This window comes from Acinetobacter sp. SWAC5, assembly GCF_003419885.1.
Classification (GTDB): Bacteria; Pseudomonadota; Gammaproteobacteria; order Pseudomonadales; family Moraxellaceae; genus Acinetobacter; species Acinetobacter cumulans.
The window spans coordinates 1-57671 of sequence record NZ_QUWR01000022.1; the positions used below are offsets into that span (position 1 = coordinate 1).

At 38.9% G+C, this 57671-nt stretch carries 54 protein-coding genes and 1 pseudogene; 39 read left to right on the plus strand and 16 right to left on the minus strand.

Going from position 1 to position 57671, the window contains the following annotated elements; genetic code table 11:
• The first annotated feature begins 142 nt into the window (after positions 1-142).
• Genes DYI81_RS14485 through DYI81_RS14510 form a run of 6 tightly spaced genes read left to right on the plus strand, consistent with a single transcriptional unit; the run spans position 143 to position 3420 of the window.
• Positions 143-379: a glutaredoxin gene (locus DYI81_RS14485; protein WP_009499586.1), complete on the plus strand. Its 237-nt coding sequence runs from the start codon at positions 143-145 to the stop codon at positions 377-379.
• 31 nt (positions 380-410) lie between these two features.
• Positions 411-851, plus strand: a complete 441-nt coding sequence (gene msrB, locus DYI81_RS14490) for a peptide-methionine (R)-S-oxide reductase MsrB (protein WP_000483554.1) — start codon at positions 411-413, stop codon at positions 849-851.
• Positions 852-872: 21 nt separating this feature from the next.
• Entirely contained in the window at positions 873-1118 is a 246-nt protein-coding gene (locus tag DYI81_RS14495; protein WP_079381165.1) for a glutaredoxin family protein, read from the plus strand.
• Between the two features lie 50 nt (positions 1119-1168).
• A complete protein-coding gene (locus DYI81_RS14500; protein ID WP_058952588.1) occupies positions 1169-1477 on the plus strand; it encodes an antibiotic biosynthesis monooxygenase in 309 nt (102 codons plus the stop codon).
• Complete coding sequence (locus DYI81_RS14505; protein WP_000857678.1) at positions 1474-2748, plus strand: acetyl-CoA C-acetyltransferase; 1275 nt, start codon at positions 1474-1476, stop codon at positions 2746-2748. Before DYI81_RS14500 ends, DYI81_RS14505 begins: the two co-directional genes overlap by 4 nt.
• A 9-nt stretch (positions 2749-2757) precedes the next feature.
• Entirely contained in the window at positions 2758-3420 is a 663-nt protein-coding gene (locus tag DYI81_RS14510; RefSeq protein WP_001281573.1) for a peptide-methionine (S)-S-oxide reductase, read from the plus strand.
• A gap of 219 nt (positions 3421-3639) precedes the next feature.
• Here DYI81_RS14510 and DYI81_RS14515 read toward each other — a convergent pair whose 3' ends face one another.
• From DYI81_RS14515 to DYI81_RS14520, 3 genes and pseudogenes are all read right to left on the minus strand, one after another.
• Positions 3640-4617, minus strand: a complete 978-nt coding sequence (locus DYI81_RS14515; RefSeq protein WP_002119794.1) for a sensor domain-containing diguanylate cyclase — start codon at positions 4615-4617, stop codon at positions 3640-3642.
• A 281-nt stretch (positions 4618-4898) separates the two neighbouring features.
• A pseudogene (locus DYI81_RS18135) lies at positions 4899-5147 on the minus strand (transposase domain-containing protein); the annotation flags it as partial.
• Between the two features lie 87 nt (positions 5148-5234).
• On the minus strand, positions 5235-6521 hold the full coding sequence (locus tag DYI81_RS14520) for a GAF domain-containing protein (RefSeq protein ID WP_000257537.1): 1287 nt from the start codon (positions 6519-6521) through the stop codon (positions 5235-5237).
• An 868-nt stretch (positions 6522-7389) separates the two neighbouring features.
• Here DYI81_RS14520 and DYI81_RS18140 point away from each other — a divergent pair.
• The 13 genes from DYI81_RS18140 to DYI81_RS14585 all read left to right on the plus strand — a co-directional run bounded on the left by DYI81_RS18140 (position 7390) and on the right by DYI81_RS14585 (position 20011).
• Positions 7390-7551, plus strand: coding sequence for a peptide-methionine (S)-S-oxide reductase (locus DYI81_RS18140; protein ID WP_223290059.1), 162 nt, complete (start codon positions 7390-7392; stop codon positions 7549-7551).
• 58 nt (positions 7552-7609) lie between these two features.
• A complete protein-coding gene (locus DYI81_RS14530; RefSeq protein ID WP_000088799.1) occupies positions 7610-8164 on the plus strand; it encodes a carboxymuconolactone decarboxylase family protein in 555 nt (184 codons plus the stop codon).
• A 137-nt stretch (positions 8165-8301) separates the two neighbouring features.
• A complete protein-coding gene (locus DYI81_RS14535; protein ID WP_004911234.1) occupies positions 8302-8817 on the plus strand; it encodes a DUF417 family protein in 516 nt (171 codons plus the stop codon).
• A 239-nt stretch (positions 8818-9056) separates the two neighbouring features.
• On the plus strand, positions 9057-9707 hold the full coding sequence (locus DYI81_RS18045; protein WP_198114842.1) for an IS5 family transposase: 651 nt from the start codon (positions 9057-9059) through the stop codon (positions 9705-9707).
• A 48-nt stretch (positions 9708-9755) separates the two neighbouring features.
• A complete protein-coding gene (locus DYI81_RS14545) occupies positions 9756-9968 on the plus strand; it encodes a helix-turn-helix transcriptional regulator (protein ID WP_057081898.1) in 213 nt (70 codons plus the stop codon).
• A 210-nt stretch (positions 9969-10178) separates the two neighbouring features.
• Entirely contained in the window at positions 10179-10469 is a 291-nt protein-coding gene (locus DYI81_RS14550) for a hypothetical protein (RefSeq protein ID WP_057081899.1), read from the plus strand.
• Between the two features lie 45 nt (positions 10470-10514).
• Positions 10515-11135 carry a restriction endonuclease subunit S gene (locus tag DYI81_RS14555; protein WP_057104322.1) on the plus strand — a complete coding sequence of 207 codons (621 nt, stop codon included), beginning with the start codon at positions 10515-10517 and terminating at the stop codon, positions 11133-11135.
• Complete coding sequence (locus DYI81_RS14560) at positions 11135-12658, plus strand: type I restriction-modification system subunit M (RefSeq protein ID WP_058952589.1); 1524 nt, start codon at positions 11135-11137, stop codon at positions 12656-12658. Before DYI81_RS14555 ends, DYI81_RS14560 begins: the two co-directional genes overlap by 1 nt.
• A complete protein-coding gene (locus tag DYI81_RS14565; RefSeq protein ID WP_081316859.1) occupies positions 12648-13820 on the plus strand; it encodes a restriction endonuclease subunit S in 1173 nt (390 codons plus the stop codon). The genes DYI81_RS14560 and DYI81_RS14565 overlap by 11 nt, the downstream gene beginning before the upstream one ends.
• Positions 13820-14755 carry an endonuclease NucS domain-containing protein gene (locus DYI81_RS14570; RefSeq protein ID WP_058952590.1) on the plus strand — a complete coding sequence of 312 codons (936 nt, stop codon included), beginning with the start codon at positions 13820-13822 and terminating at the stop codon, positions 14753-14755. The genes DYI81_RS14565 and DYI81_RS14570 overlap by 1 nt, the downstream gene beginning before the upstream one ends.
• A 221-nt stretch (positions 14756-14976) precedes the next feature.
• Positions 14977-15912, plus strand: a complete 936-nt coding sequence (locus tag DYI81_RS14575) for an Abi family protein (RefSeq protein ID WP_081316860.1) — start codon at positions 14977-14979, stop codon at positions 15910-15912.
• Between the two features lie 69 nt (positions 15913-15981).
• The gene (locus tag DYI81_RS14580) at positions 15982-19263 is read left to right on the plus strand and encodes a type I restriction endonuclease subunit R (RefSeq protein WP_058952591.1); all 3282 of its coding nucleotides are present in this window, start codon (positions 15982-15984) and stop codon (positions 19261-19263) included.
• A 1-nt stretch (position 19264) separates the two neighbouring features.
• Positions 19265-20011 (plus strand): SprT family zinc-dependent metalloprotease, encoded by a 747-nt coding sequence (locus tag DYI81_RS14585; protein WP_057081905.1) that lies wholly within the window; start codon positions 19265-19267, stop codon positions 20009-20011.
• 220 nt (positions 20012-20231) lie between these two features.
• On the opposite strand, the gene DYI81_RS14590 is transcribed toward DYI81_RS14585, so the two are convergent.
• Complete coding sequence (locus DYI81_RS14590; protein WP_057081906.1) at positions 20232-20414, minus strand: hypothetical protein; 183 nt, start codon at positions 20412-20414, stop codon at positions 20232-20234.
• A 310-nt stretch (positions 20415-20724) separates the two neighbouring features.
• Between DYI81_RS14590 and DYI81_RS14595 the strand changes: the two genes are divergently transcribed.
• From DYI81_RS14595 to DYI81_RS14605, 3 genes are all read left to right on the plus strand, one after another.
• On the plus strand, positions 20725-20958 hold the full coding sequence (locus DYI81_RS14595) for a hypothetical protein (RefSeq protein ID WP_057081907.1): 234 nt from the start codon (positions 20725-20727) through the stop codon (positions 20956-20958).
• A gap of 329 nt (positions 20959-21287) precedes the next feature.
• Positions 21288-22802: a site-specific DNA-methyltransferase gene (locus DYI81_RS14600; protein WP_240627426.1), complete on the plus strand. Its 1515-nt coding sequence runs from the start codon at positions 21288-21290 to the stop codon at positions 22800-22802.
• Positions 22795-25638, plus strand: coding sequence for a DEAD/DEAH box helicase family protein (locus tag DYI81_RS14605; protein ID WP_058952593.1), 2844 nt, complete (start codon positions 22795-22797; stop codon positions 25636-25638). Before DYI81_RS14600 ends, DYI81_RS14605 begins: the two co-directional genes overlap by 8 nt.
• A gap of 59 nt (positions 25639-25697) precedes the next feature.
• Here DYI81_RS14605 and DYI81_RS14610 read toward each other — a convergent pair whose 3' ends face one another.
• A complete protein-coding gene (locus DYI81_RS14610; RefSeq protein WP_058952594.1) occupies positions 25698-28541 on the minus strand; it encodes a hypothetical protein in 2844 nt (947 codons plus the stop codon).
• Between the two features lie 298 nt (positions 28542-28839).
• Here DYI81_RS14610 and DYI81_RS14615 point away from each other — a divergent pair, with 298 nt between their 5' ends.
• Positions 28840-29502, plus strand: coding sequence for a DUF2807 domain-containing protein (locus DYI81_RS14615; protein ID WP_058952595.1), 663 nt, complete (start codon positions 28840-28842; stop codon positions 29500-29502).
• An 81-nt stretch (positions 29503-29583) separates the two neighbouring features.
• Here DYI81_RS14615 and DYI81_RS14620 read toward each other — a convergent pair whose 3' ends face one another.
• From DYI81_RS14620 to DYI81_RS14640, 4 genes are all read right to left on the minus strand, one after another.
• Positions 29584-31251: a virulence-associated e family protein gene (locus tag DYI81_RS14620; RefSeq protein ID WP_240627428.1), complete on the minus strand. Its 1668-nt coding sequence runs from the start codon at positions 31249-31251 to the stop codon at positions 29584-29586.
• A 28-nt stretch (positions 31252-31279) separates the two neighbouring features.
• Positions 31280-32188: a hypothetical protein gene (locus tag DYI81_RS14625; protein WP_005006163.1), complete on the minus strand. Its 909-nt coding sequence runs from the start codon at positions 32186-32188 to the stop codon at positions 31280-31282.
• 68 nt (positions 32189-32256) lie between these two features.
• Complete coding sequence (locus tag DYI81_RS14630; protein ID WP_114190206.1) at positions 32257-33456, minus strand: hypothetical protein; 1200 nt, start codon at positions 33454-33456, stop codon at positions 32257-32259.
• 1086 nt (positions 33457-34542) lie between these two features.
• Positions 34543-35019: a hypothetical protein gene (locus DYI81_RS14640; protein WP_227520115.1), complete on the minus strand. Its 477-nt coding sequence runs from the start codon at positions 35017-35019 to the stop codon at positions 34543-34545.
• A 388-nt stretch (positions 35020-35407) separates the two neighbouring features.
• On the opposite strand from DYI81_RS14640, the gene DYI81_RS14645 reads away from it, so the two are divergent.
• From DYI81_RS14645 to DYI81_RS14655, 3 genes are all read left to right on the plus strand, one after another.
• Complete coding sequence (locus DYI81_RS14645; RefSeq protein ID WP_043041427.1) at positions 35408-38071, plus strand: type IA DNA topoisomerase; 2664 nt, start codon at positions 35408-35410, stop codon at positions 38069-38071.
• 16 nt (positions 38072-38087) lie between these two features.
• Entirely contained in the window at positions 38088-39086 is a 999-nt protein-coding gene (locus tag DYI81_RS14650) for a hypothetical protein (RefSeq protein WP_043041428.1), read from the plus strand.
• A gap of 195 nt (positions 39087-39281) precedes the next feature.
• Complete coding sequence (locus DYI81_RS14655; protein ID WP_005028471.1) at positions 39282-39515, plus strand: hypothetical protein; 234 nt, start codon at positions 39282-39284, stop codon at positions 39513-39515.
• A gap of 81 nt (positions 39516-39596) precedes the next feature.
• Here DYI81_RS14655 and DYI81_RS14660 read toward each other — a convergent pair whose 3' ends face one another.
• From DYI81_RS14660 to DYI81_RS14675, 4 genes are all read right to left on the minus strand, one after another.
• Positions 39597-41405: a zinc ribbon domain-containing protein gene (locus tag DYI81_RS14660; protein ID WP_038350045.1), complete on the minus strand. Its 1809-nt coding sequence runs from the start codon at positions 41403-41405 to the stop codon at positions 39597-39599.
• Positions 41406-41606: 201 nt separating this feature from the next.
• Positions 41607-41936, minus strand: a complete 330-nt coding sequence (locus DYI81_RS14665) for a hypothetical protein (protein ID WP_099143611.1) — start codon at positions 41934-41936, stop codon at positions 41607-41609.
• Positions 41937-42178: 242 nt separating this feature from the next.
• Entirely contained in the window at positions 42179-42640 is a 462-nt protein-coding gene (locus DYI81_RS14670) for an H-NS family nucleoid-associated regulatory protein (protein WP_042892477.1), read from the minus strand.
• Positions 42641-42751: 111 nt separating this feature from the next.
• Entirely contained in the window at positions 42752-43270 is a 519-nt protein-coding gene (locus tag DYI81_RS14675; protein ID WP_117007957.1) for a DUF2726 domain-containing protein, read from the minus strand.
• 218 nt (positions 43271-43488) lie between these two features.
• Here DYI81_RS14675 and DYI81_RS14680 point away from each other — a divergent pair, with 218 nt between their 5' ends.
• The 3 genes from DYI81_RS14680 (at position 43489) to DYI81_RS14690 (ending at position 45780) form a co-directional block, all read left to right on the plus strand.
• Positions 43489-44178 (plus strand): hypothetical protein, encoded by a 690-nt coding sequence (locus DYI81_RS14680; RefSeq protein WP_078389062.1) that lies wholly within the window; start codon positions 43489-43491, stop codon positions 44176-44178.
• A gap of 340 nt (positions 44179-44518) precedes the next feature.
• Positions 44519-44941 (plus strand): hypothetical protein, encoded by a 423-nt coding sequence (locus DYI81_RS14685; RefSeq protein WP_228199468.1) that lies wholly within the window; start codon positions 44519-44521, stop codon positions 44939-44941.
• A 2-nt stretch (positions 44942-44943) separates the two neighbouring features.
• Positions 44944-45780 carry a nuclease-related domain-containing protein gene (locus tag DYI81_RS14690; protein ID WP_042892488.1) on the plus strand — a complete coding sequence of 279 codons (837 nt, stop codon included), beginning with the start codon at positions 44944-44946 and terminating at the stop codon, positions 45778-45780.
• Positions 45781-45892: 112 nt separating this feature from the next.
• On the opposite strand, the gene DYI81_RS14695 is transcribed toward DYI81_RS14690, so the two are convergent.
• Complete coding sequence (locus DYI81_RS14695; protein WP_042893444.1) at positions 45893-46930, minus strand: hypothetical protein; 1038 nt, start codon at positions 46928-46930, stop codon at positions 45893-45895.
• Positions 46931-47041: 111 nt separating this feature from the next.
• On the opposite strand from DYI81_RS14695, the gene DYI81_RS18145 reads away from it, so the two are divergent.
• From DYI81_RS18145 to DYI81_RS18150, 6 genes are all read left to right on the plus strand, one after another.
• Complete coding sequence (locus DYI81_RS18145; protein ID WP_240627430.1) at positions 47042-48958, plus strand: hypothetical protein; 1917 nt, start codon at positions 47042-47044, stop codon at positions 48956-48958.
• A 119-nt stretch (positions 48959-49077) separates the two neighbouring features.
• Positions 49078-49923: a hypothetical protein gene (locus tag DYI81_RS14705; protein ID WP_042893442.1), complete on the plus strand. Its 846-nt coding sequence runs from the start codon at positions 49078-49080 to the stop codon at positions 49921-49923.
• Positions 49924-50106: 183 nt separating this feature from the next.
• On the plus strand, positions 50107-50610 hold the full coding sequence (locus DYI81_RS14710) for a hypothetical protein (protein WP_228160833.1): 504 nt from the start codon (positions 50107-50109) through the stop codon (positions 50608-50610).
• A gap of 35 nt (positions 50611-50645) precedes the next feature.
• The gene (locus DYI81_RS14715) at positions 50646-51569 is read left to right on the plus strand and encodes a tyrosine-type recombinase/integrase (protein ID WP_240627431.1); all 924 of its coding nucleotides are present in this window, start codon (positions 50646-50648) and stop codon (positions 51567-51569) included.
• Positions 51570-51644: 75 nt separating this feature from the next.
• On the plus strand, positions 51645-52022 hold the full coding sequence (locus tag DYI81_RS14720; RefSeq protein ID WP_005006227.1) for a hypothetical protein: 378 nt from the start codon (positions 51645-51647) through the stop codon (positions 52020-52022).
• A gap of 20 nt (positions 52023-52042) precedes the next feature.
• Entirely contained in the window at positions 52043-52705 is a 663-nt protein-coding gene (locus DYI81_RS18150; protein WP_227553516.1) for a hypothetical protein, read from the plus strand.
• A 75-nt stretch (positions 52706-52780) separates the two neighbouring features.
• On the opposite strand, the gene DYI81_RS14730 is transcribed toward DYI81_RS18150, so the two are convergent.
• Entirely contained in the window at positions 52781-53209 is a 429-nt protein-coding gene (locus DYI81_RS14730) for a hypothetical protein (protein WP_043041554.1), read from the minus strand.
• A gap of 189 nt (positions 53210-53398) precedes the next feature.
• On the opposite strand from DYI81_RS14730, the gene DYI81_RS14735 reads away from it, so the two are divergent.
• Entirely contained in the window at positions 53399-53932 is a 534-nt protein-coding gene (locus DYI81_RS14735) for a hypothetical protein (protein ID WP_043041555.1), read from the plus strand.
• A 38-nt stretch (positions 53933-53970) separates the two neighbouring features.
• Here the strand turns inward: DYI81_RS14735 and DYI81_RS14740 are convergent, their stop codons facing one another.
• The gene (locus tag DYI81_RS14740) at positions 53971-54612 is read right to left on the minus strand and encodes an N-acetylmuramoyl-L-alanine amidase (protein WP_024160906.1); all 642 of its coding nucleotides are present in this window, start codon (positions 54610-54612) and stop codon (positions 53971-53973) included.
• Positions 54613-54770: 158 nt separating this feature from the next.
• Here DYI81_RS14740 and DYI81_RS14745 point away from each other — a divergent pair, with 158 nt between their 5' ends.
• From DYI81_RS14745 to DYI81_RS14755, 3 genes are all read left to right on the plus strand, one after another.
• A complete protein-coding gene (locus DYI81_RS14745) occupies positions 54771-55334 on the plus strand; it encodes a hypothetical protein (RefSeq protein WP_046127930.1) in 564 nt (187 codons plus the stop codon).
• A gap of 104 nt (positions 55335-55438) precedes the next feature.
• Positions 55439-56266: a heteromeric transposase endonuclease subunit TnsA gene (locus DYI81_RS14750; RefSeq protein WP_017781026.1), complete on the plus strand. Its 828-nt coding sequence runs from the start codon at positions 55439-55441 to the stop codon at positions 56264-56266.
• A gap of 13 nt (positions 56267-56279) precedes the next feature.
• Entirely contained in the window at positions 56280-57566 is a 1287-nt protein-coding gene (locus DYI81_RS14755; RefSeq protein WP_228199465.1) for a DDE-type integrase/transposase/recombinase, read from the plus strand.
• The last annotated feature ends 105 nt before the right edge of the window (positions 57567-57671 follow it).

Here is a 57671-nt window from a genome sequence, read left to right on the forward strand (position 1 = left end):
TTGTTCCATTTTAGATATTTGTTTAAGATAAGATATAACTCATTGAGATGTGTCATAGTATTCGTCGTTAGAAAACAATTATTGTGACATTATTTCAATGAGTTATCTATTTTTGTCGTGTACAGAGACGAAAGAGGAAAAAATGAAAGAACTTAAGAACGTTGTCATCTACACAAAAGACCATTGTCCGTTTAGTAAACGCGTGAAGGAGTACTTAACTTCTGAAAAAGTTGATTTTAAACAAATTCGCGTGGATGACGATCCCAAGACTTATGATGAGTTGAAGAAAAAAACCAACCTTCAAACTGTTCCGCAAGTTTTTGTGGATGGAAAATTCATTGGTAGCGCGACTGACTTCTTCGCGTGGATTGATAGCTAAAGAACAAACCCAAAAATAAAGGAGCAAATTTATGTTCAACTGGGAAAGCATTAACAACTATCTCGATAACGGCACTCCCGCTCCTCCTAGAAAAGTAGAAAAGAGCGAGGAAGAGTGGAAAAAAATTCTGACGCCCGCTCAATTTAATGTCATGCGGAAGAAAGGCACCGAGCGCCCTCACACTGGGGAACTCTGTTCATTTTATGAGGCAGGACGGTATGCCTGCGCGGGCTGCGACACTGAACTGTTTGATTCGAACGTTAAGTTTGATTCGGGAACAGGTTGGCCGAGTTTTTCTGAGCCCGTCGCCGACAACGTAATTCAATATGAACTGGACACGACTTACGGACGAAGAATCGAAGTGCTATGCAATGTGTGCGAAGCCCACTTAGGGCACGTTTTTCCAGATGGTCCTGAGCCCTCTGGGGCTCGATTCTGCATCAACTCGGAGTCGTTGAAGTTTGTAGAGTAATTTTAGAAAATGGAGGGGGTCGTGGGGATTAAGCTGTTCGGTCATAAGGACTGCCACAAAACCAAGATTTACCAGTCGTACTTGAAAGAAAAAGGAATCGAGTTTGATTTTTTAGATGTTCACGAAGACGACGCGGCAGCTGATGAACTGCGATCCCTTTATACTACTGGAAAGTTAAATTTCCCGACAATACTGGTTGGGACAAAGAAGCTGAGAAACCCCAAGTTCAAGGATCTCGACAAGTGGTTGGAAGCTTCGATAAAATAACGAGATCTTTTTTTTGAGGATTGTAATTAGCTTAGTAAGGAGTCAGATCAATGATTATAGCAGTTTTCCGCAGTCGTGTTGCCAAGGAGCACGGTGGGGAGTTTGAAAGAAGATACGCCGAGATGTCCGCGCTTGTCGAAGCCATTCCTGGTTACGGAAGCCATGAGCGGTTTTCTTCTCCTAACGGTGAAGATGTTCTAATTGTCGAGTTCCTTACCAGAGAAGCTTTCGATGCTTGGGATAAGCATCCCGAACACAAAAAAGCCAAGATGCTTGGCAAAGACTACATTTTTGAATCGTACGGCGTGAAGGTCGGAGAAGTTTTTGAACGGCACACAAAGCCGGAGGTGAAATTATGAAAACGAGAAACGTTTATATCGTAGGTGGAGCTCGGATTCCATTTATGAAATCTATGACCGCATATCGAGACGTCTCAAGTGAAGAACTAATGACGGCGAGCCTAAAGAGTTTAGTTGATAGATATAACTTGGAAGGAAAAACTGTGGGCGATGTAGCCTTAGGAGCTGTCATGCACAGCTCGGCTAACTGGAATTTGGCTCGTGAAGTCGTTCAATCCTCCGGTTTGCATCCAAACACTCCGGCATATAACGTGCAACGTGCTTGCGGAACGAGCTTGGAAAATACGATTCAGATTGCTCACAAAATTTCTAGCCACCAAATTGAAAGTGGCATTGCGGGCGGTGTTGATAGCAACAGCGATTTGCCCATTATGGTTAGTCGAACTTTCGCAAGAAAATTGATTGCGTTGAATTCTGCCAGAACGCTTGGTGAGAAAGTAAAAATCATTTTAGGAATTAAACCTAGCGATCTAAAGCCAGTGTTGCCCGCAGTGGTTGAGCCACGCACCGGAAAATCAATGGGTGAGCATTGCGAACTCATGGTTAAAGAGTGGAATATTTCTCGCCAAGAGCAAGATGAGTTAGCGCTGGCAAGTCACAGAAATGCAGCTCAAGCATATAAAGATGGGTTTTATGATGATCTCGTCTTTCCATTCCAAGGAAATAAGACCGATGGAATTTTGCGTGCTGATACAACTTTGGAAAAATTGTCGAAGTTAAAACCTGTTTTTGATAAATCAGAAAAAGGGACTTTGACGGCGGGAAATTCAAGCTCGCTCACAGATGGCTCATCCACCGTTCTTTTGGCTTCCGAAGAAGAGGCTAAAAAGAATAATTGGCCGCTGTTGGCCAAGATTGTGGATTCTCATACTTCTGCCGTGGATTACGTCGCTGGCGAAGGTTTGCTCATGGCTCCAACTGTGGCGGTCAGTGAATTATTGAAGCGAAACGGCTTAAAGCTTCAGGATTTTGATTTTTACGAAATTCACGAGGCGTTCGCTGGACAAGTGCTCTGCACGATGAAGGCGTGGGAGTCTGCTGAATACTGCAAAACACGTTTGGGACGATCAGAGCCTCTCGGAAAAATTGACCGCTCGAAGCTAAATGTCCGTGGAAGTAGCATTGCCCTTGGGCATCCGTTTGCGGCTACTGGCGCTAAGATCGTCGGAGTTTTAGCAAAGATACTGCACTCAGCTGGTCCTGGAAAACGTGGCCTTATCGTCGTTTGCACGGCGGGAGGAATGGGAGTGGCTACAATTCTTGAAAGTTAGGAGAAAAATATGTCGGATCTAAAAATGAATAAAGAAGACGGTGTTGAAAGCTATGAATTTGCAACCCCTGAAGCAATCGAAGAAGCATTGAAAATCGGGAAGCTTAGTCAAACGGTTTTCGGCATGGGTTGCTTTTGGGGACCGGATTCTAATTTTGGAGGGACGCAGGGAGTAGTGCAAACACGTGTTGGCTACGCTGGAGCATCAACTCTGGATCCGAGTTACCGCAACATCAACGGACACGCCGAAGTCGTCAGAGTGATCTACGATAAAGACCAAATCAGCTACAGGGAACTTCTTGGAAGTTTTGAATCATGGTCTGTTCATGGTAGAAAGCAGGGCCAGTATCGCCAGATACTTTTTGTTTTTGATCTGGAGCAAAAACAAGTAGCTGAAGAACTGATTCAAGCGATTGGAAAGGAGAAATCTCCCGAGGTGATTGAGGCCGGAGAACAAAATGGTTATTTTTGGCCCGCCGAAGATTACCATCAAAAGCATCGTCTTCGCAGAAACAAACAGCTTGTAAGTCTTGCAGAAGTAGATTTCGGTCCTCGCTGGGATGAACATCTGTATTTTACTAAATTAAATAGTACCGATAGAAAAGGCTTCAGTCTCTCAAGCTGGCTAAAAAAGTTGTCTCCGGAAATGCAGAAAGCTTACCGAATCGGTTAATCTGAAATTGCAGCTGGCTAAAGAACTCTATTTTCTATATGTAAAGAATGTGACGATCTCCTTCACATGGAGTCCAAGAGAGCATAAAAAATCTGTGTAAGTCGCATTACCCATGTATTTGAAAGGAATAAATAATGCCAATATCAGACCAGCTTATCGACCGAAGCAAGACCTCAGTTTTTATGAGGTCTTGAGATCAGCGCAGCATGAACAGATCTCTTACAGTGTGGCGAACACACTGGTTTGATTGCGGCCTTGGGTTTTAGCTTTGTATAACATCTGATCGGCGACTTCGAGCAACTGCTTTTTGTCGTCAAATAAATCAGCGCTGGCCAAACCTATGCTGACCGTTAATTGTCGTAATAACCACTCATGGTTAGCCACTACCAGCCTTAACTTTTCCAGTGTTTTATTTGCGGACGCTGTGTCTGTGCCTGGCAGGATCAGCACAAACTCTTCACCACCATAACGGGCGAAAAAGTCATAGTTCCTGCTATGGCGCTGAAACAGAGCCGCGACTTGACTCAGTGCCTCATCTCCTGCGGCATGACCATAGCTGTCGTTAAAACTCTTAAAGTGATCAATATCAATCAATGCCAGTACAAAAGATTGTCCTGTTCTTTGCCAGCGAGCAAATTCAGCTTCAAACTTGAGGTCAAAAGCTCTTCTGTTGTTCACCCCTGTCAGCGCATCCGTCATGCTGGTATTATGTAATTGTTCGCCGACTTTTTTCAGCTCCAGTATGGCGATCACTTGTCTGGACAGAGCCTGCAAAGAGCTTATCTGCCGCTGGTTCAGCTGCTTAGGAACATGATCATAGACACAAATAGTACCAATCACTGCACCTTCGGGATCAATCAGCGGCGAGCCAGCATAAAATCGGTAGCCAGGTCCTGAAATCACCATAGCATTGGTACTGAATCTGTGATCTAAAGTAGCGTCAGGGACCACCATTACCGCATCAGGTGTTTCCATTGCATACACGCAAAAGGACTCTTTAATTAATACAGAGGTACGCGAAATACCAACTTTTGCAATTAGATTCAGCTTTGTGTCATCGGTTCGCGTCACCATAGCCACTGGTGCATCACAGATATAACACGCCAGTTCAGTGATATCCCGCAGGTTCTGATCTGCTTCAGCAGGTGCTTTTAGTGTGGTTTCTGCACTAGCTGTTTGAGCTAAACTAAAGGTCATGTACTTCTCCGTTTTTCTACTGCATTTTTCAAAGATCCTGCATAGAAAAATGAATTAAATCGTTGATTTAACTCTAGCATAGATCTGTCAGACTTGAAGTTATCTCTGTAGCAATGGTATTGTTTTGTACAATATTCGCCTGCTTGATTTGAGTTTTAGCTGTATTTATAAACTTTTGGCTTTTCCGGTCGCAGGCTCTATAATTTGCTCGTTTAAATCCAACTCTTCGTCTAACGTCATCTATTTAGTGTGCATGCGGCCTCCGGAGCATTTTCCGTGGTTTATTTTACCGAAGCATCGGGATTGCTAAATAGAGCTGAACGCTGTAATGCGCTTTCGAACTGAGCTTTCCGTAACTTCGGCATTAGTTCATGTACCTTGCTTACTGGATGTTGGTTGACGCGCAGCAGCACGTCCGTCAGATAATCGTAAACGTTAATAGCAGTGTTGACCTTGCTTTGAATGACGCCAACATGCTTAGCACCAAGCTCCGTTCAGCAGAATCACAGCCAGTTTTTCAGTTATCCCAAGTGTCACTCTCAGATTAAAGGCCGCCATACCGGATGTAGTGCCAACAAGAAAACTAAAACACAACTTCGCTGATCATCGCTGAGTGTTTATAAATCGTCTCCCATCACCGGTATCGATAAGCAGATAAGCCTGGTTATGCCATTAGCAGTTCTTGAAGCATTCCTGCTTTCAATGTCGTCAACGTGATCACGATTTGAGTTGAGATAACGACTCTGTTGCTGAAGACTCTCAGTTAATTGCCACTCACCAGATTCAAGAACAGCACCCGCTAACTCGGCACATACTGTTGCAAAACCATAAAGCGCTTGATTATCGCGGGTAAAACGCAGCGGCATCGTCTGGCCTTTTACAAGAAGGGACCATTCCAAAACTCTGTACTTACCTTTTAATCGGTTACTGACAAAAATAGTTATACTTGTACCGCTGGCGCCAACAACTAAAAAGCTCGTGATAGCTAGTCCTATCAGAGACCATAACTCTGGTTTCCCACTTAGTAACAGTGGATTAGGCAAATGACTCCTCAAAACGAGATCAGCACCAAGGGTCAGCGCTGTTTTATACACTGCTTGTTCTAATAATGGAGTTGCATTGACCAGTGACGCAACAGCATCACAACTATAAGGTTCTAGAACTGCCGTAGCTCTCAACCATTCTGTTTCATGGGCAATCGCCAACAAATTTGACCAAATTCGAACCAGTGCCGCTATATGAATGGAGTTTTCATCAGTCAGGACGGTTTGATTAAGCTGCTTATCCAGTTCCTGATGCCAGTATTGGTATTGGCTTGTCAAAAGTACAAACAACTCAGATTGAAGCAACTTATTATTAGTTACCGGTCTTATCCTATTTGACATCTCATTGAATAGTTGTATAAATTTTTTGTCTGCTTGTTGCTCACGCTTTAGCAGATCTTGCTGTTGTTGAAGCATCTGTAAATCGTATTCAATGGCCTGCTTAAAAAGTGTGAGTAAGGAACAGTGTTGTGATGCCCGATCTGGGCTTGAAAAGTCCAACATACACAAAGTACCGAAAGTTTTTCCGCTAGGCCAAAGCAATGGCAGGCCATAGTAATAACTAAAGCCTGCTGCAAATGTTGGGTTATTGTTTTCATATCGGGTACCGATTGCATTTTCAACTAGTAATGGCTGGTTACTGGAAATGACTTGGGAACAATAAGTGTTAAGTGCCAATGGAACAGGTTCACCGCAATAAAAAGTTGGTACTGACACACTGCCAACAGCCTGACAAATTTCGTTTTTATCTAATCGATTAATCAGCACACAAGGCACTTCCGCGACTTGAGCCATCGAGTTTACAATGCCTTGCCAGCGCTCTAGGAGCAGAGCGGTTTCTATGCTCAAATCTACTGCCATTTGTTCCCTCAGTATTTAAATAGTCCCCTTTTGCATCATTCGATCTTGTTTATCTCAGAGTATCAAACAGGAAACAAAGTGATTGATGTCAATCAGGGAATTAGCAGCATTGATGCATTAAGCGGCGCACATACACTCTAAGTAAAGTGCTTAAGTCTGATTATGGCAAGAAATTGTTACTTTGTCAGGGATAGTCAACACTTTATTAGCGAGAGACTTGCTTGGCTGACATTTAAGACAAATCGCGAGATTCCAAATCTGCCACCAACAGTCGGAACTGAGTAACTCACTTGAGCTTTAAAAAGTAAAGCATTGAAATATTTATGGTATTTATACATCCTACCTAGCTCACAGCAGAGTTTAGCATCGTGCATTAATATGACCTTACACTAAAAATACGTACTAGTTGACGTCTATCAAACTCGTTTACGAGATAGTGTAGTGGTCGACAAATTTTGGCCACATCGTTATTGCCTAATAACCGATGCTCTCTTTAAATGCGAAATGAGTAGTGCACGCATTTTTAGCCTTTTGGCAAAACGTTGATGTCTCGAAATTTTCAAGCGCTGTGCCTTGTTTATTTTCAGAAACGTCTGCTTTCAGTGAGTTCCTGATGCTCGGGCGCTCTAAATTATGGGTATAGACAATCTGATTTGCCCTATATTTGCAGTTTTTCGTGAACCCTTAATTTCACAACTCTTTTAATCTGATATCCAAAGTCTGCATCCATACATAGCCCCTACGTAAACTGTCTAATAAGTCACATTATACGAACTATTGAGCATGTTATATCTATTTTACATGCTGTAAATTCAGTTCCATTAGTAAATAGATAAAAACCAAGGAGGCTTTATGAAAAATAAATAATGTGATCGTTGCCGGAGGGTGTTTTTGGAGTCTCGAAGACCTCCTTAGAAATCAGGACGGCGTGACGTCAACGAAGGTGTGTAGTGGCACTGAAATGGCGACTGCGCAAGACGTGAAGATGAGCTGTCTGATAGCAACGGATTATCAAGCAGAACCTTCTTAAATACAATTTATTCCACGCCAATACAGCGTGCTGTCTTTCAAATCACTAGGAGAAATTTATGTCACGTTTGAACACCCCTACCACAATCGACGCCGCGCCTACTGCTACCCATACCTCACTCAAGGCTGTGGAAAAACAACTGGGCCGCGTTCCTAACATGTTCCGCGTCGTTGCCAACAGCCCTGCTGCGCTGACTGGCTACCTGCAATTGAGCGCAGCATCAGCACAGGGCGGCTTGGGTACAGCGACTCTTGAGCGTATTGCCCTAGCCGTCGCTGAGATCAACGGCTGCGATTATTGCCTTGCTGCCCATTCCTTCCTAGGCCGTAAGGTGGCCAAGCTTGATGATGCTGAACTCACTGCCAACCGCAGCGGTGCATCAAATGACCCTAAGGCCGACGCAGCCGTGCGTTTTGCTGCCGCCGTAGTCCGCCAGCGCGGGCAAGTCAGCAATGACCAGGTCCAAGCGGTGCTGAACGCTGGCTACAGTGATGCACATGTAGTGGATATTCTGTTGGCTGTTGCCCTGAACACTTTCACTAACTACGTTAACGAAGTGACACAGACCGAGGTCGACTTCCCGGCCGTTCAACCACTAGGCATTGATGTCTAATCCATTGGTGCTCAACTACAGCAATTACCTAAGTTAGGTTCGACTCGAGTAAACATATAGTTTTTCTCAAGAGTCATATCATTTTAGTGGGCTACATAGAGTGAGTCCACATGGCTAAAAATAATTGGAGATATAAGATGACTATTCCCGAAATTGAAAATGGTGTCCAGACTACCAATACCCTTAGTAATAATCTCGGTGCAAAAATCACTAAGTTTGGTATAGGTGGCATCTACGTTGCCATGACGATAATATATTTGTGGTTTGGTGGCATGAAATTCACTAGCTACGAAGCAAACGGTATACATGGTTTTGTTAGTAATAGCCCTCTGCTTTCGTGGATGTATAGCTTCCTCAGCATTCAAGGATTCTCAAATTTTCTGGGTGTGCTTGAAATTTCAGTTGGCCTGTTAATCGCTGCACGAGTTTTCTCCCCTAAGCTCGCAATCTTGGGCGGTGTACTTTCAACCGGACTCTTTTTTACGACATTGTCGTTCATGCTGACTACACCCGGTGTTTTTGAGGCATCTCTTGGGTTTCCTGCGATCTCTGTGGTTCCTGGCCAGTTTTTGCTAAAAGATTTAGGCTTGTTTGTCGTGTCTATATTTATCGTAGGTACATCACTTACAGCACTGGAGCACAAAAACAAATAAGCCTCACCCGAAACAACTATAAGTTAGATGGCTCCTAAACACATTAGAGAGCCTTTATTTTTATCTTTTAAGTGCTTCAAGTACGTGCCTTACTAGAGGCTGTTGATCTTTGAGTGAAAAATGAACGGCATAGCAACAAGGTATAATGGTTTCGCCAAAAATCAAAAATACCACCGAGAACGGACGTTGCTATGCCAAGGACAATGCTAACAGATAACGCCTAGGAAGCCCTAAAGCAAATACTTAAAGAGACAGGGCGTGTTTACAATAAATATGAACACCGAAATACACTGGAAGGCATACTTTATCGTATGCGCACAGGCATTCAGTGGCGAGATTTGCCTGAAAGATTCGGTCGTTGGAACTCTGTATTTAAGCGCTTTAACCTTTGGTCAAAGAAAGGTGTGTTACAAAAATGGTTTCAAAGCATATCGTCCGATAATGATCCAGAATGGTTGTTTATTGATGGAAGTATTGTCAAAGCGCATCAAGACAGTAGCGGAGCCGCAAGCAGTTCAGATGAAGCGATAGGAAAAAGTCGGGGTGGGAGTTCTACAAAAATTCATCTCGCTGTAGATAGCGGTGGGCTTCCCGTTTATTTTGAAATATCGGGTGGTCAGATAAATGACATTGGTTATGTGAAAAAAACCGATGCAGAAACCCAGGTACTGTTTGAATTTATCGCGCATCGATATGAAAGCGGTAGCCTGATCATCACAGCCAATCACCCGTTTAGTGCATGGGATCAGATCTTCCCAGACAGCATGATGACGGTAGCGGCCATAGATCGGCTGATCCACCACGCGACAATTATAGAATTAGAAGGAGAAAGCTATCGAAAACAACATCAGTTAAAACAAGCTGGAAGTAGGAAAAATGAGAAAACCTAACCGGCCATCATAATTGACGCGAACCGGCCAAGATAGTTGACGCCGAACATGTCAGAATTATCTATAAAAATTGGGAAATTAATCCGTAATAAAAGAATAGAGTTAAACATGACTCAAGAGTTCTTGGCCCTACAGTGCTCTATAGATAGGAGCTACATGGGAAGAATTGAGCGTGGGGAAGTAAATCTAACTGTCGAAAAACTATATGAGATTGCAAAAATATTGAAGATTCATCCTCAACACTTATTACCGAACTTTTAGAAAATTAATTATTTAACAAAAGGTTATAAATTAAATAAAAAACGTAGATAATCTACTGTAATTTTAATTGACATAGTACTATCAGCAACATAATATGCTATTTAGCTGGTTTGAATAGATGTTCTACTGCAAAAAATAAGGATGACAGGTGGCCGCCTGTCATCGAGTTCAAAACCATTAACACGACTAAATATTAGGAGTTCAGAACAAATGAAAGTATATCAGATCAATTATGACCTGCGTAAACAACGTAACTATGATGAGCTTTATGAAAAAATTAGGTCTCTAGGCAATTGGTGTCATCCACTGGAGTCATGTTGGTTAATTGTCTCTGAAAAAACACCATCACAAATTGCAGAGGAATTATTCAAAGTCATGGATGGTAATGATGGCTTATTAGTGACTCGCTTACAAAATGAGGCAGCTTGGTACAACCTTGATTCAAAGGGAATGAAAGATGTTACTACTTGGCTTAAAGAAAACTTAGGCAAAGCTTCTTAAATATGTGAGCCAAGGATGGCTCAATCCCTTTCTGAGTAAATATTTATGGCAAAGTTAAAGAGATTCTTAAAACTGAGCGACCTTACAGAGATTCGTACAGGCTTTACATTTCGAGAAAAGATCGAGGAAGTTGAGTCTGGCAATGCCCACGTATTGCAGATCAAAGACATTCGTAACATAGCAACGGATACATGTAGTTATACGCTTTTTGCAGATGCTTTACCGCAAATTGATTGGCAAGGTAAAGATAACGCAATCGTGTCGCCTGAGTCTGTGTTGCTGCCCTGTCGTGGAGAGTATCTCAAGGCACATTATTTTGTAGGCAATCAAGATCAATCAAAAGCATTACCCTTAATTGTGAGTAGCCAGTTTTTGATAATAATGCCAAATCAAAATGTAGTGCCTGAATACTTATGCTGGTACTTAAACCAACCTCATGTGCAATACGAGTTACGGAAAGAAAGTCAGGGCTCTAAGATGCCAATGCTTAGCGTATCTACAGTCAACCAGTTTGAAGTTGAAATCCCTAGCTTGGATATTCAGCAACGCATAATCGAATTAAACCGTATTTGGGAGCAAGAGCAGATCTTGACCCAACAATTACTTAAAAATCGTGAACAAATGATGATGGGCATGTTTAAACAACTGCTCCAAGGAAACAAATAATGGTTACTCAAATCAATCAAGATACCGTCAATAAAGCCCTTTGGTCGGCATGTGATGTATTCCGTGGCACGGTGAGTGCAGATACCTACAAAGACTATATTTTGACTATGTTATTCTTAAAGTACATCTCTGATGTATGGCAAGATCACTACGATAATTATAAAAATGAACATGGCGATGAACCTGAGCTCATCGAAGAATTAATGAAAAGCGAGCGTTTTGTCCTGCCTCGTGAATCAAATTTCTATACCTTGCATGAGCGTCGCTTTGAGCCCGGCAATGGTGAACGTATTGATATAGCTTTACATGCGCTTGAAGAAGCCAATGGGACAAAGCTCAAAGATGTAGGCAAAAGTGTCTTCCAAGAAATCTCGTTTAATACTGATAAATTGGGTGAAGAAAAGCAAAAAAATACCATTCTGAAAGATCTTTTAGAAGTTTTTGCTGTACCCGAATTGGATCTGAAACCAAGCCGTGTTGGTTCACTTGATGTGATTGGTAACGGTTATGAGTTTTTGATTAAAAACTTCGCTGCGAGTGGTGGTCAAAAGGCAGGTGAATTTTATACGCCACCTGAAGTGTCTGACTTAATCGCAGAGTTACTTGATCCGCAGAAAGGCGACAGTATTTGTGACCCTGCATGTGGCTCTGGCTCACTGTTAATGAAGTGTGGTCGTAAAGTTGTAGCAAATCACAAGAGCAAAGAATACGCACTCTACGGGCAAGAAGCCATTGGTTCAACTTGGTCATTGGCGAAGATGAACATGTTCTTGCATGGCGAAGATAACCACAGAATTGAGTGGGGCGATACCATTACTAATCCAAAACTATTGGATAAGAATGGCGACTTAATGCTGTTTGATATCGTAACAGCAAACCCGCCTTTCTCATTGAATAATTGGGGGTATGAATATGCTGAAAACGATAAGTTTGACCGTTTCCGTCGTGGTTTACCGCCAAAGACCAAAGGTGATTATGCCTTTATCTCACACATGATCGAAACGATAAAACCTGTTACGGGTCGTATGGGTGTTGTGGTTCCACATGGTGTGTTATTCCGTGGCTCATCTGAAGGTAAGATTCGTGAGAAGTTAATTAACGAAAACTTATTAGATGCGGTAATTGGTTTACCTGAAAAACTATTCTTTGGTACGGGTATTCCTGCTGCGATTTTAATTTTCAAAAAGCAAAAGTCTGATGATTCGGTTTTGTTTATTGATGCAAGCCGTGAGTTTAAGTCAGGTAAAAACCAAAACAACTTATCTGAAGAGAATATTGCCAAGATTATTGCAACCTATCGTACTCGTGAAAGTATAGATAAATATGCGTATTTGGCGACTTTGCAGGAAATCAAAGACAATGATTACAACCTCAATATTCCTCGTTATGTGGATACCTTTGAAGAAGAAGCTGAGATTGATTTGGTTGCTGTACGTGCTGAGCGTGAGCAGTTAAAAACTCAACTTGCTGAGCTTGAAGTGCAAATGGCGAAGTATTTAGAGGAGTTGGGTTATGGTGCCTAATGGTTGGAAACAAGTTGATCTAGGTTCTTTATTTGATTTTAAAAATGGATTAAATACCGAGAAAGAACATTATGGAAGGGGGTATAAATTTGTAAATGTAATGGACGTTTTTGGTAACAATATTCTTACTGAAAACAAAATCATAGGTCGGGTACAAGTCTCAGATAAAGAACTTATAGCGTATAAATTGCATTATGGAGATGTTCTTTTTAATAGAACGTCAGAGACATTTGATGAAATAGCAATGGCTGCTGTTTATTTAGATGATGCCGTTGCTACTTTTGGTGGGTTTGTCATTCGAGGTCGTCCAAAATCAAATGACATATATCCTGAATATTCATCATTTTTGTTTCAAGCTGAGATGTATAGAACACAAGCTATTAAACTTGGTCAGGGAGCGGTTCGTGCCAACATTGGTCAAAAAGATTTAGCAAAAGTTAATGTTTTACTGCCATCGATAACGGAACAAAAGGAAATCACTCAAATTCTTTCTACTTGGGATCAAACGATTTCGGCTACTGAAAAACTGCTTAAAAATAGCCAACAGCAGAAAAAAGCATTAATGCAACAATTGCTGACGGGTAAGAAGCGTTTGCGTGATGAGAAGGGTGTTGAGTTCAGTGATGAATGGCAACGTATTGAATTAGGCTTACTTCTTGACTATCAACAGCCAACACCTTATTTGGTGGAGTCCACTGCTTATAGTGATAGTTATAAAACTCCTGTTTTAACAGCGGGTAAAACATTCATTTTGGGTTATACCAATGAGATTTCAGGGATTTATCAAGATCAATTGCCTGTAATTATTTTTGATGATTTTACAACCGATAGTAAGTATGTGAACTTTCCATTTAAAGCAAAATCAAGTGCTATGAAAATCTTGACTGCTAAAAAAGGGGTTTCAATTAAATTTGTATTCGAAGCAATGCAAATGTTGAAATTCAATATTGGAGGACATCAACGACATTGGATTTCAATTTTTTCAAATTTGGTAATTTCTCTACCAAATCTGAAGGAACAACAAAAAATTGCTGAGGTTCTTTCTCTGGCAGATCAAGAGATTGAGACCTTACAGAAAAAACTTGATTGCTTAAAGCAAGAGAAGAAAGCACTGATGCAACAACTTTTGACAGGTAAAAAACGTGTCAAGGTGGCTGCTTAATGATGCAAATCAACCCTAGCTATTACCGCATTATGGCGGGTGCGAAGTCTGTATTTGCTCAAGAGTTTCTAGAAGGCGGCTTTATTGCCGCCAACTGGAACATTGACCAAGACTTAACACATGCATTGCCTGATGATTGGCGTGAGTTTAATCATCGTTTTATTCCTGTTTATCTTAATGCTTTACCTGACAAAACGAAGATTTCGGCAGGCTTAGCATGTGGCATGTTGCATACCCTTTCTAAGGGAATTAAACAGGGCGACATTATCCTTACACCTCGTGGAGATGGTCATTACTTAGTGGGTAAAGTCATTTCAGACTATTACTACGTGCCTTCTGGTGAGTTAAGCCATCGCAGAAAAGTTGAATGGTTTGAACAGACTTTACCTAGAGAACTGATGTCTCAGGAGTTAAAAAACTCATCAGCGGCAGGTACAGTTTGCAATCTAACCAAGTATGCAGCAGAGCTTAAAACGCTTATTGATGGTAAAGAAACAGTTGAGCATCTCGAGCCTGATGAAGTGCTCGAAGACCCAACAGCTTTTGCTTTAGAAAAGCATTTAGAGCATTTCTTGGTAGAGAATTGGTCTAAAACTGAGTTGGGTGCAACATACGACATTTATACCGAAGATGGTCAATTGGTCGGCCAACAGTATCCATCGGATACAGGTCCTATCGACATCTTGGCTATCAGTAAGGATAAAAAGACGTTGCTTGTTGTTGAACTTAAACGTGGTCGTGCAAGTGATCGTGTTGTGGGGCAAATTCAACGCTATATGGGCTATGTCAAAGATGAGTTGGCTGAGGCAGATCAGCAGGTAAAAGGGGTCATCATTGCACTTGAAGATGACTTAAGAATTCGTCGTGCTTTGAGTGTGGCTCAGAATATTGAGTTTTATCGTTATCAGCTGAGTTTTAAGCTGCTTAAGCACTAGATTTGCTTAAAATTAAAGGGGGATTTTTTGAAAAAGTATTTGAAATTTAATATGTTGGTGCTATTTTTTGATTTTCTTTATAAAGAAAATGTAACACCACAAATACGTATATTCTTATTGAATTTACAAAAGCATCTTGCAATTTCGGCTATGGGTAAGCATAATATGTTTAACAACACCCACAGCGCCTCTGATTTAAGCGTACCAGTGTGGGTTTTTTTATGACTAAAACTTTTTCAAAAGACCCAAAAACATACCCAGAATTATTACAAAAGTTAGAATCTGATGGTCTAAAGATTACAGATCAGACAGCTGCACTACGCCACCTTAAACAGATCAGCTATTACCGATTAAAAGGCTATGGACTGGCTTTTCGACAATATGATGAAACTGGCAAAAGGTTAAGTACATATCAGCCTAATGTTGAGTTAGTTACTTTAATTCATATGAGTATGATTGATGCTGAATTACGTAGTCTGATTTTAGCGGCAATAGACCGTATTGAAGTCGAAGTAAGAAATGTTATTAATCATGAATTATCGATTAAGTATAATAGCTCTCATTGGTTCTTAGATGAAAATTTGTTCCAAAGCTCTGATCAATTTAAACATCAAGATTTTTTGGGCAAGATTAAGCAATTTACTGCTAAAAAAGCAGATGCTGGTAGTGAAAAAGAAAAGCTCAGAGAAACTTTCATACATCATTATTATCAGGCTTATGTCACACCAGAATACCCGCCATGTTGGATGATTGCTGAGGTTTTACCTTTAGGCTCATGGTCTAAGTTATATGAGCATTTGGTGCAGAGTAAAGATCGTAAACAGGTTTCAAAACAGTTTGACTTGTCACCAGAGTTATTGGAGTCATGGTTACATGCGTTGACCTACTTACGCAATGTCTGTGCGCATCAAGGGCGTTTATTTAACAGAACATTTGCCTTTCCGCCTAAACAGGGTAAAAAAGCTCCTCTAAAGACCCAGCATCAACTCTATAATTATATCTGTATTTTATTCCTGTTCTTAAAGGAGTTTAATCATGAATATGATTGGTTAGAGCGCATTGAAGCAGTATTAAAGAAATGTCCAAATGAATTATTGAAATTTTATGGTTTTGATGAAAATTGGTTAGAGAAAGATGAAGACTATTGGATGAACTAAACCAAAATTTAGGAATCTCATAAAGTTATTTAAACAAAGTACAAGATAAAGTCATTTTAGGGTGAATGCGTGAATATTTATAATCCAAGGTTTCAAGAAGAATATAGTGGAAAGATTCCTGCTCTAACCTTGTTGACTAACTTAGGATGGTCATTCTTATCCCCATCACAGGCACTCGTTGCCCGTGATGGAAAACAAGACCAAGTGGTATTACGCCAAATCCTGCGTAAAGAACTTTCGAAACGTACTTTTCCATTTGCGGGTCAAGAATATCCACTATCGCCAAAATCAGTTGATAACTTAATTGCTGAAATATGTAGTCCTGCTTTGAATGAAGGGCTACTGACCGCCAACGAAAAAATGTATGACCATTTGTTCTACGGCATTCCTGTCACCGAATTTGTAAACGGGAAAAAAGTTAGCCCTACGATTCCATTGATTGATTGGCATAACATTCATAACAACGACTTTTCATACACTGAAGAATTTGCTGTCACACGCTCAGGTGGTGTAGATACACGTAGACCCGATATCATTTGCTTTGTAAATGGTATTCCTTTAGGAGTAATTGAAGCAAAACGCCCTGATAGTCAGGCTAAGAAAGGTCCAACGATTAATGAAGGCATTTCTCAGACGCTTCGTAATCAGCGACCTGATGAAATTCCACATCTGTTTGCATATAGCCAACTGATACTCTCTATAAATGGACATGAAGGGCGTTACGGCACATGTAATACTCCTGCTAAGTTTTGGGCAGCGTGGCGAGAAGAAGATATTTCTGATGCAGAGATGTATGCGCTTAAAAATAAGAAATTAACTGCTTCACAAAAACAGAGCCTATTTTCTTATCGTCCAGTCGATGACTTAAATTGGTATGAAAACCTAATTGCAGGTGGAGACTTAGCTGTTACAGGTCAAGATCAACTGCTTATTAGTCTATTAAAGCCTGAACGACTACTCGAAATGGTTCGCCTATATACGCTTTTCGATAAGAAAGCAGGAAAAATTGTTGCCCGTTATCAGCAAATCTTTGGTATCAAACGCCTCATTGAGCGTATTAGTACTAAGAATAGCAAGGGTGGTCGTGAAGGTGGTGTGATTTGGCATACAACGGGCTCAGGTAAGTCTTTTACTATGGTCTTTCTCAGTAAAGCCTTGATCTTGCATGAAGATTTAAAACAATGCCGTATCTTGGTTGTCACTGACCGTGTCGATTTAGAAGATCAACTAAGTAAAACCTTTGTATCAGGTGGTGAACTGGCAGGAAAAAGAGACAAGCAAAATGCCATGGCGACTTCAGGCAAACGCTTGGCTGAACAAATTGGCAAGGGTACAGAGCGAATCATGTTCTCTTTGATTCAGAAGTTTAACTCTGCAACCAAACTTCCTGAATGTGTCAATACAAGCTCAGACTTCATTGTCTTGATTGATGAAGGGCATCGAAGCCAAGGTGGTGAAAACCATGTGCGTATGAAACTCGCACTTCCAAATGCGGCATTCGTGGCATTTACAGGTACGCCATTACTTAAAAATGAAAAGACTGTAAATAAGTTTGGTCCTATTGTGCATGCGTATACGATGCAAAGAGCGGTGGAAGATAAAACTGTAACACCTTTGCTGTATGAGGAACGTATCCCTGATTTAGACGTAAACGAGCGAGCAATTGATACATGGTTTGAGCGTATTACAGAAGGGCTAACAGATCAGCAAAAAGCAGATTTAAAGCGTAAATTTGCGAGAAAAGGTCAGCTTTATACTGCTGATGACCGTATTCGCCTGATTGCATTAGATATTGCCAATCATTTTGTTAAAAATATTGATGATGGTTTAAAAGGTCAGCTTGCTTGTGACAGTAAAGCCTCAGCGATTAAATATAAAAAATATTTGGATGAAGCTGGTCTATTTGAATCGGCAGTGGTCATGAGTCCACCCGATAGTCGTGAAGGTAATACTGATGTTGATGAATCAACTACCCCTGAAGTGACTCAATGGTGGAAAGAGAATGTCGGTACTCAAGATGAACAATCCTATACAAAACAAGTCATCGAACGCTTTGAAAAAGATGAATCCCTTAAGTTATTGATTGTAGTAGATAAGCTATTAACAGGTTTTGATGAACCTAAAAATGCTGTTCTTTATATTGATAAAAATTTAAAACAGCACAATTTAATTCAAGCAATTGCGCGTGTAAACAGACTTCACCCATTGAAAAAGTTTGGTTTATTAATTGATTATCGCGGTATTTTAAAAGAATTGGATGCCACAATTCTTGATTACCAAGATCTCGCTGCTCGTACCCAAGGTGGTTATGATATTAACGATCTTACAGGCTTATATACTCAAATGAGTTCTGAATACAAACGATTACCTCGTTTGTATAAAGCACTTTGGGCAATTTTTGCTGATGTTAAAAATAAAAATGATCCAGAGCAGTTACGCCAAGTTTTAGTTCCTCGTATTGAAGAACGTAAGGGTGAGTTAGTCGATATTCACTTAAAAGTTCGTGATGATTTTTATGAAGCACTTACAGAGTTTGCAAGTTGTTTAAAAGTTGCGTTGCAGTCAGCAACCTTCTTTGAAGATAAAAGCTTTTCTGATGCAGATCGTCAGCACTACAAAGAAACAGTCAAACTATTTACAAGCTTGCGTCAAATTGTGAAACGAGATGCTGGGGAGACTGTTGACTACGATCAGTATGCAGAGCAAGTCAAAAAACTGATTGATAAGCATGTTGTGGGCATTGAAGTTAAGGACCCTGATGGGGTTTATGAAGTTGGCAAGATGGGTAAAATAGCTCAGCCTGAAGATTGGAGTGAAGAGAAAACACGTAATGAAACGGATATCATTAAAACTCGTGTAACTAAGATGATTGAGCAACAATTGCGTGATGATCCTTATGCTCAGGAGGCTTTCTCTAAGCTGTTACGTCAAGTCATTGAAGAAGCAGAGAAAGAGTTTGATCACCCATTGAAGCAACACATGTTGTTTAGAGAGTTTGAAGAACAAGTTGAAGCTCGTCGTTTAGATGAAATTCCCGATGTGTTCAGTGGTAATAAGCATGCTCAAGCTTATTACGGGGTCTTTAAGAAGCTATTACCTGAAGCATTCTCGATAACAAATCAACAGAATCAAGATAAGTGGATTGAACTCGCTTTCGAGGTTGATCGTTCTGTGATGAGCTCTGTGGCTGAAAACTCCATCAATCCGCAAAATATTGAAGCGGATATCCGTAAAAAATTATTACCTCAGATGTTCCGTGAATGTAAATCCATTGGGAGTGGTATGGATCAAGCAAAAAAAATTGTAGAAATGATCGTACAAATTACTCGGGTTGGTTTAAATGGGCTCTAGGATGAATACGCTGCCAGAGAGAAAGTTAAGCATTGTTTATGGTGATGAAATTATTGATTTTGAGGTGCTTGAAAGTCCTAGTCGTACTCAAAAGATACTGATTAAAGTCTATGCTGATTGTCGGGTGGTTGTATCAACACCGTTAAATACAGATGATCAAACAATTATTGAAGCGGTAAAGCAGCGTAGTCGTTGGATCTATAAACAATTACGAGAGTTCCGTGAACAAAGTAGATTTATCACGCCTCGCAAATATAAAAGTGGTGAAAGCCACTTTTATTTAGGTAAACAATATCAATTGAAAGTGATTCATGATGATACCAAGCCAAAAGGTGTAAAACTTCTAAGAGGAAGATTGGAAGTAAACACCTTGGATATGGGTCTTGAAAGTATTAAATCTTATTTAAATGAATGGTATAGAATCCGAGCAAAAGTCATATTCGAAGCACGTTTGCAACATATTCTAGAACAAGCTTTATGGGTTGAAAATTACCCTGATATTCGTTTGATGACCATGCGAACACAGTGGGGAAACTGCTCCCCATCAGGTTTACTTACGCTCAATCCTCATCTAGTTAAAGCGCCTACAATCTGCATTGATTATGTGATTCTGCATGAACTTTGTCATTTGGTTGAACATAATCATAGTGAGCGTTTCTACCAACTATTGAATCAAGTTATGCCTGATTGGGAGGTAGTGAAAGAGAGATTAGATAACATGGCTGTGAAGTTTTTTGATATTTTATAACAAGTTTGTTTCAGCGGTGGAAATTCGGTAAGGGGGAACTCTTCCATATAATTTATAAACTGATTAAGGTATGTGGCATAAGTGAGCTTAAATTTAAAATATTGTAATTACAAAACAGCAACTTATACATAAAATATCAATGAATGGCTTTTCAGGAAGTTTGTGCAATGTAAGCCTATCGTAAGCTATAAAAAGGGAAATTTAATATCTCCCTTATAGATTACAAATATGAAAGCTGTATTTGAGATGCAAAAAAAAGCTTTTGCTCTAATTCCTCATTCCACAGTCCTTCATCTTCCATACCTTGTTTTATATTTTTGAATATATCATCAGATAAGGTAACAGTAGATGATATAGCTGAATATTGAGCTTGAGGTAAGCATTCATTCAATAAACCTTTCATAGTATTGATCAGTTTATTTCGCCAAATAGTTGTTCGTTTTGATTTATATTGCTCAAATTGATCTTCGGCAACGGAAAGAAGTTCTTGTATTTTTTCACCAATATCAAAACGAACTTGTACCCACGAATTTCACTTGCTAATGGTGAATTTTTTACAAACTCATACAGGGCGTGTTATGTAATTATTTGAAGTTAATTGCTAGTCATGGTTTATTGCCGGCATATATAATGAAATATTAATTAATTGCTTATGTTATCGTAGGGTTGGGTTGATATGCCTATTTTATGAGCGAATTAAAAGAAGGACGGCAATGATCGATGAAGACTATTTCAAATACAGAGAAGCCAATTTATTAGCTCAATGGGATAAAAAACTTGCCACGGTACTAAAAATTCAAGAACTTGAGGCAGAACTCAAAGAATTTAGCTATATCCAAACATGTCGCAAAGATAAAAATACAGCAAGCTATGCACGTTTAGAACGTAGTATAGAAGGGTTTAGAAACCGCATAGCCCGCTTAAAAAAACAACTTTATACGACCTAATCATCATTTTTAACAAAGCAGTGTTAGTACACTAAAATGATTGAATAGCTTAGGTCAATCACTGAACTTTAGTCAGATGTTTAGATGTTCTCACCTCGAATCACTTGCTAGTATCTCGAGAGAAAATTCTATTTGTATTTATTACTGTTTTTAGAAAACTATCAGTGTAAATTTACGGTCAAAATAGCCATAGATCTTTTATTAATTTAACGTAATATTCTGTTTATGTAATTTTAATATTTATATTAGACCTCTTGCGAAAGTATCTTTAATGACTATTTTAGATGTTGATATTTATTTAAAAATCAACGCTTATCACTGATTAAATTTTGACTAACGCAAGAGGTCTATTTATTTATAAAACAATAAATTATTTAATTTTTATTAAATATAGGTATATATATCCATACAATACTGAGAACGATGGATTCAAATATAACGACACATTTACACATTCTTCTTGGTTATTATTTATTAAAAATCGCTTGGAAGTCGTAAAGGATTTGCTCAAAGAAGATGGCCTGGTTTTCATTCAATGTGATGACAATGAACAAGCATATCTAAAAGTTTTAGCAGATGAAGTCTTTGGTCGTGAAAACTACTTAAACCAAGTTTCAGTAAAAATGAAACAAACGTCTGGTGCTTCTGGTGGTGGCGAAGACAAGCGCCTGAAGAAAAATATCGAATATATTTTGATTTACACCAAAAATATGAATAGTGAGAATGGTTTTAAAAAGTTCAACGATTTCTATGACGAAGTAGAATTGTTTGAATATCTAGAAACCATGAAGCAGCTTAAAAAGAGCTGGAAGTATACGCGTATCTTAAAAAGCGTTGGTACCAAAGAGCACATTAAGACATTAACAGATGGTTCAGGTGAGCCGATTGAGGTTTATACGCATAAAGGTGTGGTTCTAGAGCCGATCAAAAAGGTGATGGAAGAAGAAAACCTGACTGAAGCTGAATGCTATCTGAAGTACTTTGATAAGATTATGCGCGACACGAATGCTCAAAGCTCAATTAGAACACGCGTGATGGAAGGTGTAACCGGGGATCATGAGCTATTAAGCATTGAATATGTGCCTAGATCTGGAAAAAACAAAAATAAGGTAACGACTGTCTATTACAAGGGTGCCAAGTGCGATCAAATTGCTTGGTTGAGTGATATTGCGGTCAAAAGAGGGAAATATATCTTCAAGCTTGAAAAAGCTGGCACCTTTTGGGATGGCTTTCCGCTGAACAATTTAACAAAAGAGGGTGGTGTATTGTTCCCGAATGGGAAAAAACCAGAACTACTTTTACAGCGTATTATTGAGATCGCCACGGATGAAGGAGATCTTGTGCTCGACTTTTTCTCAGGTTCGGGTACTACGGCTGCTGTGGCGCATAAATTGGGTCGCAAATGGATTGCGATTGAGCAGATGGACTATATTGATGAAATCACCAAAACACGCTTAAAACGCGTAATAAACGGTGAGGACGGCGGTATCTCTAAACTTGTAAATTGGAATGGTGGCGGTTCATTTGTTTATTTTGAACTGAAGCGCTATAACCAGGCCTATCAAGATGGAATCTTGGCTGCAACAAGTAAAGGTGAGCTGGACAGTATTTATAATGAAATGGCTCAGAATGCCTTTTTAAAGTTTTGGTTTGATAAAAAAGACTTTGAGCGTGAGGAATCATTTAGGGCTTTATCACTAGACGATCGTAAAGTGCTTTTATTGCAAGTTTTGGATGAAAACCAGCTATATCTAAACCATGCAGATATGTTGGATTCAAAATTCAAAGTCACTCAGGAAGAGATTGCGCTCACTGATAAGTTTTATGGTGCACCTAATGTCTAGATTAAGCCCAACATTGGTAAAAGATACCTTAAAAGACTTCCTATATTATCGTATTGAAAACGACAGTGAATACATTGAGTGGGCTAAAAACTTTACTATCCCTCGCTATATCACTGATAACTTGTCGCGTACTTTAAGGGGGTATCAAGAAGAGGCTGTAAAGCATTTTATCTGGATCTATGATCAAGATCCGACTAAAGCCAAACACTTACTTTTCAATATGTCAACTGGTGCCGGTAAAACGCTCACCATGGCTGCTGTTATTCTCTTTTTATATGAGAAAGGCTACCGTAATTTCATATTTATGGTCCATCAATTGCAGATTATTGAACAGGCCTATATGAACTTTATTGATCCGCAATTTGAAAAGTATCTTTTCAATAAGAACGGCGTGAAAATCAATGGACGTTCTATTCCTGTTAAAGAAATCAAACTCTTTCCAGATTCACAAGGCAACGCTATTAACTTTATGTTTTTAAGTACGGCGTTCCTCTACAACAAACTTGTGAATGAGGTAGAAAATGGTTTGTCTGCAGAAGATTTCTTGAATAATAAAATTGTTCTGATTGCAGATGAAGCGCATCGACTTAACGTGAATACACGTAAGAAGATAAAAGAAGATGATGAAGCGATTACCAATTGGGAAACTTCGGTCAATACTGCAATCAAGGCACGGCCAGATAATCTTTTGCTGGAGTTTACTGCTACTGTTGACTTGGGCAATAGTGCCATCCATAGGAAGTATCAGGACAAATTAGTCTATAAATACGATTTCTTGAGATTCAATAAGGAAGGTTACAGTAAAGCGGTTTGCTTCCTTTACAACACTGAAACTCAGATCGCCGATCAAAAACGCTTATTGGTGATTAATGCCGTTGTATTGAGTGAATACAGACGTTTATTCGCTGAGCGTGATATGCAAGTCACGATCAACCCAATTATATTGGTGAAATCAACCAACATTAAACAAAGCAAGCTAGACCGTGAATTTTTCCATAAGGTGATTAATTCACTTAAGCCACAAGATTTAGATTATCTGAAAAAGCTAAGTGAAACCAATCAGACTAATTTGCAAGACGCTGAAGATAGCTTTCGTTTCTTGCGTCAAATGTTTGCTTGGATTGCCTCTCCGAAGTCTGGTCTATCCACGATCAGCGATAGAGATGGTTTAAAATCATTTATTTCTGAAATTAAAATTCGTTTTTCTTCAGATAACACGTTTGTTTACAACTCAACGGATAAAACCAATTCAACTTTGTTGCCGATTTTAGATGATCCTAAAAACTATAATCGGGTGATATTTTCAGTTGATGCACTCACAGAAGGTTGGGATGTTTTAAGTCTCTATGACATCATTCACTTTGATATTTCTGCAGCGAAAAAAGTATCGCTGCAAGATATTCAGTTGATTGGCCGTGGTGCTCGTTTATGCCCATATAAACTGCATAAATCATATCGTTTGAATAATGATAACCTTGACTTGTTTGATAAAGAACATGGCTATGAGTTTGACCAGTACAAACGTAAGTTTGACAATGCGATTGATGAATACGGGCGTGTACTTGAAACGTTCATGTACCACTTTGTTAAGACTGGCACGTTTTACGACAACTTAAAGTTAGAGCTTCTAGGTGAAGGGATTATTAATAAATCCACTGAAAAGCACACAATCACGCTTAAATCTGACTTTATGAACAGTGAGACATATAAGAAAGGTTTTGTCTTAGTCAATCAGCAAGAATTTAGAAATAAAACGACTGATTCTGAGATTGATACGACTTTTAAGCGTGAAATCAAAGCCAGTGCATACCAATTGCATGCTGGTAGCTTGACCGACAAGCAACAGAATCAGATCCAAGCTGAAGTTAACCATAAAACCATCGATCTGACTGAAGAATACTTTAGCCGACCGGTCTTGAAAAAGGCGCTCGTTGCGACTGAAGGGAACTTTTTTAGATTTAACTATCTAAGAGAGCATATCGTTGGGTTAGATAGTATGGATGAATTAATCGATAACTACCTACCGCTTTATCAGATCCGCTATTCATATACTGAAGATAAGGATATTCACGATCTGACCATTGATGAAAAATATCAGCTACTTTTGGGCATAATTTTACCTGAGGTACGTAAGGCTATTGATCGTCATATGCCACGTATCACGGGTAGTAAAACCTTTAAACCTAAATCGCTGTCTACTGTTTTTCAGCAAGAGAAAAACATTTACTTGGTTGCTTTCCCTGTTGAAAATCCTGATACGGGTGAAATCACTGTCAATGCTCCAGACGAACGTGCGATCGCACAATCGTTGCACCCAAATGAACAACTGAAGTTTAATGTTGAGGGTGCCGATTGGTATGCTTATAGTGAAAACTACGGTACGAGTGAAGAGAAGCTATTCGTAAAATTCATTTCGACTCAAATTGATGCCCTTAAACGTCAATATAAAGATGCTGAAATTTACTTAATACGTAATGAGCTAGACTACTGGTTATTTAGTCCTATTGATGGCCGTAGATTCAGTCCAGACTATATGTTGATCGTGAATGATACGGTGAACCAAGAGATGTACTATCAATGTTTGATTGAGCCTAAAGGCGGTCATTTGTTGGTGAATGACGAGTGGAAGGAAGAAGTACTGATCAGCTTGAGTGACGAGAGTTCTGTAATTTTTGATCCAGATGAAGAGGATGACGAAGGTTATAAGAGCTTCTTAAAAGAGGTGGAGAGTATGGGCTATAAAGAGATTAAGTGTTTAGGCTTCAAGTTCTTTAATAGCGATCCTCGTGGTGAAACTGATTTTGCATTGGATTTTAGGGCAACATTGCCACACTAATCTTGAAAACATTGACTCAAAAAGAAGCCCCGATATTCGGGGCTTTTTCATATCTGCTTTTACATATCGAACGACTGTCCACGTTCGTTAGTTTTGTTTAAATTCTGCGGTTCTATACCATACAGCTTTAGACCATCACCTAGAACGAGATCATCTACACGCTTTTCAAAACGAGTAAAGAAATCGTTCAGTCTTTGGAAGACTGGTGGTTCATCTAACAGTTTGGCCATGTTGTTTAATGTTTTACTTAGACTGTTCACAAGATTGAACTTTTGTTGACGGTCCAAAGACAAGCTGTTCGATGTATCTAAAAGGGTGGTGAGGCTTTCTTGAACCTTTAGATAGTTTTGATCATTGGTCACATTACTGACAATCAAATGCACTACTTTGTTTTTGATCTTCAATGTATCCAGATTCAATTGATCAAATGCAATGGTCCTATCAGTAAGATTTTCTCTAAATGTTTTGAGATTCTGCCACTCTGGATGTGCAGCCTCTAAATCAGATAAAACTTTCATGATTGACGCACGGTATTCGCTATCAGACGCACTAATCACAAAAAGTTCAGGATACGACCGCTTCTTAGAAACTTCTTCCTGAGCTTTATTGAGCTTATCTTCAGCGACAGCAATTGAACCCTCAACATCGGCAGTACTAATACCAGCTTCATGAATTAACTTTCTAGCTTTATACATTTCTGCTGAATGAAGCCAAAAAGCGGTAAAGATAGCTGACTTAGCGTAGCTTTGATGATCGATACCTTGCTGAAGATTTTGTTCGGGAATGGTCGAACGATCCACACTCTGCAATTTAACTGTATCTTTGTTGATGTCCTTGGATACATCAATATGTACTTTGGTATTTTGCATGCTATCCATACTTGGGTTTGTGCTACTGGTTGGTTCTTTGGCACCCATTTTCTCGAATTCAATATCACCGGCTTTAATCTTTTGATGGCCATCTGCAGTAGCGACAACTTTCAAAACATCATTTTGAACTTTGGTGACATCAATTTCAGAAAGGATCTCCATATAAGACTTAATGCCCTCAAGAGTCATGACGGGCGTAGATACGGGTGCCGTAGCGGTTGGAGTTGGTTTATCATCAAATGCTTTATCAAATGACGGCGGTTGGTACTTTGGTTTTGCATAGGATTTCGTGCTACCTGTACCAGCTGGTCCATCATAGTTAGCTTTTGATAGATCTTGTTTACGCTTTTCAATATTTGCGTTGTAATTTTCAATATTTGCTTGGTTTTTAGCACGTATGTTCTGCAATTCCAGATATTTTTCATCTGATTGTGCAATCACAATGCCGTAATTCGGTTGGTATTCTTTATTAGGGAACTTGGTTGCATAAGCTTCGCGTTGACGGTTGTAGCGGTTAATTGCATACGCAACTTCAGGGATCTTGTTGTCTATACGTTTGACGGCGTTATTCAGTTCTTTTGCCAACTCTGCAGCTAAACGTTCAACACCTAAATATTGACGAGCATCATCCCAATCAGAAACAGATAATTTATTTTGGAAAACCGGGGGTAGGGTGATACGTGTATTTTCATGTTTGCTCACATCACCTAACACACCACTTAATGAAAAGTTGTGACAAGCTTCTTGTAAGCCAGGATTCAAACCAGACTCAAGCGTTTGGCCAGCATCGTTATCATAACCAACAAATATATTGGCTTCAGGATTGATACTGCAGATAAGCTCAGCAACACTTGAGATATTGGATTTACTGTATGACGCTAAAACTTGTGTGTTTTCTGCAGTAAAACCCTCACCCAATAAACCAAGCTCTAAACCAGCATCCAACGCCTTACGTGCGCTGATCGCTGTTGCCCAACCCTCCTTGATCAAATAGTTCTTTGCATTCGGGTTAAAGACTTCATAGCCAACATCAGGATTTTTGCTAACAGGCAAGAATGCATCTTTCGTTTTGGCTTTATCAAAAAAGTACTTACCCTTATGCAGTACTTCTTCAAGCTTGTTGGTTTCTTTGTTGCGCTTTTTTTGGCGATGGTGGGTGATACGCTGTAAATTGACGACTTTGTTATTGGTGTCAATTAACGGTGCAAGAATGACAGCTCTGCTTTTACGTAAATCAAAGCCTTTTTTCTTTTCGCCCTCAAGCTCAGGTTCAAAGTTGATGAAATGCTTTTGATACGCTAATACATTCTCTACTGTTTCAACGAGAAGCTGTTGATTGGTAGCTGATTCAGGAAGTTCACGCTTTACTGCTTCAATGGCTTCATCACGGGTAAAGTTATCTTTACGCATGATTTTAGCGCCGTATGGCTCTAGGTTCTTTTCAACCATATACGGCATTTGTCGAATGTCGCGTTTAAAGGTCTGAAGGCTTCCAGTTTTATTATTAAAAAATGAATCGTCAATAATTTTACCAGCACGTTGCCACTCAATACGGATAGCGATTTGTGCAGCTAAGAGCTCTTTTTCTTGTTGAAGTAGATGCTTCTTTTGAGCTTCTTCAAACTCACGTACACGGCGATCAACATCTTCTTTGCTTGGTGGTTTGTAGTTAGGGTTTGAATCTCGTTGAGGCTTGATTACGTTCTTATAGTGGTCAGCAAAAGCAATTGAGATTTCAATGTCAGTTACACCAAAGCGGTGTCCTTTGAGTACTGGCCAGTATTCACCAGTATCACGGTTCATGTTTGGATAGATCCAATACATCCCTCGTGGTTTGACATTGTTGCTACTTGATTTACTAGGGTTATCTGATTCGGTGAGGCAAGGCACTTTTTCATCAAATACGGTCACGAATTGATATTTACCAGATGACTTGAATACGAATCCGTAGTTTCGCTCCAGTTCTTCTTGGAAAAACTGAAACATCGTATTTAAATCACAATTATGTCGGGCGCTCGGTACTTTCTCAGCCATAACAATTCCAATTTCTAATATATATTTAGGTGCAATGTGCTACCCAGGTTGCATAGGACTATTAATCATATGCTTAAGAAAATTTATACTTTTAGTATATACCGATTCTAAAAACATTTCTGTTTAATCTTTAATATAAGCTATGTCTAATAAAGGTTTAAAGAAAAATTAAAAGCTTTAATTTATTATTTTAATAAAAAATGTTTAAGCCCTCAATGTTATAATTTACAGATATTAAATAGGTTATGAATGACCACTTATTTAGGGTTAAATTACTTTTAATAATTTGAGGCTTTATATGTCAAAACATATTTTTTTGGGTTCTGTTGTAATCAATGGCAACGGCAATGTATACAGTTCAGGTTCCAACTATCAAATCGTTGGAAGTGGCAAACCAGTGACTAAGCAAGTACCTGTAAACCCATTTAACGAAATCTGTATGAAAGGTCCAATGAGTCTGAAGTTTTTTGCTTCAAGTGTTTCTAAAATGGAAATTACTGCAGACGACAATATTGTAGATCTTATTAGTGCGACTTTTCAGGGGGGTGTATTGGTTTTAGCTATTCAGGACAATGTAAGTTTTAGTACTTGTTCACCGTTAGAAGTATCGATCAGTCACCCAAATTTAAAAGCTATTGATTTAAAAGGTTCAGGCAATATTCAGGTCTTAAATCTTAATGAAGATAAATTCACAGCAAGTATTAGTGGATCTGGAAATATGGATTTAGACGGTACCGTTGAACACTGTGTCTTATCTTTGAGAGGTTCAGGCAATTTTGATGCATTACCATTGAAAAGCAACAATTTAGAAGTGGCACTATCTGGTTCAGGCAATATCTTTTGTACAGCTATCAATTCTGCTCAAGTACAGCTTTCAGGCTCAGGCAACGTTAAAGTTTATGGCAAACCAATCCATAAGTCACAAAACCGAACTGGTTCAGGAAACATTAGTTTTAAATAGGTCGATAAACCTAGTGCAATGAAAGTTTAGAGAAAAACAAACCCCAAAAGTTTGCTACCTTTGGGGGTTTATGTTTGACATTCAAATTATCGAAATAAAAATATTATTAATGAAGTTTTCGGACCATTCAGGATCGTTCGATTTACTCACAATATCTTTGAGCCAAACCTTTAATGATTCAATTGGATAATCTGCATTTTTGTATAAATTAATCACGGCGATAATCTGTTGATTCAGTGCTGTTGTTGAATCATTACGTGCGATCATTTCTACAAGTTTTGTGTAGGCCTGAAGGAGTTCTGGTTCTTCAGCTCCAGTGACTTTACGGGGTTGTTTGCTGATCTGTTCAAGAATTTCAATAAATTGTTCTTTGACCAGCTCAATCGGGTGGATCTGACTAAATCCCTGTTGAGTCAGCAAAGCATATGCACGTAAAACCAAGCTAAACCAATTCTTTTTGGTCATGCTATCAGGATAGAGGCCTATATCATCCAACTGTTGTTTGATGCCAAAGAATAGGGCGCTGATAGAATAGTTCGGGTTAACCGTGCTTTGAACTGCAGTCGTCCACACGGCATTTTGCATTTTATGACGTATTACATCACGCGTGTATTCAACGCCGTACAAACACTTAAAATCGTTCCAGTCACTTAGATCTAACTGTTCATCAGTAAATTCAGGTCCAATCATGGCTGCGTTTACAGCTCGGCATGCTTCTGTTGCGTAATAGATACCGGGATTGCGCTTTATTTTGCTTTCTAATGCTGTTTTATGGTCATTATCATTGAAGATATAGAAGCGTGAAAACGGGAATTCGGCACGGAAATCACGTACTACATTCATGATGTTGCCAGCCACGTACACGACAATGACTGGAATAGAGTATTGAATTGATTCTGCAATTGCTTCACCAGTGGCGTAGCCCTCACAAAAGATTATCCGATGTTGGTTCCATGCATCCAATGGATCTTTAAATAAGATTTTGAAAGCGCCGTTTGCAAGTACACCACGTAATGTAAACTTATCTTCACCACGCTTGTTTTTATGTTCAGCGATGGTCTGAAGGAAAATGATTTGATTTTTGAGGTTTTGCCCCTCAACTAAAAGCTTGTTCTGACGTAGCGACTGTTGATCTAGATCTGGTTGCAGATCAATAATACGGTTCAGAATAATGGTGCTGTTCTTGTGTTGAGGGTAGTACTGGCTGACATAATCAATCAGCTCATTTTTAGTGAAGTTGCTTGGATTGTACAATCTAGCATGACTGAAGCTAATCTGCTTTTTCACATTGTAGTTGTGTGGACGGTTTGGTAAGGGTAGGCTTCTGGCCCATTCAAAACCCATATAGATTTGAGCCAATATCTCTTGGTCTTTTTTGTTCTTCTCAGCACTTTTGCATGAGCTTAAGAAGCGTTTAAGATCTTCTTCTTGCTGTTCCTTGGTATATACGGTATCACCAGGTTGCAGATCCATTTCTTGAATGTATTCATACAAGCTGTAAGTGAAGTTTGCACCGCCAGCATGAAACCAACCATAAGACATACGTGCGTTATCTAGATCTACAAGATACCAGGCCGTTTTTTTCTTATTTTTTGTGGCGTCATTGTGGTGATTGGTTCTGAGGTAAATACGTTTAGAGCTTCGTTCAAGCTGAAAGTCACTCTCACGATCAAATACAATGCCCTCATTTTCAAGATGCGATCTAAATATTTTAGATAGCGTACCAATATCGATACCATACTTGATCATGAGGGGGTTCATAAATAAAGAAACTCACTTATAAATATTTTATAACCAGCGGTTGAGCGACTACATATTTTGATGGGTTGTTGGTTTGCAACGTAATTTCGTGAGCGTAATGCCATGCCTTAGTGATACGGTTTAGGATGACACTTTCAAGGTCGTCTTCTAAGAATTCGTAAAGATTAAATCGCACGTTGTTTAAGATCAGTTTTTTATAACCTTTCACAAGGGTATTTAAAAAATTCTGAGATTGGTCCATAAAGGCGTTAACGTCAGCATCATAACTTATTGTGTTATTCACGACTGCATTATAAAAGTACTGCTCAGAATCAATTTTAATAATATGCATCTGCTCTAAGAATGACTCTAAATAAGCTGGATGCATATTTTTACTTAAAAACTTACAGATCCGCTTATTCTTGTTGTCGTTAAAATAGATGTATTTAGAGGTTAGCTCAGTATTAATCACTGTGACATATTCGCCGTCCACACGAAACTTCACGGTATTATTGTTGGTGAACTGCAGCATTAATTCTGTGAAGATATAGCTATCTAACGTTTTTTCATGCTTAAACGTCTGCTTGTCCAAGAAATTACTGTTGTACTGAAGATCTGCAACATTGGCATAGCTTTGAACGAATTGAGCGATGTCATTGTGCATGTTTTGGGTGTCGAGATCCGATACTTCAGTTGAAACCGATTGAAAGGCACTATTTTTATAAAGATGCCCTAATAATTCTGTTTGATTGTGGTTTTTAGGTTTAACTTTCAATCCAACTGTAAAATCGTCTTGCTCATAATTCCCTTTAATTAGATTGCTTAAATAACTTTCAGCTTCTTGAAAAGATACGTTTCCAAGGTTGTCTAAAAATGATTTTAAGGAAGTGCCATCTAATCGTACTGCAACATGAGATATAAATGATGGATCGAACTCGAAACGCATAATACTTCATTGATTGAAATGGGTATTAAAAGTATATAACAGGTTTAAGGAAAAAAGAATGAAAACCTTTAAGTATTATTACCATAAAAGTAATTTTGAATTGATTTAATAAGTTTAGTTTCGGTTTCTTGAGTATATAAACTACCTGAAATTAGTTTTAAGCCAGTATCAGTTTTAAGCCAATGTAGTGTATTAAAATGGTCATTAGCGATATGGCTACTCTTGTGCATGCGCGACACAAAACCAGTGTTCAGACCAGTATCAAACAGGCGTGGACAGCTTGGTGCGTGGACATGATAGAGGACTTCACGGCGTTGATTGCTAGAGGGTGATTTACCTACGCCACGGCGTACTGGCATACCTTTGTGCTTTCTATAACTACTGAGAAATGAATCAATCGTATCGTTATACGTGGGTTGCATCAGGTAGCCACGGTGATTGTAGATGTCAGTTTTAGGATGAATAGAGAAATTAAATAAGCTAAGCATTTTACCAAGTAAGATTAATAGCTCAGGACTACTTTTAAGGTTGGTACCAATCAAACTATCTTTAATAGTTTTAATAGTATCCGTGCGATACTCTAAAACCACATAGTCACCCCAATTAGAGGTTAAGCTTAAAGCATCTTCATCAGATATGTTGGCTTCAGTATCTTCATAGCAAAACACAATGATCAATACTTTAACGTTGTTGCCGTTAAACAAAACTTCGTTTTGATGCGCGAAAAAACCATATAAAGGTTTGTCGTTGTGTCCTAGACCTGGTGTATGAATAAAGTTGGTCCACTGAAAGTAGTAATTCAGCAAATGACCATCGACATAGCGACCGTTTTCATCATTCAATAGGGTGCGATATACATCATTTTCAAGCTTTAGCACGGGTTGGCTGTACCGCCAAGCGCTCAACGCTGCAGTCGTAAATGCAAAGTCATAAAAGTTAAACTCAGGGTTCATATTTTTATAGAACAATGCATAAGGCTGTAACACACTTTCCCATACCTGTAATGGGATAAAGATGTTGGAACCCCACTTAGGAATCTCCGCAAAATAACCAGTGCCATAGGTATGATTTACGTTATCCCAAAACAGGCGTTCTAGCTGTTTATAGTCTGGAATGTCTACGCTTTTAACCAATGATGCTGTACATAATGCTAACTTTTTCTCCAGTGCCAATAATTGACTGACAGGAGGGTATAAGCGACCAGCTTTTTGCGTAAAAACTTCCGCATTCAACTTTGATATAACATCAGCAAAGATTGAATCTTTCACTATACTGGTCATCCATAAAAAGTGTGTGAGGGTGGCTGATTTAGTATAAGGCATTCTAACAAGTTGTATGTATTCTATTAGGCGTAAAATTCTAAAAAGTTGATAATATATATCAGTTTTTAAAGCATTCACATTTCATACATAATTCCAACCTCGCTCAAATATAACATCTTATGGTTTGCAATTTCTAAACAGCAGTTTAACTAATCTGCAATATATCAGGGTAGAGTTGAGTATAGGGCTTAATCATTACTTTTGTTCAGCATGAGATAACAGTTTGTGGAATTTACGTGAATATAATTAAAAAAGCTTTAAAACTTATTAGAGATCGGTTATATTACGAATCAAGGGATATTACCCTATTTAATAAACTATTAGACTGAGATTGTTCTAATAGTTTTTTTTTCCCTTTTTTTGACATTTCCTCTTTTTTCTTCTATAGCTTCTGCTATATTTCTCCATATTTTTCGTTATTTTGGTTAATATTTAATCAATGTTAAAAGCATAAATAATCAGCAACTTAGCCATTTATACCCACTACTATCCACAAAAACCTGTGCATAAAAAAACCAAATATTAAATCCCAAAATGGAATTTCTTCAATTTTAAGCTATAATTCCGCACATAGTTTTAATCATTGTAGTGGACTTAGTTATGAGCCATGTAGACCAAATAGAAAGGATTAAAATTACTAACCGCGAAATCGGAATATTGCCTAACAATGTGCCAGTAGTAGATCAGTTTTTGAATAACTACCGCACACATAAAGCATCAACGACTCATTCAGTGGCTAGTAATTCACCTTTAATGAACATTACCAATTCAATGCATGTGCATCGAGTAGAAGATTCCCCCTATACTCAACCTATTCGTAAACTTCATTAGAAATAAAAAAAGCAGCGATTTCGCTGCTTTTTTATTGCCTATTGGATTTCTTTAGTGCTGATCCATATAGCTTTGAGTGAGCTTCTTACGCTCGTAATTCTCTTTGAGCTGTATGCCAATACCAATAATTATTATAGGTAAAATGGCTAGGGCAAAAAGAATGCAGATCGAATCAAAAATTGGCCTGGGCATATGAGCGCATTATTGCGGATTCGCATTGGTTAATTCCTCCAGTGTTGGTGGTTTTGTGGCGACTGGTTCATTTGCTGGTGCTTCAGGTGACACTTCTGGTACTTCAGGTGTTGAATTTGGTTCTTGTTGTGGATCTAACTTGTCTTCATAAGACTCTTGTGGAAGGCTATTGCTTGCAACAAAGTTATCTAGAATATCCTGAGCCTTATATGCCTTATTGCATTCGTCATTTGAGGCGTACATTTCTTTTTGTACGCTATCGTCTAAATACTTTTCTCGGCCATCACTAACATCATCGCTGTAATAACCAGCTTTCTTAGCAGAATCTATATAAATGGAATAACAAATATTTAAAACATTACTACGCTCGTAATCATGTTTGTAATACCAGTCAATACTACGTTCCTTTGCATCAGTTTTCGTATCTTCAAGGTATTGATCTAAGCGTTTCTCTTGTGGCGTAGACGAACACCCGATGATTAACAATGAGGTGCTTAAAACTATAAGTTTTTTAATCATGGTTTTAGCTTAAAACAAACGATACCTTTATAGTACAACATTAATTCGTTAAATAATATTTTTGGAATTTTAATTTGTGATGGTTAAACATTGCATTTTCAAACAATTAAGCCGTTTTTTCCCATAATTTTAGATAAATATTGTTGTCTTTTTGCGCGTAGAATATTGAAAACAGGAAGTAATTTAACCACTTGAAATGTTCATCCAACTAAAGATTAAGAAATAAGCCCTTAAAAGTGTTTGTTTATCAACCCTTAAACCTATTTAAACATTTTAAAATTGTATATACTAAAACCATTACTAGATTAACTTCAGTAATTATTACTAAAGAAAGTTAAAAATTGGATGAATTTTAATGAGTAGTTTGTTCATAGTAGAGTCACCCGGAAAGGTCGAAAAAATTCAACATATCTTGGATGACCTGTATCCGCACGAATTCGTTGTACGCGCTTCAGTTGGCCATGTATGTGATTTACCTAATCATGAGATCGGTTTTTCATATCCAGCCTTTGTTCCTAAATACGAAATATCTCAAAATAAAACACGCGTTGTTCAAGAATTAAGACAGGCTGCTAAAAATGCAGATACGGTTTTCCTCGCAACTGACTTGGACCGTGAAGGTGAAGCCATTGCATATCACTTAAAACGTATCCTGAACTTATCTGACGATCAGTATATTCGCGTCAAATATAACGCTATTGATAAAAGTACGATCGCTAATGCACTTCAAAATGGTGAAGAGCTGGATCAAGGTATGGTGGCATCTCAAGAAACACGCCGTTTCCTTGACCGTATGATTGGTTTTTACTTGTATGAGCCAATTTCAAATATTTTAAAAGGCAAATTTCCTGTTGGCCGTGTTCAATCTGCCGTACTCGTTGTGCTTGGTGATTTAGAAGATCTACTGAAAAACTTCAAATCACATGAACATTACAATCTTGAAGTAACTCTAAAACAAGGTTGGGCTGCGAAATGGGATTTTTCTAAGTGGCTTAATCCTGAAATGAAGGATGTGCACAATAACCAGTGGTTAGATAAAGCTTCAATTACCCGTCTACAAAACGTAATTGATAAAAAAGACTTAACCATTACCAGTGTTGAAACTAAGCCATCTTTCCGTAGTGCTCCAGCGCCGTTTATTACTGTTGATCTGCAAGCTGCAGCTGCAGCGCGTCTTGGTTTGGATCTAAAACAAACTATGGAAGCAGCGCAAAAGTTATATGAAGGTGGTTATATCACTTACCATCGTACTGATGCTGCTGTAATTTCGCCTGAGGGGATGCAAGCTCTAGAAGCTTTTGGTGAGAGAGAGGGCATTGCGATTATCGGCAATAAAGCCAAATCTCGCGATGGTGCTCAAGAAGCACATGAATGTATTCGTCCTAGTGACTTCTTTACCTTTGAAGCTGGTGAGGACCAAGTTCAAAAGGATCTATATCGTCTAATCTGGTTGCGTACTGTTGCATCGCAAATGGCTCCAGCTGAATACGAAGTTAAATCCGTTATAGGTGTCTATAAAGATGTCACTCTCAATGTAGATGGTGAAAGCATTACTAAAGATGCTGAATTCAAAGCTTCTAGCCGTATCTTAAAAGAAGATGGCTGGTTGGGCTTATTAAAGACCTACAGTATTGATGAAAATGCACTTGAATACGTGGACGGTGAAGAAGATTCAGAAAAAGAACCTGAACATACGCTACCTATAGATATTGAAGTCGGTCAAAACCACAATGTTATTGCTGGTAAAGTTATCGCGACCAAAACCAAACCACGTTCACGCTACACCGTACCATCATTGGTCAAATTACTTGAGAAAAAAGGAATTGGTCGTCCTAGTACTTACCAATCAATCTTTGAACGGTTAATCAAGCACGGCTATATCAAGCTTGTTAAAAAGAAAATTGAAGTTACACCGCATGGATTGAAGTTGATTCAAAACATTAGAGGTAAGTTTAGTTTTGCAGATCCGCTTTACACCAAAGAAATTGAAGAAACACTGGATCTAATCGCTACTGGTGATGCCGATTACAAACAAGAACTCCAAAAGTTCCATTTAGGGATTGAAAGTGAATTAGGACAGTTCTCAAAACATTGGCTTGATTCATTCCCTGTCTACAAATGTAATAACTGTGATGACGGACGCATGTTGCCGAAAATCGGTACCAATCGCGACAAAACAACATCGGTCTACTGGTCATGTAATTCATGCAAAAGTTCAGCGCCAAACAGAAATGTTGATGGTAAAGATGAACCGGGTAAGCCAACTGTACGTGAGCCAACTGCTCATTTATGTTTATGTGGCAAATCACTGACTCAGGTTACAACTGATAAATCTGTATTTTTTGAGTGCTCTCAACGTGCGTTCGTAGATGGCACCTGTAAAGAAACATACCGTTCTACAAATGACGAAAGCGGTAACTTGGTTCCTGATTTTGACGAATATCGCCGTAACCATACATACAAATGTCAGCTTGAAGGGTGTGGCGGTTGGTTGCGTGAGTTAAAAGGTATTTCAACTTCTTCAGGTAAGCCGTATCACTTCTTTTCTTGTGAAAAATCCAATCCAAACCTGAAAGGCAAAAAATGTAAGTCGGGTCCATTAGAGGTGTTCCCTGATGGTAGTCCTAACTACGAGCCAAGATTCCAAGTGACCAAAACAGAGTATCCATGTATCTGTAAAAAGCCTCTTGTACATACCAAGTACCGCAAAGAACCTGGTGTTTACGAAGAGCGATACAGTTGTGAAGCTGCATCATGTAAACGTTATTTCGACATATTGCCAGATGGATCACCAGATACCCAACTTACAAAATCTCGCACTGGCAACGAAGCCAAGTGTTTTGAGTGTGGCCAGACCATGATTCAGTCTGCATTTAATTTACGTGGTGAACGTAAGTATAAATGGGATTGCTTTAGCTGTGGTGCAAGTGGATACGACAACAACGGTGAGCCAGTTCAACGTGGCAAAAAGAAAGCCAAGTCTAAATCGACCTCTAGAAAAGCTAAATCAAGTAAATAATTGAATAGGTGAATAAATGAGTAATCACGAACCAGATGATATGGACAACATCGGGAAGGAAGCTGAAGAAGCGATCAAAATCCAACCCGATGATGAACATGTAAGTGAGCCTGAACAGCCAGCCAAGACAGCAAAGAAGGGCAAAAAAGTAAACATTGATGAAAACTTTTTTGCTAAGCATAAAAAGCTAATCTTGATTGGCGGTGGTGTTCTTTTCTTTTTGTTATTTGCTGTGGTTATTTTTGGCAATCAAAACATCGAAGTTGAACGTCCACAACAAAGCGATGTTGAACTTGAAGCTCGACTGCAGAGTGAAGTTGCAAGACGAGTAAAAGAAGAAAGTATGAAATTGGCTGCTCAGCGCAATAAAATTATCGACCGTATTAGTCGTAACTTTGACTGTAACGCACCACAAGTATTCTGTCATGCACAAGATACGTCAGAACCGTATTCAACTGTCGTTTCTAGTTTGCAGAACTTCCAATTTCAGCCAGATACGCCGTATGAAGTTTACATTGAAGTCTACCCCTTGAAAGTGGATGCCCAAAACCCACAAACAAGTCAGCGTAAAGGAAGTGTTTGTAGCCCGAACAACGTGCACCTTTTCTTATGCCAAAAAATCGTAATGAAAAATCCTGCGCTTATGGCCAATCAGATCCGCGAACTATATGCGCTACTAACGCCGTCTATGACTTATCGCTTGCAGATCAGCAGTCGTCCAATTACGCCAAGTGACATCGATCTGACATTGATTACTACCGAACTGGACAAAATGAATGCCGATTCTGCAACTGCTAGTGAACCTGAATTGGAGTGTGTACCGCCAGATCCTAAAAAAGATCCTGTTGCGTACAACTTATACGAAACAGGGGGCATGTCTTGTCAAGACATCATGAAGGACTTAGCTGCACGTAAGACAACTGCTCCAGCTGGTCAACCTGGTCAAGCTCAACAAAGTGGTGGTGAACAACCACAACATCCTGATGCATTTGGTACGCCAGTAGCAACACATTAAACATACTAATAAGAAACGGATTGATTTTGGTTAATCCGCTATTAATTGGCTTTTGGTTGAGAATACTAATTTAAGCATCTGTTTATCAAATAGATCTTAAAAAAATGAAACAATAAAATGCAGATTTATTCTGCATTTTTTAATTTTCACATTACAATAGTTTAAATTCGCAACTTTTAAGCAACCGGGTACGCTATGAACAACCCAACCAAAATTCAAGATCTGCAAGTGGCAGATTTGCCGTCCACGTTTAAGCTGAAGAAAAAACATAAAGAAGAAGTTTTTCTGAAGTACAAAGAGTTGAATGAGGCACTATTCAAAGTAGGGTACATTCCAGTGACGTTCTCAGACTTTGTGCATGCACTTATAGAAACTGGCGTAAAGGGATTTTCTGTCGAAGAATATGTCAACGCTCAATTAAACTCTTAATTTTAGAACTCTAATTATTTTTTTGATGTCAAAAAAAAAATGGACCACATTCGTAATCCATTCCTTTATTTTCTTTAACGATTAACTTTCTATTTTGGTACCACACTGAGGGCAAAACAGCATATTGTCCTGAAGTGGTTCACCACATTTCACACAAAACATATTCTTTTTCGGTTTGATGACCACGGGCACTTGATCTGATAGATCCTGACTGTGCGTTTCAGGGTTATTCATCAATCCAAGATGTGTACCATGTGTTCTTGGTGAGCTTTTATTGATTGCGTTATTCATCTGGTTCATAGATGACATGCGGTTAATATCTGCTTCAGACGTTGGGGCAACCACAATGCTTTGGCTTTTGGCAAAGTCGGCTAAATGCTCTTTCAGTACAACAGCATCATCAGTACAAGCAGTCATGCTCAAGATCGCACGGTTTTGATATTTACCGAAGGTCGTTGTGCTAATTTCAGCGTACCAGACACGTAACGTCATGGTTTCAACATTGATGACTTCTTTTTGTGATTTCACGCTGTCGTCAAGGTAACGGCCAAAGTTAATTTGAGACAATTGATAGCTACCTTTAGCCTCAACCCATATTAGTTTTGATACAAAGTCAAAACGGCTCCATAGGTAATTACCGTGCTCAAAACAAAACTTCCCTAAGATCCACATCGATACACCAAAGAAACCATAAGTGAAGACGCTAAAATCCAGATAGCTTCCGTTATATAGACCTTTGGCAAAAATAGTCATTAATACGACTGAAGCAATAAAACTTAACAATCCAAAACTATTGAGGATGGCTAACCAGCGATACTTTTCTTCTTTGAAGCATGAGCTCAATGTCATATCACGAAGGGTATTGATTGGCACTGGTTGAGTTTCTTCTAAGATCTCACCCTCAAAAGCACCGTTTTTACTGCGAGAGTTGATAACTGGCAACTGGCGTGAATAGATTCTGTTAGGAATAGCACTTTCCCAATTCTTTTGTAGATGGCGTTCAAGTTCATCAAACAACTGCATTGGTTGGCAATTCATACTCAAACTATCCTGAACGACTCCAGCACTGGCTTGTGGTGGCTGTTTTACCATTTGAGCAATCACGGCCAAGAAGAATATCGCAATCGCAATCAGCGCTGCAATTAACGTAAAAATTGCTTTATCCATGCTTGGCAACCAAATAGGTGCAACTGCATGTTGGGTAAGGATAGGAACCAATACAGGTCCAAGAATGGCGACTAAAACCAAACCAATGACTTTAGATAAACCAATTTCTTGTGCACCTGAGTTCGGATTAGCCATAGGACGCAATAAAACAATCAAAATAATGGCGTTGTAAACAATCCCAAGCCAAGCACCTGTATTGGGTGATGCACCCACATACGCGATTAGAGCACTCACTAAGGTAATCAGAAAAACAATCGCATTTTGAAATTGAGCTTCTGCAGCGTTACGGATGAATAATGGCGAAAAAATAAGATTAGGGAACAGTGAATATAGAATCCCGTTCACTGAGCCTTTTGGTTCTTCATAAATCAAAGCGCTTTGGCGTAGGATCTCTTTAATATCGGTTGCACCAGGATAAGCACCAGTTTCTTGAATGGATAACTCCTGTGCAAGTCCGGCTGGTTGATCACGACCAAAGTAGAACTTTAGGTTTGATAAGCCTGTGGTCAGCAGTAGAGCGCCATAACTGAACATTGCTAGACCAACTATAAGCGGTGGTAGTGCAACAAATACACCGTTACTGAATAGACCTTTTGCACTGAAAATTAAGCTTAGGCCAGCCAGCATAAAAACGATGGCACCGATCACTTTAAAAATGTTTTCTATTCGGTAGGGATTAGGGAATTCAAACCGCTTATCTTGCGAGTTATATTCATATGCCATTTTTAATACTCCTTAACGCATTTATCTAATTACGTTTTAATTGGTTAATTATAACTAAGTCGTGGGGTATAAAGTTTTTTTAGTTAAAATGAATCACTGTTTTAGTTAAGTTTTAATAAGGGAATTTAAAAAGTATTTTAAAGGCGCATTAAAAAAGGGGATAACGAATCCCCTTTAAAGATGTACCAAGCTTATGTGCTGTTATTTGTTTTGATCTGCTTGTTTTTGAGCATCTGCAGCTGCAGCGTTCAGCATAGAAGACATATCATTTTGCTCGACCTCTTTTGGTGGATTTTGTTCTGCAGTTTTTTGATGTGCATCAAAATCGTGGCCCTCAACTTTTGAAGGTTTTTCATTATCGACATAAGTTTCACGCGCTGCTTGTAAGTCTGCAGATGGATCTACTTTGTCAATTTGTTCATCTGGTTGAATAGGTTTTGATTGAGATGTTGATTCTTCTTTTTTACTACAACCAACTAAAACCAAACCTACAGATAATAAGCCAGTTAATAATAGAGTTTTGAATGACATTTAATCGCCTCCAGCGAAACATAAGCAAAGGTATAGTCACATATACTTATAATGTATATACCAAAATTTAACTAAAACTAGTCCGTTGTATAACGTGACCTTTATAAAAACGGTTTAAGTATATACCAATTGCAAATTTTCTTGTTATGGGCTGAAAGCTAATAGACTAGGGTATCGCTTAAGGACACTATATAGTGGCAAAAAAAAACCACCTTTTACGGTGGTTTCACTAGTTTTAAAGATTAAATCTCTTTAAGGTCTAGATTTTGTTCGCAATAACTACGTACTGCTTCTTTATCTGTAGGATCAAAACCCTTTTCAGTCATTTCTTCACGTAACCATTTGATTACTTGACCGCGACCAGCCCAACGTAAGCTGTTGTTCTCACGGTGAACCCATTCATGCGTAAGCTTACGTTTTTGACGTCTTACAGGCTCAACTTTTGTGGTTTCAATGTGGTTGTTTTTTAGATATTCGCTAAGTGTATGGATGTCCACAACACCATCGGCAGTAATTTTTTCTGAAATGATTGCATTAATGGCACTAACAGCATCGTGAAAAGCTTGGTTTTCTTTAACGACTAGTTGTTGTTGAAGTTCTTCAATATAAGTCTGAAGTTCAACAGGTGACATTTGAGCAACATTTTCTGGTTTTGATACATTTAACATGTCATTAGTTCCAGTATTGCGAGTTAAGTTGTTCATGATTAAACCTTTAGAAATATATTTGAAAATTAATTCAAAATATCTCTTACGACAAAACCATTTTTACACAATTACATTATTAAAATCAATTAGAGTTAATCGTATTTATACCTAAATATACCTTGAAATGGTTTTTCTTATAACTTTTATGTCGGGAATTTCCTTAAACCTAATGACAGGAATGCCAGCACTCTTCAAAAGCTCGTCACGCCTTTTATCTTTATCCTGGGTATATTTATGATAATGCCCATCAAGCTCAATAGATAATATAGGATTGTAGTCTTCATCAACGATCAAATAATCCACGTAAAGCCTAGAAAACTGATTTCGGATACTTATGTTTTGCGTGGTCATAAAAGCACTCATGCTTACTTGCACCAAAATGTTGCGTGATGGAATGACCTGTTCTAGTGCATCAAGCATTATAATCTCGTCTTTTATAAGGACTTTTTTAGATACAAGCTCCTGATTCTTTTGAGGCTTACGATAGCCTTTTGGTGAATTCTTTTTGGCTTTAGTTTTAGGTTTGCGAAATACGCCACATAAAGCAAAAATGAACTTAAACACTATATAAAACAATAATGAATAAATTAAGAATTTTAACAATAAGGAATTTAAAATCGTTTCCATAAACCTAATACATAACAAATTTTAAAGGGTGCTTAAACTTCTTAAACATATTAGATAGTTTTAACGGTGATTGATACGAATTAACTAAAAATGTTTAAGGACTATTAGTGATGCAATGTTAAAAATAGTATAATCTTGTAAAGACAGCTTAGAACCAGTTTTAAAAGTAAAACTGGTTCTCACAAATAACACCGACTATTTCACTGGAAAAGTTTAAAATGGTATTTAATAAACGTACTTTAGCTTTACTGATTGGTACAATCTCGCTATCAGCACACATCTATGCCAACAACACAACCGTTAAAGTCACTCAAACTCCAATTGTATCATCTTCACCAATTCCCTTAGTTAAAGCTAATGCAATTGAACAATACTATATCAACGTTAAACATCGCTTTAACGGTGCGGAATTTGAACAACCGCCTCGTAAAATTAAGAGCATTAAACTTAACTTGAATGTTATTAATAACGGGGAAGTGGTTTTAACGGCGCACGAAGCTGATAAATCCAAGCTAGAAGACTATTTACAGCAAAACCCTAAAAACTCGGAACTATTGGCCAGTTACGTTGCTCGTATGATCAATTACAACCACGGCTATACGGTTCCTGAAAACAAGGGTAAATACAGCAAGTATGCAAGTACGACTGTATATGAAGCTCTACTTGATGAATTGAACTATAACTTTGCAACTACGCCAGTAGTATCAGTAGATAACTATGCAAGCCAACAACAGCTTGAATCTGCTTATCTATACATCCTTTCTCGTTTAGATCCACAAGAAAAAGCGGTGTTTTGGCAATTTGTGAACACATACAAAGTAGGGGATAAGATTGAGATCCCTGAAGGTACTGTTATAGCAGATGTCTTGAACACTTATAAAATCCAATTGAATTTTAAAGCGCCTTAATCACTAAACAGGTAAGGAATATTTAGGAACAAACTATATTATTTTTTAAAGTTATTTTTTACCTGTTCCTATATGTATTCGCCTTTTTATGTTTCCTCATGGTATAGGGTGTTTTTATTAAGCTGGTGATGTATGTTGCAGCGCTATTTGGCGTCAATACAGCTTCTATGGGTGCTTTATTCATTATTTTGGGGGTCCATTACAGCATCAGCAATAGTTGGATCATGAAATTGCTCAAACCATAAATTTCGGAACTTGACTTTTAATCAACCAATATATTGCTCGAAAATTAGAAGCATTGGGTTGATGTGATTATTTCGGATTTGTTATTAGAAATTAATTGAAAGCAGTATTTTTTAACTTTAGGTGGAATGAAAAGGTGATTTTTTCAAGTATATTCACTGGTCTTTTTATGACGGTGGGTTTCACAGCGTTAATTTATAACTACGTGTTGATGGGTGGTAATTCTGGTTTGTTCTTTTTGGTTTGGGGTGGTGCTTTCTCTCTAGCAGGATTGTATTTCCATTACCACGGAACAATTGGGCAAATTGGGTGGCAGAGACAGCGCTTTGTTCGTAACACGCAAACACTTGAATGGTATAAGACTGAATACCCTCAATGTGTTGTGACTACAAATATCGTGAAATGTTGTTTTTGCGAAAGTACATCAATTCGCAGATATGCCTTAAAAAACAATACTTACAAAATTCGCAACTCTTGTGCTAAATGCGGTGAAGTTTTGTTTTATACGGATGAGGATTAATAATGACTATTCATGCGTATTATGGTGATATTAGCCACCTGAAAAATGAACAAAAAATGTTTGATGACTTATTAACCCAATTGAAGCTTCATTGGGGTAATAGTGAAGATTGGATTTATTTGTTCTATAACACAATGTGGTCAGGTCAGGAAATTGATGTTATTGCTTTCACCAAGGAAGCAATCGTTGTTATTGACCTAAAAAACTATTCCGGCAATCTAGTTGGGTCGGAAAATGGGGAATGGCTGATTAATGGTGAGCTTGAGGTTCAGGGTGGTTCTCAGATTAATCCATTTGTTCAGATTCGGAAGAACAGATTTGCTGTTTTAGAGTGGTTCAAAAGTGCTGAATTGTTTACCGACCAAAACTTAGGTTTTATTAGTGGTTGCATCATCCTGAATGAGTTATCTAGTACGCAAATGGATTTGTCTCATTCGGTAAGAAAGTGGTTTTATGTTACCGATATTGCTAATTCAGTGGATACTTTGTCTAGGCTCCATACCAAGGGGATTAGTCTTGCTAGTGATGATATTTTATACCTAGTAAACAAGTTAAAACTTAAAGAATATTCTTGGGATCAGGGTGTTGCTCCTAGAGTGCGTAATCTTATTCAGTCAGATGATCGTGATACTCCAAGTGATAATAGTCGTGATCAAAGTTCCGCTCCGATCAAATACACATTACATGATCAAATGGAAAAGAAATTCAAAGGTGTTTTAGCACCGTACCTATTTTTCTATGGAACGGTCATCATCTGTTTAGCTTTTGCTTTTCATATTGCAAATGGTATGAAAGTTGGAGGGATTTTTTACTTATTTGGTTTGTTCTTTGGTCGCTAAAAATATCATCTAGATAGATGTTATTCAGGTTGGGATTCCGTAATTATTAAACCTTTTTCTTTTTGCATTAAAAAAGCCTACATTGTAGGCTTTTAGCTTTCTTAGATCTGTATTACTGAATTAAGTCGTCAACGGCTTCACCAAGGTAGGTTGGATCGTATTGCTTATACAAATAGTTTTCCAGAATTGGTAAATCTGGTGCTAAAACCATTCGCGTAATTTTAGGACGATCTTCTTCAAGGTTAAGCTTCACATGTACGGCGAAGAAATCAATGTTGTTCGTGATGAAGTCATATTCTTTACGACCAGTACTTTTGAGTTGATCAACCATACGCGAAAAGTAGTGGTTATTCGTAATAGAGCAATTCAAGAACTCTAACGCATCTTTTTCAGTAACATTAATTTCAATAATGTTATTAAGGAAGGCCAGCTCTGGTTTAATTAAGTTGCCGTTACGGTCTGCAGTTAGACATTTTGTAGAAAAGGTACCAATACCAGCCATACGACCATCATATTTCACAAAACCGTGCTCTTCAGATGCAACTAAGTTTGACGCATGAACGTATAGAGTAGGGTGGTGCTTTGTATTCCACTCTAAATCAATAACGTCAGTTTCATTTTCTGCATAGTGAGATTGTAAAAGAGATCTATTGAGGTTGGTATAGAGGACTTGATCAAGCTCTAATACTTTACGGCGATATAGCTCAGCGAAGGCAATACCGTACTGAGACAAGATATTACATGTTGTATTGAAGCTATTGCAGTAAATCGCACGGTTATCGTTACCGCCGTCACGATCCTCACTGACTACAATTACATGGTTCCCTAAAACACCATTGATTTTATAAACCACAATTGAGCCTAATGCGAAGTTTTGGGTAAGTAGTTCTTCACCCTCAAATCGTACTGCCGTGCAGTTTTTAATATTTTCTGCGCTTAAAGGATAATTACCCGGTGTGATGGACCACAATGTTGATACTGGTACAAATAGAGGCTCAATAGCACTACTTAAGTCAACTCGACCAATCGTGATGATGCTTGTGCCGTTAAAACTATCGCCCTTGTGTTCTGCAACGGCTGATGTTCCGATCGTACCTGGTATTTGTGCGTTCTCTGAAGCGCTATTATTTGGTACAACTGATTCTGTCATGAAACAACTCACTAAAAGTTTTATCTTTGTTTAAAAATACCACATGATAAATAGTATTAAAACTTATACTAGTATTATAAGATGATCTTTAAGATTCATAAAGGTATATTTATGCTAAACCATAAAACCCAAGTTTGTTTTTTTAATAACCTGATTGGACGTTTTTATAAAAATCATTTGATCATTGATGTTAAAACTTTAAACCTAGATTTTATTTTAGATGTTATTGAATTCCCGACATCAATTGAAGGTTTCAAAAAAGCACCTAAAGTATCAAAAATTAAAATACCTTTTACGCAACTTGCTCAGGATCTTCAGCCACAAAATTACCTAGATTTAGTCCAATCTGATGCCAAAAATCTGTATCTGCAGATTGGGCAAAAAAGACGTTATATTCACGGCGAACAAACTAATTTTTCATATGCTACATCGGTGTTTCAGCAGATCGGTGATGATGAAGTGCTCCAGCTTGAGGCTTTGAACTATGCACTGAAGCTCCAAAGCATTACTAATGGTATTCAGCAGCATACAACAGCGATTGAGACATATATCGAGCTAAAGCCTTTACGATATGCGTTTAGCTTAGATACGTTCATAAGTGCAACTGCAGATCTAGATCAACCTTTCGATACTCGTGAAGCGCTTTCTGGCCATATCGTTAACCATTGGGAAAAATGGGTTAAAGCAAACAATATCACCAGTGAAAGTTCTTATGATGCGGTGCTAATAAATACCGATAAATTAATACTGGTTCGAGTCGGTATTCACTCATTCTCAGTGAAGATTACAGACCTTGAAGTGGCTGACGGCGTTATCTATGCTTCTCTTTGTGATTTAGAGCTCTTACAGGTGCTTCTACCAACGTTCTTTGATGGTATACCTTGCCGTATTACTGCATATGCCGATATGAACATTCAATATGCTGTATCGCAATATAAGACTTGGCTATCAAGTCAAAACCTGAAGGAGATCCAGTACGTTCGCAAACAAGGTATTGAGAAGTACTTGCGTAAAAAATTAGAAGATGAAAGTGACTTAATCGGTAACGCGCAACTTGCCAAAACCCTAATGAATACCAGCTATACAGAACAAACAGTCTCGTTTTTTTCTGACGCTTGGGGATTATCGTACGCAAACCATTTTGAGAAGAAAATTCGTCATGCTTTTGATCTGGTCATACAGGCTTTGGATCATGAAGGGATCTCATTAGAGCAGCTGCAGTTCATCAATAGCCTAACAAAAGGGGCAATTGAGAATGCTATTAACGAGATGCTGAACAAGACTGGTTCGCCGTTAAACGTGGTACCAACACTCACTCAAGAATTACTGTTAATTTGCGATGAATTCAATGCCAAAAAACTCAACATATCAAGTGAGCTCTTGGATGCAATCACTCAGTTTGCAGAACAATATGCAGTATCACCACTGTTGGCCATTAAGCGTGATAGCGCCGTGTATTTGCTGTATGAACCATTAGATGCCGATAATCAGTTAATTGATTATGAATGGTTTTCTACTGCGGTATATACCAAAAATCAGTTTGTGCCTGAAGCAGATGAACAACATAAAACAAATGTAGCGGATCTTCTTAAATCGGTTGAAGTACTGCATGTATTCAAGCCGAATATCCTGTCGTGGACCAATGGCAAGGTATTTGAAACGCCAGAAGAAAAGAAAAATGCTTTTATGTTATGTCTCACACCTGAAGCATTTGAAAATCAAATAGAATTCTTACGCACGAAGAACGCAATACCAGGATATTTTAAAAACCTGATTACATCCTTAGGTGGTTTAAATTCAGTGGCCACGGAACAAGATAAATACGGTGTATTTTTGATTGAGTCGATCGCTAAAAATTTGACTGGTTTTGCATATCAAGGACAACTCTTTCCTATCGATCAAAATGCCCAAATTGACTTAGATCAATGCTCAAATTTAACGCTTAATTCTAAACTACTACCAAAAAACTACCTGACCTTTAAAAGACTAATGAGATTAAGCGATAGTTTAACGAATGGCGTTAAATAGGTTTAAGGAATATTATTATTTTTACTTTAAGTTTAAATAGTGGTTTTTTAAATGCACAAAAATAAAGTATTATAGTTTCAAACTTAAAACCCTTTTTAAAGTTATATAGAGAATACTGAATGAAACTATTAAAAACTGCGATGGTGGGTATCCTTGGTACTGTATTAGCGCATACAGCTTTCGCATTTGAGGATGAAACTATCCCAACACCGAACTTTAAGGAAGCGTATGTAGGACTTTTAACGCCATCTAAAAGCTTTAATGTTGTTGCTGGTGGTCTTAGACCTGAGATTAGCGAATACAAACTGTCTGATAGCTATTTTGAAAACAATTCAAATCAGCGTTATAAAGCGACAGCTCACCTTTACCAGCAAATGAATACTCAGCAACGTGCGATGTATATATTGCTTCAACATACAGCGTACTTAAACGATATTTTCTATCCTCAACGTAATCCGCTGACCAATCCGAACGTATCTGACGAACAATTAAATGTAGAGCCGGTACTTAAAAAGCTCCAGTCATTCCGTACTGATAATGGCCTGGTTGAAAAAGTTGTAGACCGTGAAACGATGCTCCAAGCATTAAAAGCACATTATGACTATTACATGCGTGACCAATTCACCGTGCGTTTTTATGGCAAAAACCAAAATACCTTTACCTATGGCATTGATAACTTTTCAGGTTTAAAAATTCGTTCGGTAGAAGGGAATATTCGCATTGTCGATCGCAAAACAGGTACATTGTTGGGTGATTCAATGATTAAGTTAAACCACTGGATTCCATCTAACCGTGCCAAAGAGCGCCGTACTATTGATTTGCCGTCTACCATGCCTGAGTGGAAGGACGTAGACATTAAAGATCTTGCAATCAAATTCCAACCAACTGCAATCACTACCATGCAGGGTAAACGCATTGATATTAATAAGATCTATGCGTACAACACTGAAAAATTCAATTTTTAATGCATAAAGCGGTCTATCTCGACCGCTATTTTTTTTGCTTATGTACAATTATTAACCGTAGCCTAAGCAAAAGTTATAAGTTACTTTTCCCACGAATCAAATTAAGGTTGAACCTATGAAAAAAGCTCTCCTATCAATTGCCACTGTAATCATGGTCGGGGATGCTCAGAAGTGCCGAATGATATGTCACATATCGATGTTTTTTCTTCCGATCGCTACCTATCAACTGCACATCAATTTAATAAGCTTGTTGATGATACGTTTAAGTATCCGTATTCTAAAATACCGTTTTTTCTAGTGACGAAAGGGTGGAGTGTTAGTGGTCCAAAAGAGCCAGTATCGCAAATTGTGTATAGTTGCTTAACTTCTAATGAAGTGGAATTAGTGACAAAAATTAAGCCACTCATGCCCGAAGTGACCTACATCAAAACACCTGAAAATCAGGTGAAAAATTGCATCATTAAACATTCAAATGACTCAATTAATGCTGATGCATTGAATGACCTTAAAGCTTTCCCTTTATTCCAAAAATATGCAGACAACCCATTTTTACGTAAGACCGTGGATGCTGCGAAAGCAGATGGCAAAATCTCAGTAAAAGAATATATGGATATTGTGCAAATTGTCATAAAATTAATTGGGGCTGACAAACAGGTTCAGCTAGAGAAAACTATCCAAGAGCTTTAAGTATTCATATGTCGGAAAATCTATCCATGCATAGCATGACGAACGAAGAATTGATTCAAGAATGGCTTGATAGCCTGAAGCTTGAAAATAAGTCCGACATGACGATTAATGAATACAAAAAGAGCTTACTTTTGATGTTAGAAATGCCTTTTTTTAAAGGTAAACATCTATTGGAACTAGACCGCGATTACATCACATCATTTCGGTTGCATCGAATCGATGTTGATATTGTTTCTGCAAGAACACTCAACAAAAATTTATCAGCTTTAAAAAACTTCCTGAACTATTGTCTGCGTAAGGAATATATACCTGAAAACTTCTTTTCTGACATTCGGGTTAAGTTCAAAAACCAAAGCTTACCGCGCCCGATCGCCGTGAATACGTTGAATGAGATACTTGATAACAAGACGCCATTAAATCCGAAATACAATAATCAAAAGTTAAGAGATCTAGCAGCTGCAGAAATTGCTTATTCTGGCGGTTTACGTATCTCTGAATTACATGCCATCAAACTAAGTGATATCAACCTCAGTGCTATGCAACTAAAGGTATTGGGTAAAGGAAATAATGAACGGATTGTTTTTTTAGGAAAAAAATCACTAGAGGCTATTTCTACTTGGCTTTTAGTTCGTAATCGTTGGATTTCAAAAGCTGGAGTAGAAGACTGCGGATATTTATTCATTGCACCATCTGGCAAACATATTGCGAAAAACCATTTAGGTGCATGCATTACAGCTCTGTTAAAGGCGCATGGTTCTGGAAATATTGGTAGTACTCATGCTTTGAGACATAGTTTTGCATCGCACTTGTATAACAAAACAAAAAATATTCGCGCCGTTCAGGAAATGCTAGGTCATAAATCACTATCTTCGACACAAGTATATATTCTTGTAGATCACGAAACGTTGATTAGTTCTTATAAAGATGCACATCCACGCGCTAGAGCGAACCAAGATTAATAATTTATTCGCTTCTTGTACTTCTAAAGATATATCGTAAACGATCGAAATAATTAACTTTTGATGGTGCCCGTAATGGCTAAGACTTTTGAACAAGTAAAAAAAGAATTTTTCAATACAAGGGTCATCACAAACAATCGACTACCTAAGCGTGGTGAAAGCCACAAAATTGCTGTGAAACTTGGTTTAATAGACCAAAAACAATCAACATATGTTAAAAAACAGAAACTTTCATATGTTGGCTTATCTGTAATTGAGTGTTTTGAAGAAGCTGGTTTAGATGATGTCTATATCAATGAAAAAATTGAAGAGTTTTCAGAGCTAAAAAACTATACTTCATTACATAAGGCATTAAGAATACTTGATGACGGCCACATGGCCCGTTTAGCAAAAAAATTAGAGGTTTCAGTCGATATGCTCAATGCGACATTGGCTGTGCTGAATAAAATATAAAAAACGGATTGAACCAACCCATGAATGCAAATGAGCTTTATGAAAAGTTACAGCAAATTGGTAAGCCACTGGTCCACGTAGAAAGCCTCGTATCTACAATGCAGTTGGAAATCCCTGTTGAGGAGATTGAAAAACACATTGAACTTTTCGGGGTTAATTTTTTACTGGTAGAAGTTGTTCGATATACCTTTGACGGTTTTCTATCTCCAGAGTACCAACACTATATAGACGAATTCATTGCAGAAAATGAACTGGATGAAGATGTCATTTTGAATATCAGAAATAAAACATCATCAGATATAGGCCTGGTTAATGTTGGCTTTAATCTAAATGGTTGCATCCTTGGCTTAACCCATACGGATGAATGGATGGAACATTTATTCCACTTGGTTAAGTTCATTACTGACAGTGAAAAACGCGAGAAAAGTAGGAACTTTTTGTCTGAACAAGACAAAATCAAGGAACAAAAAGTTTTAGAAAAACAAGCCAAAGAAAAAGAAAGGGAAGTGATGATTCAACAGGTAGAGGATCTCACCAATACCGATGATTTTAAATTATGCAAAACGAAGGGTGAAATATTGTTGTTTTGGGAAAAGAACATTCCTGACCTATACAAAACTCTATCCAGAACTTTTATGGAAACAATGTCTAAGAAATATATCTCTATATTGCGTGGCTCATGAAGTGATACGATATGAGGAAGAACAACGAGTAGTGCATAAATCAGCGTTCTTGAACAACGCAAACAACAATAAAAATTAGTACTCAGCATTCACCAAAGTTTTGTATTGAGAATATTTCGTCAAATTTACTGTGTCACGTACTTGGCCATATTGAATACTGCCTAGATCTGAGTAGGTAAGGTTTTTCTTTTGAGATACTGCAACCAATAATTCATAGTTATTTCTTTGATTGAGTTCAATTGCTGAAGCGATATTTTTGTCTTGGCTCACTTGAGAAGTAATGCTTTGGATCTCCTTTCTATCTGAAGCAGATACATCCAATGTAGTTAAATAAAATCCGATCGATAGAAATATTGTGGCGGTTAAAGTGAATAGGGATGCACCAGTAAGATAAACGGCGCGTAGAGTTCTATACTTTGTATAAACCACAACTGAAGATATGCAGATTGCCAAACATAGCGCAAGAATAACGGCATGTTGGTCTAGATAATCTGAGAAAAGCATTGTAAAGCCTGAAGTACAAAAACATGTTATATCACTTAGCTACCAAGCCATTTGTAGTATTTGAGACTTATCGTATATATGAAATATAAATAGCAAACCTTTGGTATATACTGAATCGGTTTAAAGTGCTGAAACAATAGGCTTTAGAAATAAAATACTAGTCAAAATGTGAATAATCAGGGGGTACACATGGGGCAAGCTAAGCAAAGAGGTACAGCTCAAGAACGTGCTGAAAGTGCAATTCAAAGTACGATTGATGCAACCTTGGCAAAGATTAAGACCGTACTTGATGGATACTATCAAGACATGCCGAATAACTTCTCGCAAGCTGAAAATTACTTTACTGGATATGTCGCTGCATTTGATATTAAAGATGGGATGGAACTTGAAGGTAAAGAGTCTGAATGGGCTTATGATGGTTTACCTACGCCTACCGCTTTACTCAAACTCGTTGAAACTGAGTTAAACGAAGTGATACGTGAAGATAAAGAGTTTTTGGATGACTTTGATCCTGAAATGTATATTGAAGAACTAGGCGAAAACTTGATGTTCTTCCGCTATATAGGTGCTTCTAGTTTCGATACGCCAGATGATGTTTTGCATAATATTCAAACAGTGTCATTTTGGGCGCCACACTTGGTCATGATTAATGGCGTATGGCATAACACTTATGATGCTGGTGCGGTCAATGATGATGGTGAAACGGTCGGCATAAGATTCTAATTCTAGAGGGGTGCATATTGATTACTGCAGCATGCACCTTATTGGTTTAAACATTGCTGTATCGACTGAGCAATATTTTCAGATATTTTCCAGATTACTTTCTGATTAGATAAGCGATTTGCTTCTTCAGGATTGGCAATCACGCCGATCTCAATTAAAACCGCCGGCTTTTGTGATTTCTTCAGGACCACTAGATTGTCATATTGATATACGCCATTTGAGGTCAAAAGCTTTTTGTTTTCACCTGGTATATTCATGCCATGGTAAGTAGAAGGGCTTTCACCAATTGATTTTAGGTTCTGGCCAATGAGATTGGCGCATTTCAAACTTTTTCCGTATTCTGGATTTTTCTTTGATACAAAAATTGAAAAACCTTTGAGTTGATTCTTGTACTTGGTCAGCTCAGTAGGTATTGAGTCGTGGTGCACCGAAATAAAAAGATTAGCATTAGGGTATCTGGTCGCACGTTGAACCAGTGAGACTTTATCTTCATTCACTGAAGATCTGAGCACTTGGACATGACGCGATTTAAGAAAGTATTCAATAGAATTGACCATGCTAAGGTTGTAAGTGTATTCAGGATAGCCGTTAGCTGCAGTAGATCCAGCTTGTTTTGGTGAATGGCCAACATCAAGTACTACTGAATTTTCAGCAAAGATAGATTGTGTAATGATTGACATTGCTAATATCGATATACATTTTAGCTTTAGCACAATTAAAACCCTTTAAGCTATTATTATGGTTTTAAGTATATTTAATTTAAAAAAAATTAAAAGGTTTAAAAGGTTTTGTTAAAATGGTTTTAAGATGGTTTTAAGATGGTTTTAAAGTACTTATCATGAGAGCTCTAAATACAATTTTGGATATAAAATTTATACATCGACTGTTCACTCAGTTTGTAGAACATCACCCACGACCATTGAGTGTTCACTTCCTGAAAGGCACCTATATAGATGAATTAGAGGGTTATAAGTCTAAATGGCTCGTTCGTTCTATTCAGCGTCTTATTAAAAATTGGGTCCAATTGGGGATGATAGAGGATCTAGGGCGTTCTACTTGTCGCTCATCTAAATATTATAGATTAAGTAAGTATGGTGAGCTGTTCCTTAAAATATATAGAACGAATGCTAATGTTAACTTTTATGACAATCCTAAGTTTAAGATATTAAAAAAAGATATTTCATATCGTTATTTTACCTTTACATATTTTGCAGTTTGCCAAAACAAATCCTTTAAATTGTCAGATCTGCAAAAACTTGGTGACTGCCTGAATTACCACATTCACGGACGTTCTTGGCAGCGTAATATTAATTTGTTCATTGAAGCTGGAATTATTTCATGTGAACGTCAATGTCCATCAGAAAGTTATAATTATCATGTAATCAATGTGGGATGCAAATAAAGTTTCATCCGTACAAATAAAGTATCATCCTTACAAATAAAGTTTCATCCTAAGCCTGTATCCGCTATGTTGAGGTCATCGACACGGTGGATGCAGGCTTTTTCATGTCTGGAACATTCAAGGGCCTGACCCAGGCACAGATTGATAGAAGGCTCAAGGAGGGGCGTGGCCAAGGCCAGGGACGGGACTACAAGCCGTTCATCTACACCAGGGATGTGTCCTCGTTGGGGCGCTCCCACCGCCTGCCTGGCAGCAAGACCCGGCGTCTGCACCATCTTTTATCCGATCTTGAACTGGCCATTTTCCTGACCTTGGATCGGTCTCCCCAGGTCACTGATATCCGTGAGCAGTTCCCGATGCGGGCCGAAGATACGGTGCGCATCGCCGAGGAACTTGGCCTTGCTCACGGTCGCTACAAAGGAATCCCTCAGGTTCTGACCAGCGATTTCCTGGTGGATTTTGATGACCCCCAGCGCCCATCCGTCGCGATCCAGGCCAAGTACAGTGCCGATCTGCAGAAGCCGGAAGTCATCGAGAGACTTGAACTTGAAAGGCGCTACTGGCAGGAAAAAGGGATTCCCTGGTTCATCATCACGGAGCGCGAGGTATCCAGAGAGGCATTTGCCAATATCCAATGGCTCTATCCGGCCCATGCTGAAGACGACATTGCACAGGATGATCTCGCACACTATCAGCAGCTGTTCTTGCTCGAGTTTCAGCGTCACCCAGACCGGAAGCTGACCGCCATTGCCCAGGAAATGGATACTTCCGGCCAACTGGAGGCTGGTCAAGCACTCTATTGGCTACGCCAGCTGCTGGCTCGGCACTGGTTTCTCTTCGATCTTGACACCCCTTACCGCGTGCTGAAGCCGAAGGATCTAGCTGCCAACCCTCATCAGATTCATCAGGAGCTGATCAGTGTTGTCCGTTAATCAGGTGTTCCGTATGGGAGAGCTCCGAAAGCGCCTGCTCTGGTCCGGTACCGAGCAGGCTGTCTGGATTGATATCGATTTGGACACGGCGCTGCCCGAATCGATATCGGTTGCAGAGCTGGAGCGTCTGATTATTGAGGGTGAGCTGGAGAGCATTGGCGATCCCTTCGAGGAGACGGTCCTTCGGGAGGTGGAGGCAGGCTCCCCTGACCAGCTGAAACGTGATGAGGCGTGGGCGATGCTGGCGGATTATATGCACGATCCCCAGCTTTTCGTGCGGCGCCCCAGAGGGCTCATTGTCGGAAGCATCATGCAACGCCATGGTGTCACCAAACAGACGGTGTACAGATTACTGAGGCGCTACTGGCAACGAGGCATGTGTAGGAACGCCCTCTTGCCGGACTATGTCAACTCGGGTGCCCGTGGCAAGCGCCGAAAGCCGAACAGAGCCAAGCTGGGCAGGCCAAGAGTGGTGATGGCGGGGAAAGGGCGTAATGTCACGCCGGATATCGAGCGCATTTTTCGCCGGGTCATCGAGGAACGCTTGCTCAAGGAAAAACATCCGTCCATTCCTGATGCCTACGCCTCCGGGCTGAACCTGCTCCGTGCTGTTCAGCCGGAGCTGCCGACCTCCGAACTGCCTACATTGGGGCAGTTCCGGTACTTCTATGGGCGCGAATATCATTTCACCGACACCTTGCCGCGCAGGATGTCCGCAGTGGACTTTGCCAAGGACTTCCGGCCGCTCAACAGCACATCGACGACTGAGACCCTGGGTCCAGGATACCGTTACCAAATAGATGCCACCATCGCAGATATTTATCTGGTTTCAGAGCATGACCGCAGCCTTATCGTCGGCAGGCCTGTCGTTTACATGGTGCTCGACGTGTTCAGCCGCATGGTCGTTGGTATGTACGTCGGATTCGAGGGGCCCTCCTGGGTCAGTGCCATGGTGGCATTGGCCAACACGGTCGCCGACAAGGTCGAGTATTGTCGCCAGTATGGTTTGGAGATCGATGCCAGCGATTGGCCGGTCAAGGGTTTGCCGGATGTGATACTGGCCGATAAGGGCGAACTGAACGGCACCAAGGTTGAGGCATTTTCCCAAGCCTTCGGCGTCCGCATCGAGAACGCACCGGCCAGGCGAGGTGATGCCAAGGGCATCGTCGAGCGCTATTTTCGAACGGTGCAGGAGCGTTTCAAGCCTTACGCCAGCGGTGTGGTCGAGGACACTACCAGCCGGAAGCGAGGTGGCCACGACTACAGGCTTGATGCCAGTCTGACAGAGATGGATCCGTAAATTTGAACAACTCCTATAAGTGATATTCTGCTCCTCAAATGATGTTATAAACATCAATATATGGAGTATTTTATGACACGTAGACCAAGAAGAAATCATTCAAAT

Coding starts and splice junctions, on each gene's coding strand:
- DYI81_RS14485 (WP_009499586.1), top strand. CDS start 143: ATGAAAGAACTTAAGAACGTTGTCATCTACACAAAAGACCATTGTCCG.
- msrB (WP_000483554.1), top strand. CDS start 411: ATGTTCAACTGGGAAAGCATTAACAACTATCTCGATAACGGCACTCCC.
- DYI81_RS14500 (WP_058952588.1), top strand. CDS start 1,169: ATGATTATAGCAGTTTTCCGCAGTCGTGTTGCCAAGGAGCACGGTGGG.
- DYI81_RS14505 (WP_000857678.1), top strand. CDS start 1,474: ATGAAAACGAGAAACGTTTATATCGTAGGTGGAGCTCGGATTCCATTT.
- DYI81_RS14510 (WP_001281573.1), top strand. CDS start 2,758: ATGTCGGATCTAAAAATGAATAAAGAAGACGGTGTTGAAAGCTATGAA.
- DYI81_RS14515 (WP_002119794.1), bottom strand. CDS start 4,617: ATGACCTTTAGTTTAGCTCAAACAGCTAGTGCAGAAACCACACTAAAA.
- DYI81_RS14520 (WP_000257537.1), bottom strand. CDS start 6,521: ATGGCAGTAGATTTGAGCATAGAAACCGCTCTGCTCCTAGAGCGCTGG.
- DYI81_RS14530 (WP_000088799.1), top strand. CDS start 7,610: ATGTCACGTTTGAACACCCCTACCACAATCGACGCCGCGCCTACTGCT.
- DYI81_RS14535 (WP_004911234.1), top strand. CDS start 8,302: ATGACTATTCCCGAAATTGAAAATGGTGTCCAGACTACCAATACCCTT.
- DYI81_RS14545 (WP_057081898.1), top strand. CDS start 9,756: ATGTCAGAATTATCTATAAAAATTGGGAAATTAATCCGTAATAAAAGA.
- DYI81_RS14550 (WP_057081899.1), top strand. CDS start 10,179: ATGAAAGTATATCAGATCAATTATGACCTGCGTAAACAACGTAACTAT.
- DYI81_RS14555 (WP_057104322.1), top strand. CDS start 10,515: ATGGCAAAGTTAAAGAGATTCTTAAAACTGAGCGACCTTACAGAGATT.
- DYI81_RS14560 (WP_058952589.1), top strand. CDS start 11,135: ATGGTTACTCAAATCAATCAAGATACCGTCAATAAAGCCCTTTGGTCG.
- DYI81_RS14565 (WP_081316859.1), top strand. CDS start 12,648: ATGGTGCCTAATGGTTGGAAACAAGTTGATCTAGGTTCTTTATTTGAT.
- DYI81_RS14570 (WP_058952590.1), top strand. CDS start 13,820: ATGATGCAAATCAACCCTAGCTATTACCGCATTATGGCGGGTGCGAAG.
- DYI81_RS14575 (WP_081316860.1), top strand. CDS start 14,977: ATGACTAAAACTTTTTCAAAAGACCCAAAAACATACCCAGAATTATTA.
- DYI81_RS14585 (WP_057081905.1), top strand. CDS start 19,265: ATGAATACGCTGCCAGAGAGAAAGTTAAGCATTGTTTATGGTGATGAA.
- DYI81_RS14590 (WP_057081906.1), bottom strand. CDS start 20,414: ATGAAAGGTTTATTGAATGAATGCTTACCTCAAGCTCAATATTCAGCT.
- DYI81_RS14595 (WP_057081907.1), top strand. CDS start 20,725: ATGATCGATGAAGACTATTTCAAATACAGAGAAGCCAATTTATTAGCT.
- DYI81_RS14605 (WP_058952593.1), top strand. CDS start 22,795: ATGTCTAGATTAAGCCCAACATTGGTAAAAGATACCTTAAAAGACTTC.
- DYI81_RS14610 (WP_058952594.1), bottom strand. CDS start 28,541: ATGGCTGAGAAAGTACCGAGCGCCCGACATAATTGTGATTTAAATACG.
- DYI81_RS14615 (WP_058952595.1), top strand. CDS start 28,840: ATGTCAAAACATATTTTTTTGGGTTCTGTTGTAATCAATGGCAACGGC.
- DYI81_RS14620 (WP_240627428.1), bottom strand. CDS start 31,251: ATGATCAAGTATGGTATCGATATTGGTACGCTATCTAAAATATTTAGA.
- DYI81_RS14625 (WP_005006163.1), bottom strand. CDS start 32,188: ATGCGTTTCGAGTTCGATCCATCATTTATATCTCATGTTGCAGTACGA.
- DYI81_RS14645 (WP_043041427.1), top strand. CDS start 35,408: ATGAGTAGTTTGTTCATAGTAGAGTCACCCGGAAAGGTCGAAAAAATT.
- DYI81_RS14650 (WP_043041428.1), top strand. CDS start 38,088: ATGAGTAATCACGAACCAGATGATATGGACAACATCGGGAAGGAAGCT.
- DYI81_RS14655 (WP_005028471.1), top strand. CDS start 39,282: ATGAACAACCCAACCAAAATTCAAGATCTGCAAGTGGCAGATTTGCCG.
- DYI81_RS14660 (WP_038350045.1), bottom strand. CDS start 41,405: ATGGCATATGAATATAACTCGCAAGATAAGCGGTTTGAATTCCCTAAT.
- DYI81_RS14665 (WP_099143611.1), bottom strand. CDS start 41,936: ATGTCATTCAAAACTCTATTATTAACTGGCTTATTATCTGTAGGTTTG.
- DYI81_RS14670 (WP_042892477.1), bottom strand. CDS start 42,640: ATGAACAACTTAACTCGCAATACTGGAACTAATGACATGTTAAATGTA.
- DYI81_RS14675 (WP_117007957.1), bottom strand. CDS start 43,270: ATGGAAACGATTTTAAATTCCTTATTGTTAAAATTCTTAATTTATTCA.
- DYI81_RS14680 (WP_078389062.1), top strand. CDS start 43,489: ATGGTATTTAATAAACGTACTTTAGCTTTACTGATTGGTACAATCTCG.
- DYI81_RS14690 (WP_042892488.1), top strand. CDS start 44,944: ATGACTATTCATGCGTATTATGGTGATATTAGCCACCTGAAAAATGAA.
- DYI81_RS14695 (WP_042893444.1), bottom strand. CDS start 46,930: ATGACAGAATCAGTTGTACCAAATAATAGCGCTTCAGAGAACGCACAA.
- DYI81_RS18145 (WP_240627430.1), top strand. CDS start 47,042: ATGCTAAACCATAAAACCCAAGTTTGTTTTTTTAATAACCTGATTGGA.
- DYI81_RS14705 (WP_042893442.1), top strand. CDS start 49,078: ATGAAACTATTAAAAACTGCGATGGTGGGTATCCTTGGTACTGTATTA.
- DYI81_RS14710 (WP_228160833.1), top strand. CDS start 50,107: ATGTCACATATCGATGTTTTTTCTTCCGATCGCTACCTATCAACTGCA.
- DYI81_RS14715 (WP_240627431.1), top strand. CDS start 50,646: ATGACGAACGAAGAATTGATTCAAGAATGGCTTGATAGCCTGAAGCTT.
- DYI81_RS14720 (WP_005006227.1), top strand. CDS start 51,645: ATGGCTAAGACTTTTGAACAAGTAAAAAAAGAATTTTTCAATACAAGG.
- DYI81_RS18150 (WP_227553516.1), top strand. CDS start 52,043: ATGAATGCAAATGAGCTTTATGAAAAGTTACAGCAAATTGGTAAGCCA.
- DYI81_RS14730 (WP_043041554.1), bottom strand. CDS start 53,209: ATGCTTTTCTCAGATTATCTAGACCAACATGCCGTTATTCTTGCGCTA.
- DYI81_RS14735 (WP_043041555.1), top strand. CDS start 53,399: ATGGGGCAAGCTAAGCAAAGAGGTACAGCTCAAGAACGTGCTGAAAGT.
- DYI81_RS14740 (WP_024160906.1), bottom strand. CDS start 54,612: ATGTCAATCATTACACAATCTATCTTTGCTGAAAATTCAGTAGTACTT.
- DYI81_RS14745 (WP_046127930.1), top strand. CDS start 54,771: ATGAGAGCTCTAAATACAATTTTGGATATAAAATTTATACATCGACTG.
- DYI81_RS14750 (WP_017781026.1), top strand. CDS start 55,439: ATGTCTGGAACATTCAAGGGCCTGACCCAGGCACAGATTGATAGAAGG.
- DYI81_RS14755 (WP_228199465.1), top strand. CDS start 56,280: ATGGGAGAGCTCCGAAAGCGCCTGCTCTGGTCCGGTACCGAGCAGGCT.